The organism is Streptomyces sp. NPDC051180 (genome assembly GCF_040689545.1).
Taxonomy (GTDB): domain Bacteria; phylum Actinomycetota; class Actinomycetes; order Streptomycetales; family Streptomycetaceae; genus Streptomyces.
The window spans coordinates 56,203-112,629 of record NZ_JBFBBC010000017.1 but is presented as its reverse complement, the minus strand read 5'-3'; the positions used below and the strand labels follow the sequence as shown (position 1 = coordinate 112,629).

Genomic DNA, 56,427 nt, shown 5'->3' with positions numbered 1-56,427 from the left:
CGAGAACGCCCCCCACGGGAGACGGCACGGGGACGGGTCCGGCGACGAGGAGCGGTACGACGAGGAGACCCACGAGGGAGAGGAGCCGGAGGAGGACGAGCCGGGGGACGGCCGGGCGGAGAGCGCCGTCGGCTGTCTGCTCTCCCTCGCCGGGGTCGCGGTCGTCGGGAGTTTCGCGCTGACCCGTGCCGGCTACGTCATCGACGGCGGCTTCGAGGGGGAGGCCCGGGACTGGGGCACGATCCTCGTCGAACTGCCGCTGATCCTCCTGGCCGGCGTCGTCGTGCCGCCGCTGGCCTACGCGACCGCCTCCCGCCGGCTGCGCCCCTGGCAGGCCGCGCTCGTCTGCGGCGCGGTCGTCGCCCTCGGCCTCTGGGGCCTCTCCGAGGGGTGGCAGCCGCAGCAGCGGCCGGACCGGGGGGACGGGCCCGGCCTCTGACGCACCCCCGACCGGCCCGAGCGGTACGGTGCCGGGGCGCCGGGGCGGCCCGCGCGGAGAACCCGGAACAGGAACGAGGCGCACATGGAACAGCAGGAGACCCCGGCGACGGTCGTGTCGTACCCCGTCGGGCACGTGGTCGGCGGCCGCCAGGAGGTGCGGGACGACGAGTGGGGCGACGTCGAGTCGGTCGTCCGGCTCGACGCGGCGTCCTTCGGCCCCGAGGCGCTCGCCGGCCTCGACGCCTTCTCGCACGTTGAGGTCGTCTACCACTTCGACCGGGTGCGGCCCGACGCCGTCCAGACCGGCGCCCGGCACCCGCGGGGCAACACGGAGTGGCCGCTCGTCGGCATCTTCGCGCAGCGCGGGAAGAACCGCCCCAACCGCATCGGCGTCTCGCGGTGCCGCCTCCTGCGCACCGACGGCCTCGACCTCCATGTGCGGGGCCTCGACGCCGTCGACGGCACACCGGTGCTCGACATCAAGCCGTACATGGCGGAGTTCGGCCCCCAGGGTCCGACCACGCAGCCCGCCTGGGCCGACGAGATCATGCGCCGCTACTACTGAGCGGGCCGCCGGTGTGCCGGGCGTCGCATCAGACGAGGACGACCGGTGCGCCGGTGAGCCCGACACCCGCGGCGCGCAGCTCGTCGAGGGCGGCGACGGTGCTGTGGGCGGCGGCGCCGACGGTGTAGTCGAGCAGGACGCGGACGTCGAAGCCCGCGCGGACGCCGTCGAGTGCGGTCGCCTTCACGCAGTGGTCGGTCGAGATCCCGACGACGTCGACGCCGGAGACCTCGCGGTCGCGCAGCCACGGGCCCAGGGCCGTGCCGCCCTCGGTCGCGCCCTCGAAACCGCTCTTGGAGGCGGAGTGGGCGCCCTTGAAGAAGACCTCGTGCACCTCGCCGGAGGCCACGACGGACGCGAAGTCCGGGTGGAACTCGGCGCCTTCGGTGCCGGCCACGCAGTGCACCGGGAACGAGTCCGCGAAGTCGGGTTCGTCGGAGAAGTGGCCGCCCGGGTCGACGTGGTGGTCACGGGTGGCGACGACGTGCGCGTACCGTCCGTCGGACCGACGGACGAGGTCGGCGATGGCGACGGCGCGGTCGGCGCCGCCCTTCACGGGGACGTCGCCGCCCTCGCAGAAGTCCTTCTGCACATCGACGACGATCAGGGCACGGCGCACGGGAGATGCCTTTCCTCAGGAGGTGGAAGAGAACTTCCATCGTCCTGGTCGCGCACCCCGAAGAGCGTTTCACGCGCCCGGTGTTCACCCGATCGGGATCGTGGGCGTGGGGTGCGGCGACGGGCCCGGCGCCGTACCCGTGCCGCGGGGCGTCAGGGTGTCACGATGCCGCGGACGACGCCGAGGTCCAGGAGGTCCTGCGGGCGCAGGCGGAGCTGGTCCGCCGTCGTGTCGGCCTCCTCCGGCGGCCGCTTCAGGATGGACGCCGCCAGTTCGGGGGCGATCACCGAGAAGTAACTGTCCGCGGTGGCCCAGAGGTTGACCGGGGAGGCGAGGGCGAGGGCGCCCCCGGATCCGCCCTCGCCGATGAGCAGCGAGGTGAGGGGGGTGCGGGCGGTGGCGACGGCGGCGAACAGGTCGGCGATCGCGGGGCCCGCCCCGGCGTGTTCGGCCGCCGGGTCGTTGGCCGCTCCCGGGGTGTCGACGAGGGTGAGGACGGGGATGCCCAGACGGCCGGCGAGGCGGACCAGCCGCGCCGCCGTACGGAACCCGGCGGGGCGGGTGGCGGTGCCGCACTGCGCCGCGTAGGCGACGGTGGTGCCGTCGTCGAGCCGGCCGAAGCCGCAGCGCATCCCGGGGTCGACACCGCCGCAGCGGTCGCCGGAGATCTCCTCCCGGAGCGTGAAGTGCGCGTCGAGGTACGCGGGGGCCCGGGGCCGGTCGGGGTGCCGGGCGTCCGCCACCGCCTCCCGGCCGGTCGACGCGGGCGACGCGCCCGGCAGACCCAGCGCGCGCGGCGGTGCGACCGGGCCCTCGGCGGGCCGGGTGAGCAGGCCGAGCCAGCGGCCGAGGGCGGCCCGCAGCTCGGCGGCCGGCACGATCGCGTCGACGTGGCCGTGCGCGAGCTGGGACTCGGCGGTGTACGCCGCGGGGTCCGCGTCCGCCGGGCGTACCCGGGAGCCGGCGAACCCCACCTGGGCTCCGGGCAGCGCGAGGACGACATCGGACCCGGCGCCCAGGGTCGCCCAGCCGCCGCCCGTCGTCGGATTGCGCAGGACCGCGATCTGGGGCAGCCCGGCGGCCCGCGTCAGCTCCGACTCCCGTGCCAGGAACTGCAGTTGCAGCAGGGCCCGCATACCCTCGTGCATCCGGCTGCCGCCGGTGGCGGGCAGGACGACCACGGGGAGCCGGCGCGCGCGGGCCAGCCGGTGCGCCGCGACGGCGCGCGCGCCCGTGCCCTCGCCCAGGGAGCCCCCGAGGAAGCGGAACTCGAAGGAGACGATCACCGCCGGGACCCCGCACACCGTGCCCGTGCCGCAGACCACCGACTCGCTCTCGCCGGTGCGCTCGGCGGCCCGGTCGCGGGCGGCGGAGTACCCGGGCCAGCCGATCGGCCCGTCGCCGGCGAGGGGCTCCTGGACGTAGGGCAGTTCGGAGAAGTCGTCCGCCACGAGGGCGATCGCCTCACGTGCCGTCCTCGGGTCGCTCATGGGGCCTCGCCGCTCGTCGCCGGAGTGTGCGTACGGGTGGGGTCAGGGGGCCCGCAGGCGCGGCCCGTTCGTGCGTTCCCACCGTACCGCCCGGTCCGGCGCGGGCCGGGCGGCGGGCGTTCGACTGCGGCGTGCCCGGGCCGTCCACCGGCCGCGGGACGGCCGCCGGCCGCCGGCGCCACGGCGACGCACCCCCTTCCCGCCCGCGGGAGGGATGCGGATCAGGCCAGGATGCCGCTCCCGTGCGGGGCGTAGAGGTCCAGCAGGCGGACCCGCGTCACATGGAGGCGGTGGGCCAGGATCGAACCCACCCAGTAGGTGACCGAGGCGCCGAACTCCCGGTCCGAGCGGCACATCGACCGCACGGCAGGCGCGTCGAACTCGTACGCCCTGACCGGCGTCATCGCCTCGGCGCCCGACTGGCAGAGATACGGCGGGAAGAGCCAGGACAGGCCCACCAGCTCGCCGTGGCGCAGGGTCTCGATCACCGGCGCCCCCCGGCCGGGGACCTTCGCGTCGAGCGTCACCGCGCCCGTCTTCACGATCCAGAACCGGTCGGCGTGCTGCTGCTCCTCGAAGAGGCGGTGGCCGGAATCGAAGTACACGTCCTCGGCGAAGGCCATCAGGCGCTCGCGGTGCTCCGGCGGCAACGTGCTGACCTTGGGTGCGGCACTGCTCATGGCGGACCCTCCTCGCGCACTCGACTCCCACCCCCAGTGTCCGCCAGGGCGTGGGCACCCGCCCCCCGTCCGGGACGTCACGTCCGGGCACCGGGCATCACCCTGTGTGCACCCCGTCCGGCGTGCGCGGCCCGGGCCGAGGGCGGAGCATGAACCTGAGAGGGAACGGCAGCTCGGGGGAGCGACCCAGGAGGGTGCCATGCCCGTCCCGGACGGTGGTGACGCGCTCGTCGTGCTGCGCGGGGTCGACAAGCACTTCGGCCCCCTGCACGTTCTCCGGAGCATCGACCTCACGATCCACCGCGGCGAGGTCGTCGTCGTCATCGGGCCCTCCGGCTCGGGGAAGTCGACGCTGTGCCGGGCGATCAACCGGCTGGAGACCATCGACGCGGGCGAGATCGTGGTCGACGGCCGGCCGCTCCCCGCCGAGGGGAAGGAGCTCGCCGCCCTCCGGGCCGATGTCGGCATGGTCTTCCAGTCGTTCAACCTCTTCGCGCACAAGAACGTCCTCGACAACGTCACCCTCGGGCAGATCAAGGTCCGCAGGAAGGACCGCAAGGCCGCCGAACAACGGGCCCGCGCCCTGCTCGACCGGGTGGGGGTCGCCAGCCAGGCGGACAAGTACCCGGCGCAGCTCTCCGGCGGTCAGCAGCAGCGGGTGGCGATCGCCCGGGCGCTGGCGATGGACCCGAAGGTGATGCTCTTCGACGAGCCCACCTCGGCGCTCGACCCCGAGATGATCAACGAGGTCCTGGAGGTGATGCAGCAGCTGGCCCGGGACGGCATGACCATGGTGGTCGTCACCCATGAGATGGGCTTCGCCCGCTCCGCCGCCAACCGGGTCGTCTTCATGGCCGACGGGAAGGTCGTCGAGGAGACGACCCCGGACGAGTTCTTCGGCAACCCGCGCAGCGACCGCGCCAAGGACTTCCTCTCCAAGATCCTCCACCACTGAGCCCGCGGAAGCGGCCCGAACCGAGATCCTCCCCACTGAGCCCGCGGAAGCGGCCCGACCAGCAGCCCCCAGGGGTGATCCACATGAACGCGCTCAGGACCGGCAGGACCAGCGTCGCCGTCGCCGCGGCCGTCGTCCTCTCCGTCACCTCCGCCGGATTCGCGCACGGCGCGGCCGGCGACGCGCCCCGCGACCACGGGGACGACCAGATCACCATCGGCATCAAATACGACCAGCCCGGCATCGGCCTGAAGACCCCCGACGGCACCTACACCGGCTTCGACGTGGACGTGGCGACCTACGTCGCCAAGCAGCTCGGCCACGACCCCTCCGACATCGTGTGGAAGGAGGCCAAGAGCGCCGACCGCGAGACGCTGCTCCAGCGCGGCGACGTGGACTTCATCGCCGCCTCGTACTCCATCAACGACAAGCGGGCCGAGAAGGTCGACTTCGCCGGCCCCTACCTCCTCGCCCACCAGGACGTCCTGATCCGGGCCGACGACGACTCGATCAAGAAGCCGTCCGACCTGAACGACAAGAAGCTCTGCTCGGTCACCGGCTCGACCTCCGCGCAGAACGTCAAGGACAAGATCGCCCCGGATGCCCAGCTCCAGGAGTACGGCGGCTACTCCGAGTGCCTGACCGGACTCGAGAACGGCGTCATCGACGCCGTCACCACCGACGACTCCATCCTCGCCGGATACGCCTCGCAGCCCGAGTTCAAGGGCAAGTTCAAGCTCGGCGGCTTCGAGATGAGCAACGAGAACTACGGCATCGGCGTCCAGAAGGGCAGCGAGCTCAAGGCGAAGATCAACGCGGCGCTGGAGAAGATGGTCGCCGACGGCTCCTGGGACGCCGCCGTCGAGAAGAACTTCGGGCCCGCCGGCTACCAGAACGAACCGGCCCCGAAGATCGGCGTCATCGTGAAGTGAGCCGGCCGCCGTGTTCGACTTCCTGGAGGGCTACGACCTGCTGGGAGCCTTCTGGACCACGGTCCAGCTGACCGTCTACTCCGCGATCGGCTCCCTCGTCTGGGGGACGCTGCTGGCCGCCATGCGCGTCAGCCCCGTCCCCCTCATGCGGGGCTTCGGCACCGTCTACGTCAACATCGTCCGCAACATCCCGCTCACCGTCATCATCGTCTTCACCTCGCTCGGCCTCTTCCAGACCCTCGGGGTCAGCCTCGGCGCCGACCGGTTCACCGTCATCAACTTCCGGCTCGCCGTCCTCGGCCTCACCGCCTACACCAGCGCCTTCGTCTGCGAGGCCCTCCGGTCCGGCATCAACACCGTCCCCCTCGGCCAGGTCGAGGCGGCCCGCGCCCTCGGACTGAGCTTCCCGCAGGTGCTGCGCATCGTCGTGCTGCCACAGGCGTTCCGCTCCGTCGTCGGCCCCCTCGCCAACGTGCTCATCGCCCTCACCAAGAACACCACCGTGGCCGCCGCCATAGGCGTCGCCGAAGCCGCCCTGCTGATGCGGGAGATGATCGAGAACGAGGCCCAGCTCATCCTCATCTCCGCGATCTTCGCCGCCGGCTTCCTCTGCCTCACCCTGCCCACCGGCCTGTTCCTCGGCTGGGTGGCCAAGAAGGTGGCGGTGAAACGGTGAAGAGCACCCCGACCGTCCTCTACGACGTCCCCGGCCCTCGTGCCCGGCGGCGCAACCTCCTGTGGACCCTCCTCTTCCTCGTCGGCCTCGCCGCCGTCGCCTGGTGGGTCGTGGCGAGCCTCGCCGACAAGAACCAGCTCGAATGGTCCAAGTGGGCCCCCTTCTTCACCGATCCCCGCGTCTGGGAGACGTACCTCCTGCCCGCCCTGAAGAACACCGTGATCGCCGCCGCCCTCGCCATGGTCATCGCCCTGCCCATGGGCGCACTCCTCGGCATCTCCCGGCTCTCCGACCACCGCTCCGTCCGCGGCGCGGCCGGCACCGTCGTCGAGTTCTTCCGGGCCATCCCCGTCCTGATCCTGATGCTCTTCGCCAACGCCGCCTACGCCGAGTTCACCGACATCAGCCCCGACACCCGTCCCCTGTACGCGGTCGTCACCGGCCTGGTCCTCTACAACGCCTCCGTGCTCGCCGAGGTCGTCCGCGCCGGCATCCTCGCCCTCCCCGCCGGCCAGACCGACGCCGCCCAGGCCATCGGCATGCGCAAGGGCCAGACCATGACGTACGTCCTGCTCCCGCAGTCCGTCACCGCCATGCTCCCCGCCCTCGTCAGCCAGCTCGTCGTCATCGTCAAGGACACCGCCCTCGGCGGCGCCATGCTCGGCTTCTCCGAGCTCCTCGCCTCGGTACGCCCGATGAGCGCCAACTACGGCGCCAACACCATCGCCTGCTTCACCGTCGTCGCCGTCGTCTTCGTCGCCCTCAACTTCGCGCTCACCACCTTCGCCTCCTGGCTGGAAGGACGGCTGCGCCGCGGCAAGAAGTCCACCGGTGCCGTCGTCGGAGCCGAGGCCGTCGAGGAACTGGCGACCCCCGGCGAGCACCGGGACGCCCCCTGACGCCCTCGGGGCCGCCCCACCCGGCCGCCCGCCGGGTCCCCCGCCCGGGTGAAGGCGCCCATCCGGAGGGCCCTGCGTGCCGAAGAACCCAGCATGGACACCACCAGGGCCGAGCGGGACCCGGCGTACGCGCCCACCCGCACCGACCGACTCCTCGCCGCGCTCGGCGGCCTCGTCTCCGCGTACGTCTCCCTGGCCGTCGCGGAGCTCGTCGCCTCGCGGGTCCGCCCCGAGGCGGGACCCGTCCCGGCCGTCGGAGGAGCGGTCGTCGACCGGACACCGGCCGGCCTCAAGGAGTGGGCGATCCGCGCCTTCGGGGAGAACGACAAGGCCGTCCTCCAGCTCGGCATCCTGCTCCTCCTCGGGGTCCTCGCCCTCGGGGTCGGACTGCTCGCGCTGCGTCACCGCCGGCTCGGCTCGGCGGCCGTCGGCGCCTTCGGCCTCCTCGGCGCCCTCGCCGCCGTCACCCGCCCCGGCTCCGACTCCGCGGTGGACGCCGTCCCCTCCCTCGTCGGCGGGCTCGCCGGAGCGCTCCTGCTGTACGCGCTGACCGGGCGCCTGCGCACCCCGAGGCCCGGCACCGACCGGGCGGACCGGCGCGGCTTCCTGATCGTCGCCGCCTCCGCCGGCATCGCCGCCACCGGCGCCGCCGCGCTCGGCAGGGCCGTCGGGACCCCGGTCTCCGAGCGCGCGGCCGCCTCCCGCGCGGCCCTGCGGCTGCCCCGGCCGACCTCGCCCGCGCCGGCCGTCCCCGCCGGAGCCCAGCTGCCCGTCCCCGGCATCGGCCCGTTCGTCACCCCCAACCGCGACTTCTACCGCGTCGACACCGCGCTCGTCGTCCCCAGGGTCGACGCCGACCGCTGGCGGCTCCGCCTGCACGGCAGCGGCGTCCGCGCCGAACGCACCTACACCCTGCGGGAGCTGATGTCCCGCCCGACCGTCGAGCGGGACATCACCCTGGCCTGCGTCTCCAACGAGGTCGGCGGCCCCTACGTCGGCAACGCCCGCTGGCTCGGCGTCTCCCTCGCCGACCTGCTCCGGGAGGCCGGCGTCCGGCCGCCCTCCCAGGGCGGCCCCGCCGACCAGCTCGTCGCCCGCTCCGTCGACGGCATGACCATCGGCACCCCCGTCGAGGACGTCATGGACGGCCGCGACGCCCTCCTCGCCTTCGGCATGAACGGCGAACCCCTCCCCTTCGCCCACGGCTTCCCCGTCCGCATGGTCGTCCCCGGCCTCTACGGATACGTCTCCGCCTGCAAGTGGATCGAGTCCGTCGAACTCACCACCTTCGACGCCTACGACGCCTACTGGGTCCCGCGCGGCTGGGCCGCCCAGGCCCCGATCAAGACCCAGTCCCGCATCGACACCCCCCGGCCCTTCGGCCGCCCCGCCGCCGGGACCGTCATGGTCGCCGGAGTCGCGTGGGCCCAGCACCGCGGCATCCGCCGGGTCGAGGTCCGCGTCGACGACGGCCCCTGGCAGGACGCCCGGCTCGCCGCCCAGGACAGCAGCGACACCTGGCGCCAGTGGGTGTACCCCTGGACGGCGACCCCCGGCCGCCACACCCTCACCGTCCGTGCCACCGACGGCACGGGCACCACCCAGCCCGAACGGCGCACCGACACCATGCCCGACGGCGCACAGGGGTGGCACTCGGTCGTCGTCACGGTGGAAGGTGGATAACGAACCTCCGCCGCACCCCCGTTCGGAGCCTTCATGAGGGACACTGCTCCCGTGCGTGGACATCTGCCGGACGAGAACCCCGGTTTCGTGGGGCGCCGCACGGAACTGGAGCGAATATCCGCCGCGTTGGCGGAGCATCGCCTCGTCACCGTGACCGGCGTCGGGGGAGTCGGGAAGACCCGGCTCGCCCTGCGCGCGGCGCACCGCGCCGCCGACCGCCACCCCGACGGGGCCTGGTGGACCGACCTGGGGCAGCTCGACGGCGAGCGCCTGCTGATCGCCCTCGTCGCCGACTCCGTCGACCTCTCCGACCACACCCCCGGCATGGCGAGCACCGGGCTCTGCCGGCGCCTGGCCGACGACCGCCTGCTGCTCGTCCTGGACTCCTGCGAGCACCTGGCGGAACCCTGCGCCCGGCTCGTCACCGAACTGCTCGCCGCGGCCCCCGGCCTCACCGTGCTCGCCACCAGCCGGTGCCCCCTCGGAGTCGAGGGCGAGCACGTCGTCGCCCTCGACCCGCTGCCGCCCGCCGGACAGGACGCCCTGGAACTCCTCCGGCACGCCGCCGGCGAGGACTTCCCCGCCGTCGGACCGGCCGGCGAGATCTGCGTACGCCTCGAAGGCATCCCGCTCGCCCTGGAACTGGCCGCCGCGCAGATCCGCCTCCAGGGCGCCGAGGCCGTCCGCGACCAGCTCGGCAGCCGGTTCGACGCCCCGCCGGGCACCCGCTTCGACCTGCTCGCCCACACGGAACGGGTCTGGCCGAGCCGCCACCAGACGCTGCGCGCCGCCATCGGCTGGAGCCACGAGCTGAGCGGGCCGCTCGAACGCCTCCTGTGGGCCCGGCTCTCCGTCTTCCGCGGCCCCTTCGACCTCGCGTCGGCCACCGCCGTCTGCGTCGGCGGGCCGCTGAACCGCGCGACCCTGCCCGAGGCCCTCGCCGGACTCGTCCGCGCCTCCGTGGTCCGGCCCGCCGACGCCGCGGGACGGCACCGGATGCTCGACACGATCCGCGAGTACGGGGCGACCTGGCTCGACCGCACCGGCGAGACGGGGAAGGTCGCCGACCGGCACGCCGCCCACTTCCGGGGTCTGGCCCGCCGGGCCGAGAGCGAATGGCACGGCGCCCGCCAGCTCCGCTGGTACCGCGGGGTCGACGCGCACCACACCGACCTGCGCACGGCCCTGGACCGGCTGCTGCGCACCGACCCCGACGCCGCCCTCGACCTCGTCGGCTCCGTCGCCTTCGCCTGGTCGTGCCGCGGCCGGCTGCGCGAGGCCCGCGACGGCCTCGAACAGGCCCTGCTGCTCAGCGAGGCCCGCGGCCGCGTCCGGGCCCGCGCCCTGTGGGCGCTGGGAGTGACCCTCGTCCTCCAGGGGGAGTTCGGCCCCGCGCAGGACATCAGCGAACAGTGCGCCCGCGAGGCGCGGCACGCCGAGTACCTCGGCCGCCCCGACCACCCCGACGACCCGCACCCCGACGGGAGCAGGGACCCCGGCGGCGGCCGCGACCGGCCCGGCGACCTCACCCTCGACGCCGCCGCCCTCGCCGGACTCCTCGCCCTCACCACCGGCCGCCCCATGGCCGCGCACGTCGTCGTGGGCCACGTCCTGGACGCCGCCCGCGGCGGGCCCGCCGACTCCGCCGCCCGGCTCCGCTGCAACCTCGTCCGCGTCTTCGCCCTCACCGGCCTCGGCCGACTCGGCGAGGCCCGGGAACGGGCGCTCGACCTGCGCGCCCGCTGCCAGGAGCTGGACGAGCACTGGACCCGCACCGCCCTGGAGTACCAGCTGGCCCTCACCGGCCTCCTGGAGGGCGACCCGGCCGCCGCCGCCGGCCACGCCCGCGCCATGCTGGAGGGCACCCGCAGCCTCGGCGCCATCCTCGGCGTCGCCCTCGGCCTCGACGTGCTCGCCACCGCCCTCGCGGCGGCCGGCGACGGCGAACGCGCCGCCGACGTCTCCGGCACCGGCGAGGCGTACTGGCGCTCCACCGGCCAGCCCCGTCGCGGCCTGCCGGGGCTCCGGGCCCTGCACGAGAAGTACACGGACACCGTCCGCGCGTCGATCGGCGACCCCGCCTACGAGGAGATCTTCGGCCGGGCCCTCACCGGCCTCCCGCAGGACGGCCTCGACCGTGCGCTGCGCGGCCCCCGGCAGGGGTGAGGACCCCCGCCGCGCCGAGGTGCCGGGCCCCCGGGCCCGGCGCACCATGAGGAGATGGACGGATCCCTCGGCGGTCCGGGCGGCATCAGCGCCCCCGGACGCGTGGCGGGCGCCGGCGAGGGCATCAGCGCCCAGGAACTGGCCCTCGCCGCCCGCAACCACGGACTCCCGCTGGAAGCCCTGCGCTACGACGTCACCCCGCCCGGCCTCCACTACGTCCTCGTGCACTACGACATCCCCGCCACCGACGCGGACGGCTGGCGGCTCACCGTCGGCGGCCGGGTGCTCCGCCCGCTGACCCTGGACCCGGACGCACTGCGCGCCCGGCCCGCCGTCACCCGCCGCGTGACCCTGGAGTGCGCCGGGAACGGCCGTGCCGTGCTGTCGCCCCGGCCCGTCAGCCAGCCCTGGATCGTCGAGGCCGTCGGCACCGCCGAGTGGACCGGCGTCCCGCTGGCCTCGCTCCTGGCGGAGGCCGGCCCCGCCGAGGAGGCCGTCGAGGCCGTCTTCACCGGCGTCGACCACGGCGTCGAACGGGGCGTGGAGCAGGACTACCGGCGCTCCCTGCCCCTCACCACGGCCGCCGACCCGGCCCGCGACGTCCTCGTCGCCTACGCGATGAACGGCGCGCCCCTGCCCCCGCAGCACGGCAGCCCGCTCCGGCTCGTCGTCCCCGGCTGGTACGGCATGGCCCACGTGAAGTGGCTGCACGACATCACGCTCACCGACACCCCGTACACCGGCTTCCAGCAGAGCGTGGCCTACCGGCTGCGCCAGGACCCCGGCGAGCCGGGGGAGCCCGTCACCCTCATCGCGCCCCGCGCCCTGATGGCACCGCCCGGATTCCCGGACTTCATGTCCCGCACCCGCGTGGTCCGCCCCGGTCCGGTGCCGCTCTTCGGCCGCGCCTGGTCCGGGCACGGGCCGATCACCCGCGTCGAGGTCAGCGAGGACGGCGGCGCCGCCTGGACCGATGCCGACCTCCACGCCGACCCCGCCCACCCCTGGGCCTGGACCGCCTGGCGCACCCTGTGGACCGCGACGCCCGGCCTGCGCCACCTGACCGTCCGGGCCACCGACGCCGAGGGCAACGTCCAGCCGCTCGCGGCGCCCTGGAACCGCGGCGGCTTCGCCAACAACCTCGTCCAGCGGGTCGAGGTCCTCTGCACCCCGGAGGCGCACACCCCCTGACCTGCCCCGACGGCCCGGACCGCGCGGTCGCCCCGGCGACGTCGGGGGCCCGCCCCCGTCCGCCCGGCCCACCCGCACCGCCCGCCCCTGCGCCGTACGCGGCGGCCCGGGGCAGGGCGACGGTCCCGCACCCCGGTGCGTAGAGTCGACCCTCGTACACCCGTCGGCGCGCGGCCCGGTCCGCCGCCGACCGACCCCCGACGAGGAGACCTCCGTGACCGACCCGGCGCCCACCGCCGTCCAGCAGCAGATCGCCCGGGACCTCGAGGTGTCCGACGCCTTCGACCCGAGCGCCGAGATCGAGCGCCGCGTGGCCTTCCTCACCGAGCGGCTGACCTCCACCGGCCTGCGCTCGCTCGTCCTCGGCATCAGCGGCGGCGTCGACTCCACGACCGCGGGCCGGCTCTGCCAGCTCGCCGTGGAGCGGGCCCGCGCCGCCGGCCACGACGCCACCTTCTACGCGATGCGCCTGCCGTACGGCGTCCAGGCCGACGAGAAGGACGCGCAGACCGCGCTCGGCTTCATCCGCGCCGACCGGGTGCTCACCGTGGACGTCAAGGCGGCCAGCGACGCGGCCCTGGCGGCCTGCCTCGCCGGCGGGGTGACCTTCCGCGACGCCCACCACCAGGACTTCGTGCAGGGCAACATCAAGGCCCGCCAGCGGATGATCGCCCAGTACGCGGTCGCCGGTGCCCACGACGGCCTCGTCGTCGGCACCGACCACGCCGCCGAGGCCGTCTCCGGCTTCTTCACCAAGTTCGGCGACGGCGCCGCCGACGTCGTCCCGCTCACCGGCCTGACCAAGCGGCGGGTCCGCGCCGTCGCCGCCGAACTCGGCGCCCCCGGCGAGCTGGTCTGGAAGACCCCCACGGCCGACCTGGAGACCCTCGATCCGGGCAAGCCCGACGAGGACGCGCTCGGCGTCACCTACGACGACATCGACGACTTCCTGGAGGGCAAGCCGGTCGCGGAGGCCGCGTTCGCCTCCATCGTCCGCCGCTACGAGCTCACCGAGCACAAGCGCCGGCTGCCGATCGCGCCCTGAGGTCCCGCGCGCGGCGCCCCGCCCCCGATCGGCCCGGCCGGGGGTGCGGGGCGCCCGCCCGCCGTCTCGAATGGGAGGGTGACCGCGCCGCCCGACGACTGCCTCGCCCGCAACGAGTGGATCTGCGGGGCCTACGTCTCCTCCCGCGGCGAGATCCTCGCCGACGCGGTGGTCCAGCACCTCCGGCTCACCGGGGCCGCCGTCGCCCTGGGCCTCCTGCTGGCCCTGCCGCTCGCCCTGGCCGCCCGCCGGTGGCGCTGGGCGGCGGGACCCGTCCTGGGGGTCACCACCGTGCTGTACACCATCCCCGCGCTCGCCCTGTTCTCGCTGCTCCTGCCCCTGTACGGGCTGTCCGCGGCGCTCGTCGTGGCCGGACTCGTCCTGTACTCCCTCACCCTGCTGGTGCGGAACATCCTGGCCGGGCTCCGCGCCGTGCCCGAGGAGACCCGGCAGGCCGCCCGCGGCCTGGGCTACGGACCGGTCCGCCTGCTCCTCGCCGTCGAACTGCCCCTCGCCCTGCCCGCCGCGATGGCCGGGCTGCGCCTGGCCACCGTCTCCGCGGTCTCCCTCGTCACGATCGGCGCGATCGTCGGCCACGGCGGCCTGGGCAACCTCATCTACGCCGGCATGAACACCTACTTCAAGGCACAGGTCCTCACCGCGTCCGCGCTCTGCGTCCTCATCGCCGTCGCCGCCGACCTGCTCCTCCTCTTCGCGCAGCGGCTGCTGACCCCCTGGACCCGCGGGCGGTCCGCGTGACGACCCTCGCCGACGCCTGGTCCTGGCTCACGACCTCCGCCCACTGGTCCGGCGAGGAGGGGGTGGGCAACCGCCTCGTGGAGCACCTCTTCCTCACCGCCGTCTGCCTCCTCATCGGCTGCCTGATCGCCCTGCCCGTCGGTCTCGTCCTCGGCCACCGGGGCAAGGGCGGCGCGCTCGCCGTCAACGTCGCCAACGCGGGCCGTGCCGTCCCCACCTTCGCCGTCCTCGTCCTGCTCCTGCTGAGCCCCCTCGGCCCGTACGAGCCCTGGCCGACCGTGATCGCGCTGGTCCTGTTCGCCGTGCCGCCCCTGCTGACCAACGCGTACGTGGGGATGCGAGGCGTCGACCCCGACGTCGTGCGGGCCGCCCGGGGGATGGGCATGACCGGCGGCCAGACGCTCCTGCGGGTCGAGCTTCCGCTGGCGACCCCCCTGATCCTCACCGGGGTCCGGATCGCCGCCGTCCAGCTCGTCGCCACCGCCACCGTGGCCGCGCTGGCCGGCGGCGGCGGGCTCGGCCGGATCATCACCGCCGGCTTCAACCTCGCCTCCACCCCGCAGGTCGTCGCGGGAGCCTGCCTGGTCGCCGTTCTCGCGCTGGCCGTCGAAGGCGTCTTCGAGGGCGTCCGGCGGCTCGCCCCCGACGGTACGCGGCGGAGCGGCGGATGAGACGGCGCCGGGCAGCCGCGGTCGCCGCCTGCCTCCTCGCGCTCCTCGCCGGCGGCTGCGCCGAGGGGCCCTCCCTGGAGGACCGAGGCGCGCCCACCGCCCCGCCCGGCGACAGCCGGGACCTGGTCGTCGGCTCCGCGGGATTCACCGAGAGCGACCTGCTGGCCGAGATGTACGCCCTGCTGCTCCAGGCCGCCGGATACCGCACGAGACAGCTGACGGTCACCAACCGGGAGCTGTACGAACCCGCCCTGGAGAGCGGCCGGATCGACGTCGTGCCGGAGTACGCGGCCACGTTCGCCGACTGGCTGAACGCCAAGGAGCACGGCCCCGACGCGCCGCCCGTCGGCTCCCCGGACGCGGCGGCCACCATGAGCGCCCTGCGGGCGCTCGCCGCGCCGCGCGGGCTGGCCGTCCTCGACCCCGGGCGCGCGGTCGACCAGAACGCCTTCGCCGTCACCGCCGCCTACGCCGCCGAGCACCGCCTGCGGACCCTCAGCGACCTCGGTGCCGCCCGGCTCCCCGTCCGGCTCGCCGCCGGGGACGAGTGCGTCCGGAGACCGTACTGCGCACCCGGCCTCCGGGAGACGTGACCGGGGTCGACCCCAAGGGCGTCGGGACCACGCAGTCCAAGCAGGCGGTGCAGAGCGGCCAGGCCCAACTGGTGCTCACCACCAGCACCGACGCCACCCTCGACGACTTCGGGCTCGTCCTGCTCGCCGACGACAGACGACTGCAGAACGCCGACCACGTGGTCCCGGTGGTCAACCGGGCCCGCGCCGGGAGCGCGGGCGTGACGGGCGCCCTCGACCGCCTCAACACCGTGCTGACCACGCAGGACCTCGCCCACCTCAACGAGCAGGTGGACAGCTGGCGGCGGCTGCCGGAGGACGTGGCGCGGACCTACCTCGCCGGCAAGGGGCTCCTGCCGCCCTGACACCCGCCCGGCCGCGGAACCCCCGGAACGGGAGGCGCCCGCGAGGCCCCGCAACCCCCGCACCGGGAAGCGCCCGCCCGGCCCCCGCCAAGCCACACCGGGGACACCCGCCCGCGGGACGCCCCCGCCATGTGATCCACTGTCCCCGCGGGGGCGTACCGAACAGGAGCATGAACAGCGTGACCACCTACCGGCAGCCGGGACTCGTCCTCACCGACCACCGCTTCCCCGTCCCCCTCGACCACGCCCGCCCCGACGGCGAGCGCATCGAGGTCTTCGGCCGCGAGGTCGTCGCGAGCGAGACCGCGGACCCGGAACGGCTGCCCTGGCTGGTCTACCTGGAGGGCGGCCCCGGCTTCGGCGCCCGACGCTTCATCGGCCCCCAGGCATGGCTGGGCCGGGCGGTCCGGGAGTTCCGCGTCCTCCTCCTCGACCAGCGCGGCACCGGCCGCTCCACCCCCGCCAACCGGCAGACCCTGCCGCTCCGCGGCACCCCGGCCGAGCAGGCCGACTACCTCGCCCACTTCCGGGCGGACTCCATCGTCGAGGACTGCGAGAGCATCCGCCGCCGGCTCACCGGCGGCGCCCCCTGGACCGTCCTGGGCCAGAGCTTCGGAGGCTTCTGCGCCACCCACTACCTCTCCACCGCCCCCGATGGCCTGGAGCGGGTCCTCGTGACCGGCGGCCTGCCCTCCCTGCACGCCACCGCCGACGAGGTCTACCGCGCTGCCTACCCCCGGGTCCTGCGCAAGAACGAGGCCCACTTCGCCCGCTACCCGCAGGACGCCGAGCGGGCGCGGGCGATCGTCGCCCACCTCCTCGACCGCGAGGTCACCCTCCCCGGCGGCGGACTCCTCACCGCCGAGGCGTTCCAGTCCCTCGGCATCCTCCTCGGCTCCGGCGACGGCACCCACCAGCTCCACCTGCTCCTGGAAGGCGCCTTCGTGCCCACCCCCGGCGGCCCCGAGCTCGCCGACTCCTTCCTGGAGCAGGTGCAGGCCCACCTCTCGTACGCGGGACACCCGCTGTACGCCGTGCTCCACGAGGCCATCTACGCTCAGGGACAGGGCCCCACCGACTGGGCCGCCGAACGCGTCCGCGCGGAGCACCCCGAGTTCGACGCCCGCAGGGCCCTGGCCGCCGGCGCACCGCCCCTCTTCACCGGCGAGACCGTCCACCCCTGGCACTTCACCACGGACCCCGCCCTGCGCCCCCTGCGCGAGACCGCCGAACTGCTCGCCGCCCGCGACGACTGGGCGCCGCTCTACGACCCCGAGCGCCTCGCCGCCAACGAGGTCCCGGTCGCGGCCGCCGTCTACCACGACGACATGTACGTCGACACCGCCCACTCCCTGGAGACCGCCCGGGCCGTCCGGGGCCTGCGGACCTGGGTGACCGACGAGTACGAGCACGACGGGGTGCGGGCCGGCGGACCCCGCGTCCTCGACCGGCTCCTGGCGCTCTCCCGCGGCGAACTCTGACCGCACGGGCGCCCCCGGCGGTCCGCCGCGCGCAAAAGTCCAAGCGGTCGGCCGCCGTTGGACATGGTGCGACCGCGCGGGCTGCCGGTAGAACTCGGTCCGGACCCCGCGGGGGGACCCGCGAGGAGAGGACCCGGACCATGAGCACCCACGTCAGCGCGGAGATCGCCGGCCAGCCGGAGTGCTGGCGGCGCGCCGCCGAGACCGCCGACCGGCAGGCCGCCCTGCTGCCGGCGCACGGCGAGCGCGTGGCCGTCGTCGGCTGCGGCACCTCGTACTTCATCGCCCGTGCCTACGCCGCCCTGCGCGAGTCCCTGGGAGCGGGGGAGACCGACGCCTTCCCCGCCTCCGACCGGACCCCGCTGGGCCGCGGCTACGACCGGATCGTCGCGCTCACCCGCTCGGGCACCACCACCGAGGTCGTGCACCTGCTGGCCGCGGCCGCCGGGCGGATGCCGTCCCTCGTCCTCACCGGGGTCCCCGACAGCCCCGCGGGGCGGCTCGCCGACCGGGTCCTCGACCTCGGCTTCGCCGACGAACGCTCCGTCGTCCAGACCCGGTTCGCCACCACCGCCCTCCAACTCCTGCGCGCGGGGATGGGAGTGGACCTCGGCCCGGCGATCGCCGATGCCGAGCTCGTCCTCTACGAACGACTGCCCGCCGCCTGGGAGCTGCGCGGCCAGTACACCTTCCTCGGCACCGGCTGGACGGTCGGGCTCGCCGACGAGGCCGCCCTCAAGCTGCGCGAGGTGGCGCGCGCCTGGACGGAGTCGTACGCCGCGATGGAGTACCGCCACGGCCCCATCAGCATCAGCGACCGGTCCAGCCTGGTCTGCTGCCTCGGCCCGGCCCCCTCGGGCCTGCGGGACGAAGTGGAGTCCACCGGCGCCCTGTTCGCCGCCGACGCCATCGACCCGGTCGCCGCGCTGGTCCGCGCCCAGCGGCTCGCCGTCGCCCTCGCGGACCGGCGCGGCCTCAACCCCGACCGCCCGCGGCACGTCTCGCGGTCCGTGATCCTCTCCGGGGCGATCCGCCCGACGGCCGCGGACGCGGCCCGTATCCTGCGGTCATGATCGAAACGGATGCCACGGACCTCGCCGAGATGCCCGGCGACTGGCAGCGCGCCCTCGCCGTCGTCGCCCACCCCGACGACCTGGAGTACGGCTGCGCGGCGGCCGTCGCCGCCTGGACGGACGCCGGGAAGGAAGTCGTGTACGTCCTCGCCACCCGCGGCGAGGCCGGCATCGACTCGCTCGCCCCGGACGTCTGCGGCCCCCTGCGCGAGCGCGAGCAGCGGGACAGCGCGGCCGTCGTCGGCGTGGACACCGTCGAGTTCCTCGACCACCGCGACGGGGTGATCGAGTACGGGATCGGGCTGCGCCGCGACATCGCCGCCGCGATCCGCCGGCACCGCCCGGAGCTGGTCGTCACCCTCAACCACCGGGACACCTGGGGCGGAGGCCCCGGCGCCCCCTGGAACACCCCCGACCACCTGGCCGTGGGCCGCGCCACGCTCGACGCGGCGGCGGACGCCGGGAATCGCTGGATCTTCACCGACCTCGCCGAGCAGGGCCTGGAGCCCTGGAACGGCGTGCGCTGGGTGGCGGTCGCGGCGTCCGCCACGCCGACGCACGCCGTCGACGCGACGCCGGGCATGGACCGCGCGGTCGGTTCGCTGCTCTGCCACCGTGCGTACATCGAGGCGCTGACGGACCAGGACCCGGAGGAGTACGTCCGGTCCTTCCTCGCCGGGGCCACCGGCCGTGCCGCGGACCGCTTCGGCGGGCGCCCGGCGGTGGCCTTCGAGCTGTTCGCCCGCTGACCCGGGAGCCCCGTCAGCCCATCGGCGCGGGCTTCAGGACCGCGAAGGTCGCGCCGAAGGGGTCGGCGAGCCAGGCGATCCGGCCCACGTCGGGGACGTCGGCCGCCGGCATGACGACCGAGCCGCCGTTGCCCTGCGCCGAGAGGACGACGGCGTCGGCGTCCTCGACCGCGAAGTACGGGACCCAGCGCGGGGTGTCGCCCTGGAGCTCGGCGGCGCCGCCGAAGGAGGCGTCCTCCTGGTCGCCCTCGGCCGTGGACACGACCCGGTACGTCATGCCGGGCGCGTCCATCTCCGCCCACCGCCAGCCGAACAGGGTCCGGTAGAAGCCGAGGACGGACTCCGGTTCGGCGACGTGGAGTTCGGTCCAGACCAGGGTGTTGGTCGACGAGGTCCGCTCCAGGCCCTTCACTCCGGTCGGCTGCCAGACGGCGAACTCGGCGCCGCCCGGGTCGGTGAGGCAGGCCATCCGGCCCGCGTCCATGACGTCGAAGGCCGCGACGCGGACCGTGCCGCCCGCGGTCTCGGCGGTCTTCTGGGCGGCCTCGGCGTCCGGGGTCTGGAAGTACACCGTCCAGGCGCTGCGGGCGCCCTCCTCGGTGAGCGGCCCGAGGGCGCCGACGGTGAGGCCGTCCTGCTGGAAGAAGCCGTAGCCCCCGGCGTCCGGCCCGGCCGACCGGAACTCCCAGCCGAAGACGGCGCCGTAGAAGGACGCGGCCGCCTGGGTGTCGGGACTGCCGAGATCGAGCCAGTTGGGGGATCCCTGGGTGAACTGCGTACCGAGCATGGGAGGTGTTCCGTCCTTCCGTCGTCCGTGGCTTCCGGAGCCGGGCCGCAGGTCCCTGACGGCCTCCGGCCACCATGGCCGATCCTCATCCCGGGGGCCGCTCGGCGCAGCCGCAGCCGCGCGGGTTCATCCGGTCGGCCGACGGGCCGCCTTCTCCGCCAGATCGGCGAGGAGCAGCTCGCCGTTGATCGCGGCGGCGGCCCGGTAGCCCCGGCTCACCGCGTTGACCACCTGTTCCTGCGGTCCGGTGACGTTCCCCGCGGCCCATACGCCGGGCACGCTCGTCCGGCCGGTCTCGTCGACGGCCGCGAACTCCCCGAACGGGGTCGCGCGCAGCTCGGCCCCGAGCTGCCGCAGCACCCCGTCCCGGGCCGCGAGCCGCGTCGCCCCGACGAAGACCACCGAGCGCGGCACGAACCGCCCGTCCGCGAGCCGCACCCCGGTCAGCGCGTCGTCCTCGACGGCGAGCCCGGCCACCTCCCCGGTCACCACCCGGACGCCGGCCGCATCCAGGAGCGCCGCGTCCGCCGCCGTGGGCTCGCCCGCGGTGTGGAGGAAGAGCGTGACGTCCTTCGACCACTGCGAGACCATCAGGGCCTGGTGTGCGGGCATCTCGGGGTGCGCGATCACGCCGAAGGCCCGGTCGCGGACCTCCCAGCCGTGGCAGTACGGGCAGTGCAGCACGTCCCGGCCCCACCGCTGCGCGACGCCGTCGATCTCCGGCAGCTCGTCGACGAGCCCGGTCGTCACGACGAGCCGCCGCGCCCCGACCCCGGTGCCGTCCGCCAGGGAGACGGTGAACCCGTCCCGTCCGTCCGGGGCCGCGCCCGTCACCCGCCCGGCACGCCACTCCACGCCGTACCGGGCGATCTCGCGCCGTCCTGCCGCCAGGTAGTCGGCCGGGCTCATCCCGTCCCGGGACAGGACGCCCTGCATGTGCGCGGTCGGGGCGTTGCGCGGCTCGCCCGCGTCCACGACCAGGGTCCGCCGCCGTGCGCGGCCCAGGACCAGCGCGGCGCTGAGTCCCGCCGCGCCGCCGCCCACCACCACGGCGTCGTACCGCTCGTCCGTGCCGTTCCCGCCGGTGTCGCCGTCCCTGCCCACGTCGGTGCTCCTCATGTCGGTGCTCATGGTGCGAGGCTCGCTCCGCCACGACGAACCGGCAAGCGATGTTGCCGTTTCTGCAACACTGGACGGATGAGTGAAGACGACCGCATCGACGCCGTGCTGAACGACGTGGGCCCCAGGCTCCGCCGGGTCCGCCGCGACCGCGGGGTGACCCTGGCCGAGCTGTCCGCCGCCACCGGCATCTCCGTGAGCACCCTGTCCCGGCTGGAGTCGGGGCAGCGCCGGCCCAGCCTCGAACTGCTGCTGCCGCTGGCCCGCGCCCATCAGGTCCCGCTCGACGAGCTGGTCGGCGCCCCACCGGTGGGCGACCCCCGTGTCAAGGCGAAGCCCATCGTGCGCCACGGGCGGACGATGTTCCCGCTGACCCGGCAGCCGGGCGGCCTCCAGGCGTACAAGGTGATCCAGGAGAAGACGCGGGAGGCGCCGGAGCCCCGGGTGCACGAGGGGTACGAGTGGCTGTACGTGCTCTCCGGGCGGCTCCGGCTCGTCCTCGGCGAGCACGACGTCGTCCTCGGCGCCGGGGAGGCGGCCGAGTTCGACACGCGGGTCCCGCACTGGTTCGGGCCCACGGACGACGGCCCGGTGGAGTTCCTGAGCCTCTTCGGGCCGCAGGGGGAGCGCATGCACGTGAGGGCGCGGCCCAAGAAGTCCGGCTGACCCGTTCCGCAGCGTCAAGCGACCGCTTAGTATGCAACCGACCGCTCGGTACGGAGGAGGCTTCCGGATGCAGGCATGGCGTGTGTACGAGAACGGCGAACCGGGCGCGGTGATGCGCCGCGAGGAGGTGGAACCGCCGACGCCCGGGGCGGGCCAGGTGCTGCTCAGGGTCCGCGCCGCGAACGTCAACTTCCCCGACGCGCTGCTCTGCCGCGGCCACTACCAGGTGCGGCCCCCGCTGCCCTTCACCCCCGGCGTGGAGGTCTGTGCCGAGACCGAGGACGGCCGCCGCGTCATCACCACCGCCGCCCTCCCGCACGGCGGCTTCGCCGAGTACACCCTCGCCGACGCGGCCGGGCTCCTCCCGGCCCCCGAGGCCCTCGACGACGCCGAGGCCGCCGCGCTCCACATCGGCTACCAGACCGGCTGGTTCGGCCTGCACCGCCGCGCCGCCCTGCGCGAGGGCGAGACGCTCCTCGTCCACGCGGCGGCCGGCGGCGTCGGCAGCGCCGCCGTCCAGCTCGGCAAGGCCGCCGGCGCCACCGTCATCGGCGTCGTCGGCGGGCCCGAGAAGGCGGCCGTCGCGCGCTCGCTCGGCTGCGACGTCGTCGTCGACCGGCGTTCCGAGGACGTGGTCGCCGCCGTCAAGGCCGCGACCGGTGGCCGGGGCGCCGACGTCGTCTACGACCCCGTGGGCGGCGAGGCGTACCAGCAGTCCGCCAAGTGCGTGGCCTTCGAGGGGCGGATCGTGGTGGTCGGCTTCGCCAGCGGCACCGTCCCCGCCCCGGCCCTCAACCACGCGCTCGTGAAGAACTACTCGGTGCTCGGCCTCCACTGGGGCCTGTACGCGGCGAAGGACCCGGCCTCGATCGGCCGCTGCCACGAGACCCTCACCGCGTACGCGGCCAAGGGCCTGATCAAGCCGCTCATCGGCGAGCGCGTCCCCTTCGCGGGCGCGGCCGACGCCGTGCAGCGCGTCGCCGACGGGACCACCACCGGCCGCCTGGTCGTCCTCCCGGAAGGAGCCGGCGCATGACCGACGCCGACGAGATCCGCTCGCTCGTCCGGAAGCTGCTCGACGAGCATCCGCCCGCGACCACCGACCGCACCGACTTCCTGAAGGCGCGCTTCGACGCCGGACTCGCCTGGGTCCACTACCCGGTGGGCCTCGGCGGACTCGACGCGCCCCGCGCGCTGCAGTCCCTCGTCGACGCCGAACTCGCCGCCGCGGACGCCCCGGACAACGACCCGCGCCGCATCGGCATCGGCCTCGGCATGGCCGCGCCCACCCTGCTCGCGCACGGCACCGACGAGGTCAGGCGCCGCTTCCTCCGCCCGCTCTGGGTGGGCGAGGAGGTCTGGTGCCAGCTCTTCAGCGAGCCCGGCGCCGGCTCCGACCTCGCCGCCCTCGGCACCCGGGCCGTGCGGGACGGCGACGACTGGGTGATCGACGGGCAGAAGGTGTGGACCTCCAGCGCCCATGTCGCCCGCTGGGCCATCCTCATCGCCCGCACCGACCCGGACGCCCCCAAGCACCGGGGCATCACCTACTTCGTGTGCGACATGACCGACCCCGGCGTCGAGGTCAGGCCGCTGCGCCAGATCACCGGCGAGGCCGAGTTCAACGAGGTCTTCCTCACCGGCGTCCGCATCCCCGACGCCCACCGGCTCGGCGCGGTCGGCGACGGCTGGAGGGTCGCGCAGACCACCCTCATGAACGAGCGGGTCTCCATCGGCGGCGCCCGGATCCCCCGTGAGGGCGGCATGATCGGGAAGGCCGCCGCCATCTGGCGCGACCGCCCCGAGCTGCGCACCCACGACCTGCACCGGCGGCTCCTGGACCTGTGGGTCGACGCCGAGGTGGCCCGGCTCACGGGCGAGCGCCTGCGCCAGCAGCTCGTCGCGGGCCAGCCCGGTCCGGAGGGCAGCGCGATGAAGCTCGGCTTCGCCCGGCTCAACCAGGCGATCAGCGGACTCGAGGTCGAACTCCTCGGCGACGAGGGCCTGCTGTACGGGGACTGGACCATGCGCCGTCCCGAACTCGTCGACTTCACCGGCCGCGACGCCGGCTACCGCTACCTGCGGTCCAAGGGCAACTCGATCGAGGGCGGCACGACCGAGGTCCTCCTCAACATCGTCGCCGAACGGGTCCTCGGCCTGCCCCCGGAGCCCCGCAACGACAAGGACGTCGCCTGGAAGGACCTGGCCCGATGACCGCACCGACCCACGCGCTGGACCTGCTCTACTCGGAGACCGAGGACGACCTGCGGGCGGCCGTCCGCGACCTCCTCTCCGACCGTGCGGGACACCGGGCGGTCCTCGCCCTGGCCGAGACGGACGGCCCGTACCTCCCCGGACTGTGGAAGTCCCTGGCGACCGACATCGGCGCCGCCGGCCTCCTGGTTCCCGAGGAGCTCGGGGGCCAGGGCGCGAGCCACCGCGAGGCCGCCGTCGTCCTGGAGGAACTGGGTCGCGCGGTGACCCCGCTGCCCTACCTCACCAGCGCGGTGGTGGCCACCGAGACCCTGCTGACCCTCGCCGGGGCCCGGGCGGGCGCCGACGCTGCCGTGGACGCCGAGCCGCTCGCCGGGGAGGGCGGCCCCGCGGCCGGACTCCTCGCCCGGGTCGCGGGCGGCGGCACGGTCGCGGTGCTCGCCGTGCCCCTCTCCACCGGGCCCGGCCGGCGGCCGTCGGCCGGCTCTCCGGTGGCCGGGGTCGCCGACGCGGTCGCCGCCGACGTCCTCCTCGTCCCGCGCGCCGACGGCCTGTACGCCGTACCCGCCGGGGAGGCGACGGTGGAGCCGCAGACCCCCCTCGACCTGACCCGCCCGCTCGCCAGGGTCACCACGCCGGAGGGGAGCGGCACCCGGCTCGCCGGCCCCGACGCGAGCCGGGCCGCGGTCGACCGCGGACTGCTCGTGGGCGCCGGACTGCTGGCGTCCGAGCAGCTGGGCCTCGCCGAGTGGTGCCTGGAGGAAACCGTCCGGCACACGCGGGAGCGCCACCAGTTCAACCGCCCCGTGGGTTCCTTCCAGTCCCTCAAGCACCGCATGGCCCACCTCTGGCTGGAGCTCGTCGGCGCGCGGGCGGCGGCCCGCGCCGCCGCCGACGCCCTCGCCGGCGGCAGTCCCGACGCCCCGCTCCTGGTGGCCGTCGCCCAGGCGTACTGCTCCAAGGTCGCGGTCCGCGCGGCCGAGGAGTGCGTCCAGCTGCACGGCGGGCTCGGGATGACCTGGGAGCACCCCGCGCACCTCGCGCTGAAGCGGGCCAAGTCCGACCAGATCGCGCTCGGTTCGGCCGGCCGTCACCAGGACGCCATCGCGGACCTGGTGGGTCTTCCGGCGCCGGAGTGACACCACGCGGGTGCCCCCGCCCGGAGTCGAACGCTCCGGGCGGGGACACCCGCCCCGGCGTCCCGCCGTCCACGGTCCGATCCCGCCCCCGTACGGTGGAGCGCAAGGACTGCCTGCCCGCCGAGGAGGGCCCGTGAGCACCCCGTGGACGCCCGCCGCCGAGGACGACCCCCTGGACGGGCTGCGTGCCGCCCTGACCGACGCCCCCTGCGGCCTGGAGCCCGACGGCGGCCACGAGGACCACTGCTGGCTCCTCCACACCGTCCACGACGGCCCCGTCCGGCTCCGCTGGGACCAGGTGCTGGCCCGGGCGGGCCGGCGGCTGGCCGACTGGCCCGGCACGCTCTCGTACCTGGTCTTCGACGGTGTACCGGGCGCCGAGGACCTCGACGGGCCCGACCCGGCGGAGCCGGACCGCGCGTGCCTGGAGCGGCTGGTCGCCCACCTGGCCGCGCACACCCCGCGGGGGCCGGACGCGCCGTGCGGGGCGGCCCAGGCCCCCGTGTCGAACCCGCCCGGTGTCGAACTCGCCGCTCGGCGCGGTCGGCTCGGCGACGCCCTCGCCCACCGCGACGCCCTGCCCGACCACCACTTTCCCGCCACCTGGTGGGCCGCCGACGGAAGCTGGCTCGTCCTCACCGACTGGGACCTCAGCGCCACGGAGGTCTTCGGGAACGCGGAGCTCATCGCGGCCCTGCTCGCCGATCCCGAGCTGGACGCCGTGCGCCGGCCGACCATCGCCGAGACCCTGCGCGGCTGAACCCCGTCCGCATCTCACCCGTATGGCGGCCCCGCCATACGACCGGACGGACCGCGCATTCCGCCACACTGTCCGCCGAACGCCGCAATTCCGGTGCGGCGACGGAGGGACGTGAAGGCCATGGCCGTTTCCATTTCAGTCCTGGTGCTGCTGTTCGTGCTGGCGGCGATCTTCCTGCGCAGCGGAGGGCTGAAGTTCACCCACGCGCTGGTCTGCGCCCTGCTCGGCTTCTTCCTGGCCGGCACCAGCATGGCGCCCACCATCCACGACGGCGTCGCGGCCACCGCCGACGTGGTCTCCAGCCTCCGGCCGTGACGCCGGGCACGATCGTGAACCGCCCCTGAAACGCGGGGCGGTTCCATGTACATCTCACACACCTGGCCCTAGCCTCGGTCGCCGGCGCGACACACGTCAGGACCCGAGGAGCCGCCGTGACCACCCACCCGCCCCGAGGACGAGCACGCGCGGTCGCGACCTTCGTCGCGCTGAGCGCGTTCCTCCTCACCGGCGCGGCCCCCGTCGCCCAGGCCGACGAGATACCCCTCGGCCTGGGCCACCGCCTCGTCGCCCCCTACGAGGGCGCCCCCGCGACCGCGCGGCCCGTGCCCGGCCGGGCGCCCGCCCAGCACCCCCACCTCGCCCCCAACGGCCGCAGCGGCATGCACGCCGACGGCGCCGGCAGCGGCACCCACCCGTACTCCGGGCCGCTGGGCCGCGCACCCGAGGTCGTGAGCGAGCGGATCGCCCCGGTGGGCGGCGAGTGCGCCACCGTCACGTTCGACGCCGGCGGCCGGCTCGTCACCGTGTGCGGCACCTTCAGCGGCTTCCTGCTGAAGCTGCTCGACCCGCGCACCCTGGACACCCTCGCCGAGTACAAGCTGCCGCAGCGCTCCTCGACCGTCGAGGCCCTCACCCGCCTCGACTTCGAGAAGATCTTCAAGGACACCTCCGGCGGCGCCTACTTCTACCTCGACGACCGGGACCGGGTCGTCCTCGCCGACTCCCGCCGGCACGTCCTGCGCATCGCCCACCGGCAGAGGGCCGACGGCGCCTGGGAGTTCTCCGTCGAGGACGACTGGGACCTCACCTCCCTCGTCCCGCACGACTGCGTCTCCTGGACCGACCTCTTCCCCGGCGGCGTCTGCGACCCGGTCACCTCCGTCATGCCCGACTGGGACGGCCGGATCTGGTGGGTCACCCGGCTCGGCCGGGTCGGCACCGTCGACCCCGCGACGGGCGCCCTGCGCTCCGTCCGGCTCGCCGGGGAGGAGATCCAGAACTCCTTCTCCGTCGCCCGCGACGGTGTCTCCGTCGTCACCGACCACGCCCTGTACGGCTTCGCCGCCGACGCCGACGGCACCCCGCGGGTGCGGTGGCGCGCGACGTACGACCGGGGGACCGGGACCAAGCCCGGCTCGGTGAACCAGGGCTCCGGCACCACCCCCGACCTGTTCGGCGACCGCGACCAGTACGTCGCCATCACGGACAACGCCGACGACCGCATGAACGTGCTGGTCTACCGGCGGGGCGCCGACGTGCCCGCCGCGGAGCGGCTCGTCTGCGCGGTGCCGGTCTTCCGCGCCGGAGCGTCGACGACCGACAACTCCCTGATCAGCTGGGGCAACAGCCTCGTCGTCGAGAACAACTACGGCTACGAGAACCCCGGTAGCCTCGTGCTCGGCCGGAGCGTCGTCGGCGGCGCCGCCCGGATCGACGTCCGCGCCGACGGCAGCGGCTGCGACACCGTCTGGGAGAGCGACGTCCGCTCGCCCTCCACCGTCCCGAAGCTCTCCACCGCCAACGGGCTGCTCTACTTCTACGAGAAGGAACCGCACGCCTTCGGCATCGACGCCTGGTACCTCACCGCCGTCGACTTCCGCACCGGACGGCGCGCCTTCAAGCGCTTCACCGGCACCGGCCTCGCCTACGACAACAACTGGGCGCCGATCACCATCGGCCCCGACGGCACCGCCTACGTCGGCGTCTTCAACGGCATCGTCGCCGTCCGCGACACCGCCTGACCCGCACGACGGACCGCCCCGGACCCGTCGGGCCCGGGGCGGTCCGTCCCGCCGCTCACTTCATCTCGGGCATCTCGCCGACGGTGGTCCTCAGGTCGATCACCGCGAAGGCGGCGCCCTGCGGGTCCAGGATCGCCGCGAACCTGCCGAAGGGGCTGTCCATCGGGCCGAAGACCTTGCGGCCGCCGAGCCGTTCGGCCCTCTCCACGGCCAGGTCGCAGTTGTCGACGGCGAAGTACAGCTGGACGTAGGAGGGGATCTCCGGCGGGAAGTCCTCCGGCGTCATCGTCATCCGGCCGAGGACGGGCTGCTCGCCGCCCAGGTCGAAGACCCGGTAGTCGACGGCGTCGTCCATCATCTTCTTCGAGCCGTATCCGAAGACCGACGTGAAGAAGTCGTCGGACTTCGCGGGCTCCCGGGTGAAGACCTCGGCCCAGGCGTACGAGCCGGTCTCCCCCTCCAGTTCGAAGCCCTCGTGGTCGCCCGCCTGCCAGATCCCGAAGACCACGCCCGCCGGGTCCCGGGCGATGCACATCGACCCGAAGGAGCCCACCTGCATCGGCTCCATCAGCACCGTGCCGCCCGCCGCCCGGATCCTCTCCGCCGTGGCGGCGACGTCGGGCGAGGCGAAGTACAGACACCAGGCCGACTGCGGCTCCCCGTCCTGGCCCGGCATGGGCGGCACGACGGCCGCGACCGCCTTCCCGTCCTTGTACGCCTGCGTGTAGTTGCCGAATTCCGAGGAGGACTCGCCGAAGGTCCAGCCGAGGACGTCACCGTAGAAGGTCTTGGCGCCCTCGACGTCGGTGAACATCGCGTCGGTCCAGACCGGCGTTCCTTCAGGTCGTGCGGCCATGACGGTGACTCTCGCTTCCGATGGACGACGTGCTTCCTGAGAGCCACGCTAACCAGGGCCGCCGCACCTCGCTCGGTGACGCGCGGTGACCCCGCCGGACCTGCTGCGATCACGGGTGGTGCGGGGCCCTCCACGACCCCGAGGTCGACGGCGGCCACCCCGGCCTCCGCCTCGACGACGTCGGCCTCCGGGTCGCCCGTACCCTGCCGGCCCGAGCCGCCGGCGTCAGTACGGCAGCCGGCCCATCGCGTACCGGTGGAAGGGCCCGTCCGGCACCTTCAGGCCGGGCCGCCACATCCCCAGCACCTGCGCGGAGGGCACGAACAGCGCCTCCGGCAGGCGGTCCGGGTCCGTCCACTCCCAGCGCTCGATCCGGTCGGGCTCGGCCACCGCCGGGACCCCGCGGAAGCCGCGCACCAGCGTGGCCACGGTCATACGGGTCAGCTCCGCGGAGGTCACCGAGTCCAGGATCAGCCCGAGGACCTCCACGTCGGCGGGGTCCGCCAGCAGCGTCGTCTCCTCGGCCAGCTCCCGCACCGCGGCGGCCTCCACGGACTCGCCCGGCTCCACCTTGCCGCCGGGCAGCTCCCACACCCCGGAGCGGTGCAGCCCCAGGAGGACCCGGCCGGCCCCGTCGAGCACCACCACCCCCGCGCCGAGCGAAGCCTGGGCGGCGGGCGGCTGGACGTTGCGGTGGGCGGTGGCACCGTGGTCTTCGGTCGTCATGCCCCCTGTGTACCAGGCACCCACGACACGCTCCGGCGCCCCGGGCCCCCGTCAGCCCCCGGCGGCCCGGGGCGCGGCCGGCACCACCGCCACGGGGCAGTGGGCGTGGTGCAGCACCGCGTGGGAGACGGAACCGATCAGCAGCGAGCCGATGTGGTGCCGGTGGTGGCGGCCGACGACGAGCAGCCCCGCCTTGAGGGAGCCCTCGACGAGCCGCCCGGCGGCGTCGCCCGGCACCACGCGCGCCACGAGGTCGACCTCGGGCCTGCGGTCGGCGAAGGGGCGCAGCCGCTCCCGCTGCTCCCGCTCGGCCTCCCGCAGGAGCTCCGTGCCGTCGTCCGCCGGGGGCAGGGGCGGCGGGATCTGGAGGGCCGGCGAGGGTGCCGCGAGGAGCGCGCCGGGCTGCGGAGGCAGCCGGAAGGCGGTGACGGCCTCCAGCGGGACACCGCGGTGGTGCGCCGCCTCGAAGGCGAACGTGACGACCTCGTCCGGGGTCTCCTCCGGCTGGAGCCCGAGGAGGACCCGGCCGGCGGCCGCCCCGCTCTCCAGGGCGGTGGCGCGTGCCTCGTGGGGGACGACGACGAGCGGGCAGGGCGCGCTCATCGCGAGGGTGCGGCTCGTCGAGCCGAGGAGGAGGCTGGCGAAGCCGCCGCGGCCCCGGGAGCCGGACACCAGCAGACGGGCGCCGCTTGCGGCCGCCGGCAGGGCGTCGGTGACGGTGCCCTCCAGGGACGCGTACCGCACCGGCACGGTGTGCCCGCGCTCCTCGACGACCGTGCGCACGGCCCGGAGGACGGTGTCGGGCAGTTCCGCGTCCGTCGCCTCCGTGCCCAGGGAGGCGATGCGGGCCGCGCCGAGCTGGAGGGCGTCGGACCGCACGTGGGCCACGACCAGGGGAGCGCCCAGGCTCTCGGCGGCGCTCAGGGCCCACTCCAGGGCGCGCAGGCTGTGCTCGGACCCGTCCACGCCGACGACGACCGGCGGCCCGGACGGGGTGTTCGTGCTGCTCGTGTCACTCATGCGGGAATGACTCCCTCACCCGGACACGCGCCACGCCGGTCCGGACCTCCTCGGTCCGGACCGGCGTGGCGTGGGGGTCAGGCGTTCTTGTCGCGGCGTGCCCGCTCCGCGTCGCGCTCCTTGATGCGGACGGTCTCCTTGCGGACCTCCGACTGGGTGGCGCGCTCCTTGGTGAGCCACTCGGGCAGCTCCTGCTTGATCGCCTCGATCTGCTCGGAGGTGAGGGGCTCGGTGATCCCGCCGCGGGCGAGGCCGGCGATGGAGACGCCGAGCTTGTTGGCGACGACCGGGCGGGGGTGGGGACCCTTCTCCCGCAGCTCACGGAGCCAGGCCGGCGGGTCGGCCTGGAGCTGGGTCAGCTCGGCGCGCGAGACGACACCCTCCTGGAACTCGGCGGGGGTGGCTTCGAGGTACACACCCAGCTTCTTCGCCGCGGTCGCGGGCTTCATCGTCTGGGCGTTCTGGTGCGACGTCATGGTGTCAAGGGTATCGAGCATGCGGGCGACCTCCGACCACGTCCGCTACCGGTAGCCTGGCGGGGTGACAGGCTCGGACGTTTCCCCCGCGGATCCCCACTCGCTCTCCCCCTCCTTCCGGCTCGCGTTCGTGCCGGGAGTGACCCCCTCGAAGTGGGTGAACATCTGGCACGAGCGCCTGCCCGACGTCCCGCTGGCCCTGCTCTCCCTGACCCCGGCCGAGGCGTTCGGGGCGCTCCGGGAGGGTGCCGCCGACGCGGGCCTCGTCCGGCTCCCCGTCGACGGCGACGACCTCAGCGCCATTCCCCTGTACACGGAGACGACCGTCGTCGTGGTCCCCAAGGACCACGCCTTCGCGGCGGTCGAGGAGATCGCGGTGGAGGACCTCGCCGACGAGCTCGTCCTGCACCCCCTCGACGACACGCTCGGCTGGGAGCGGCCCCCGGGCCGCCCGGCGAACGAGCGCCCGGCGACGACCGCCGACGCGGTCGAGCTCGTCGCGGCGGGGGTCGGCGTGCTCGCCGTGCCCCAGTCGCTCGCCCGGCTCCACCACCGCAAGGACCTGACGTACCGGACGCTGCTCGACGTCCCGCAGTCGCGGGTGGCCCTCTCGTGGCCGGCCGCCGAGGAGGCGCCCGACCTGGTGGAGGAGTTCATCGGGATCGTGCGCGGCCGGACCGTGAACAGCACCCGGGGCCGGCGGGCCGAGGCGCTCAAGGGCCGGAAGGAGCCGAAGGACCGCAAGGCGGCCAAGCCCGCCGGGTCCGGGAAGCCCGCCGGCGGCTCCCGCACCGGCGGCAAGCCCGCGGCCGCCCGCAAGAGCGGCGGCGGGGGCGGCGGCGCGGCGGGGCGCGGGCGGAGCGGGAAGCCGCGCCGCGGCGGCCGCGGCTGACGTCCTTCCCCGTCGGGCGCCGGCCGACGGCAGGTCCGTCCGTACGGCGGACGCGTCCCGCCGGGGCGCGCCGTCCCTCGGCATACTGACCCCTCCTTGATCACCGAGATCGTCCCGATCATCCAGGAGGAGCTTTGGCAGCCAGTTTCAGGACCGTCGTCGAGGTGGCACCGGACCACCTCGACCAGGCCCGGTCGATCGACCGGGTGTTCCAGGCGGCGATCGCGCCGGCGACCGTCAACTTCGACTTCGAGGCGATCCGGGCGGCCGCCGCGGCCGTCCCGGACTCCACCGTCGTGAAGATGGTCCGGGGCTGGGGGCTCCAGGAGTACGCCCCCGTCCTGGTCATGGTGCTCTCCCTCAAGGAGGCCGTCCGCCAGGCGCTGCCGCCGGAGTGCGCCGAGGCCGGCTTCTGGGAGACCGTGGAGCGGGAGCTCGTCGGGGCCTTCACGGGGCTCGGCGCGCAGGAGGGACAGCCCGGTCTCTCCGTGTACGAGGAGTCCGGGGAGCGCACCCGGTTCTACCGGGACCTGTTCTTCGCCCTCCAGGACGAGGGGACCGGGGCCCACATGTACGCCCTGGCCTTCTGCGTGGACGTGACGGTCGAGCGGCCGAAGGCCGAGGCGCTGGCGCTCGACCTCACGGACGTCGTCCCCTTCGCGGTGCGGCTCGACGCGATCGTGGTCCGCCAGGCCCTGGCCGTCTCCGTCTGACCCGTACCGGTTCCGCACCGGCCCGCCGTCCCGGGCCGGATCCCCCGCGGCCCGGCGCGACCCGGCCCGCCCCTCTCCCTCACCGGCTCAGCCGTGGCGACGCCACCGTCCGCCGCGCGCCGCCGCGACGAGCTCCGGCACCGTCGCGAGCTTGACCCGGGGGCGTCCCGCGTCCCGGCCCCTGGCCCGCTCGGCCCGGTCGATGGCCGCGAGGCCGCGCGCGTCGACGAGACCGCGGCTGCGGCTCCTGGCCAGCCGGCGGAAGTCCTGAGCGGTGCCCGACGGCGTCGGGAGCGCACCGGCGACGGCGTCCGCGAGCAGCGTCCCGACCGTCTCCTCCGCACACGCCCGGTTGGCGCCGATGCCCCCCGAGGGGCCGCGCTTGATCCAGCCGACGACATAGCTCCCGGGCCGCCCGGCCACCCGGCCGCCCTCGTGCGGCACCGTGCCGGTGGCCTCGTCGAACGGCAGCCCCGCCAGCGGGACGCCGCGGTAGCCGATGGCCCGGACCAGGAGTCCCGCCGTGATCTCCTTACCGGACGGCGCTCCGTCCTCCGTCACCCTGACCGCACGCACGGCGTCGGTGCCGAGTGCCTCGACCGGCGCCGAGTGGAAGCGGAGCACGATCCTGCGCCGCTCGCCGGCGGGTGCCCGCGTCCAGTCGACCGCCTCGCGGGTCACGTCGCGCAGCAGGGCCGCCTTGTCGCCGGCCGCGGCCGCGTCGACGGCGGCGCCGGTGCGCGGGTCCCGGTCGTCGACGACCAGGTCGACGCCGGGCAGGTGCTTCAGGGCGAGCAGCTCCGAGGCCGTGTACGCGGCGTCCGAGGGGCCCCGGCGGCCGAGCAGCACCACCTCGCGGACCGGGGCACCGCGGAGCGCGGCGAGTGCGTGGTCGGCGATGTCGGTCCGGGCGAGTGTCCCGGGGTCCGTGACGAGGACGCGGGCGACGTCGAGGGCCACGTTCCCGTTGCCGACCACCACGACCCGCTCGGCGGAGAGCGGTACGGCGTCGGCGGCGGTCTCGGGGTGCGCGTTGTACCAGGACACGACCGAGGTGGCGGAGACGCTGCCGGGCAGGTCCTCGCCGGGGATGGCGAGGCGCCGGTCGGCGGGTGCGCCCACCGCGTAGACCACCGCGTCGTGGTGGGCGGCGAGTTCCTCGGCCGTGACGTCCTCGCCGACCGTGAGCCCGAGCCGCATGCGGACCCGTGGGTGGGAGTGGAAGCGGGCGAAGGTGTCGCCGGCTCCCCGGGTGGCCGGGTGGTCCGGTGCCACGCCGTACCGGACGAGCCCGCCGGCCACCGGGAGCCGGTCGATCAGCGTCACCTCGGCGTTGGTGTGCAGGAGCAGGTCCTCCGCGGCGTACATGCCGGCCGGGCCGGTTCCGACGACCGCGATGCGCAGCGGGGCGAAGTCGGCGGGCAGCGAACGGTGGAAGGAGGGGGCGCCCCAGGTGTGGAAGGTGGGCGAGGCCACGGCCGGCGGCGGTGTGCGGCCCTCGTAGAACTCGGCGTTGACGGCCTCGTACTCCCGCAGGCGCCCGGTGAGCCGGTCCGCCGGGAAGATCGCGTCGACCGGGCACGCGTCGGCGCAGGCGCCGCAGTCGATGCAGGTCTTCGGGTCGATGTACAGCATGTCCGTGGTCCCGAAGTCCGGCTCCCCGGGGGCGGGATGGATGCAGTTGACCGGGCAGACGGCGACGCAGGTCGCGTCGTTGCAGCAGGTCTGGGTGATCGCGTAGGTCATGTCGTCGGCTCTGCTCTGCTCGGCTCGGAGGGGATCAGACGAGGTGGGCGCGCTGGTAGAAGAAGAGCGCGGGCCGGGTCAGCATCCCGACGTCGCCCAGGAACTCCATCAGTCCGGAGCAACTGGCGCGCAGCCTGGCCTTGTAGTGCTCGTTGGCGGCCGCCTCGCGGCGGGCCCGCTCCGGGTCGAGCCCGGCCTGCACGTACACCTCGGGGTTCACCAGGCTCGTGATGATGTAGTACGCGGCGATGGCGACCACGAGGGCCTGGAAGTGGCGGCGCGTCCGGCCCGCGCGGGCGAGGTGGCGGCGCGTCTCGTCCCGGGCGAACTTCATGTGCCGGGATTCCTCGACGACATGGATGTTGTTGATGGTGCGGACGAAAGGGACGACCCGCTCGTCGCGCATCCAGTCGCGCTGCATGACGTCGAGGACCTCCTCGGCGACCAGGATGCCGGCGTACGCGGCTTCGCCGAAGCCGACGGTCTTCATGAAGCGCCCGAGCTCCAGCACGGCCCGCTTGGGCCGGTAGGCGGGGGCGCCGAGCTTCTGGGAGCCGCGGGCGAACATGATCGAGTGCCGGCACTCGTCGGCGATCTCGGTGAGGGCCCACTGGAAGCGCGGGTCGGTGTGGTCCGTCAGGTAGATGTCCCGGAGCATCATCTGCTGGAGGATCATCTCGAACCAGATGCCGGTGCTGGCGACCGAGGCGGACTCCTGGCGGGTCAGCTCCTTGCGCTGCTCCTCGCTCATCTCGTTCCAGTAGGCGGTGCCGTAGAGGGAGTTCCACTCGGGGCTCTGCCCGTGGAAGTCCTTGTCGAGGGGGGTGTCCCAGTCGACCTCGACGGCGGGGTCGTAGCTCAGCTTGGCGGCCGACCGGAGGAGTCGCTCGGCGACGTCCGACTCGGTGACGTCCGCGTCGGGGGCGTCCTGGCTGTCCGGGCGAACGGTGCTGCCTGCCATGGTGCGGCTCCTTGGATCGCGCGATCGGCTCGGGCTTGTTAGACGCTGCGTCTAGCAAGCTTGTTAGACGGAACGTATAGCAAGGGGGCGGTGCGGGCCTACCCCCCGGTAGCGACTTTCTTCCGGAGGAGCCCTCCACCGGGCCTCTCCGCATGCCGCGGAGCACGCGAGACGGGGCCGGAGCCATGGCGGCTCCGGCCCCGTCAGGGGGTCGCGCTGTCCTAGAAGGTGAGGTTCCAGGCGTCGATCTTGCCCGTGTCCTGGCTCGCGTTGTCGTTCACGCGGAGCTTCCAGACACCGTTCGCGACCTCGGCCGAAGCGTTGACCGTGTACGTCTGGGCGATGTTGTCGGTGCCGCTGCCGGTCCGGTTGTGCAGCGTGTAGACGCTGCCGTCCGGGGCCACCAGGTCGACCTTGAGGTCACCGATGTAGGTGTGCTTGATGTCCACGCCCACCTTGAGGGTCGCCGGGGCGTTGCCCGTCACCCCGCTGACCGTGATCGGGCTCTCGACCGTGGCGTTGTCCACGATCGTGACGTCCGCGAGGTTCTCGAAGTACGCGCCGGGCGGCGGGGTGCTGCCGCCGACGGCCTTCAGCGCGTCCACCGCGCCCTCGCCGAAGAATCCGTTCTTCGTCGACGTGCCGGTGCACCGGGCGTCCGACGGGCAGGCCCGGTCGGTCGCCTGGACGCCCAGCTGGTCCCGGATCTGCGCCGGGGTGAACGTCGGGTTCTTGCTCGCGATCAGCGCCGCGACACCGGCGACGTGCGGGGACGCCATCGAGGTGCCGCTCATGTTGCCGTACTTGCCGCCCGGCAGGGTCGAGTACACCTGGGTGGACCCGTCGCCGCCCGGGGCCGCGACGTCGATGACGCCGTTGCCGAAGTTCGAGTACGACGCCTTCGCGCCACCGCTGGCCTGCGCGGCGACGGTCACGACGCCCGGCAGCTCGGTCGGGATGTCGATGCAGGCGTTGGTGATGGTGCGGGTGACCGGCGTCGAGTCGTTGGGGCTCTCGGAGTCGGTCGTCTTGTTCGCGAGGTCGTAGTTGGAGTTGCCCGCGGCGGCCACCTGGAGCGAGCCCTTGCCCTCGGCGTACACCTGCGCCCGGCGGACACCCTCGATGATGGCGGCCTGGTCGACGTTGTCCGGGCAGTTGAACTGCCACGGGTCCGTGTAGTAGCTGTTGTTGGTGACCTTGAAGCCGTGGTCGCCGGCCCACACGAAGCCGCAGATCGTGTTCTCCGCGAAGAACAGGCTGCTGGTCGGCTCCGCGATGCGGACCGAGGAGATCTTCACGCCCGGCGCGACGCCGATGACGCCCTTGCCGTTCTTCGCGGCCGCGATGGTGCCCGCGACGTGCGTGCCGTGGGTGCCGACGTCACGCCAGGCGCCGGTGCGGGTGTCCGCCTTGCCGTAGGCGCAGGAGGCCGAGTCCGCCGCGTTGAAGTTGGGCGCGATGTCCTGGTGCTGGTCGTCCACGCCGGTGTCCAGGACGCCGACCTTCACCGTCGCCGATCCCGTCGTGACCGCCCATGCCTGGTCGGCCTTGATCTGGGTCATGTCCCAGCGGTTGGACTCGGTGAGCGTGGTCGCGGACTGCGCCGGGTTGGCCGGCAGGGCCGGGTTGTACGCGTCGGCGGGAACGTCCGACGTACGGGTCGCGCCGACCTGCTGGACGCCGCCGACCGTGCGCATCGACGCGGCGAACGACGCCGACGTCGAGTGCGCCACGATCACGCCGATCGCGTCGTAGGTCGCGAAGACCGAACCGCCGTTGCTCGTCACGGCACCGCTGACCGCCGACGTGCCGCCGGGCGCGGTGATGACCAGGTACGCGCGGGTGCCCGCGGCCCAGGCCGCCGGCGCCGCCGCGACGGTGGTGGTCGTGGTGGTCCGGTCCGCCCCCGCCGAACGGGCCGCGACTGGCGCGGTGTCCGACGGTGCTGCAAGGGCGGGACCGGCGGGAGCGGCGAGCGCCACGGTCGTACCGAGCGCCGCCACGGCGATGGCCGAAGCCCTCAGCCGGCTGGATATGTGGGAAAACAATGCGTCCTCCGATGACCCGGTGGCGCGGGTGGCGCCGGCCGGGCCCTGTGATGTGTGGGGTGGACGCAAGATCCCAGACTCGCCCTGCGGAGGGAAGCATTCTGTCCGAAAAGCCAGTTCGCGTGACGCACTGTTGATCTTCCGGCGCCGGGAAGGCGGGCCTATCCCCTCACCTGCCCGTTTCGTTCCACCCCCTAGGCTGTCGCCCCGACCGAGCACCGGGGAGGGACCGAGCATGACGTTCGACGGGACGGCGCTGTCCGAGGGCGATCTGGACGGGGTCGTCGGCCTCGCCCTGCGCTGCGCGGCGCACGACGGGGGCCTGCCCGCGACGGCGACCGCGGACTTCCTCCGGCGGCGGTACGCCGGACCCGGGACCACCGCGCTGGGCGTCTTCTCCGGAGGCCGCCTGGTCGCCTGCGGAGCCCGGCGCCCCACGCCCGAGGGCGCGTTGCTCACCGGCCTCGTCGACCCGGACCACCGGCGGCGCGGCCTCGGCGCGGAGCTGTTCGACCGGCTCGCGGCGGCGCGGCCGGGCGACGCGGGCCCCCTCGGCGTGGAGACCGAGTCGCTGAAGCCGTACGGCGAGAGGTTCCTGGGCGTCCGGGGCTTCGCGCGCGTCTTCGCGGAGGACGTCCTCGTCCTCGGCGCGCGGACCTCGCCGCCGCCGGCCGCGCCTCCCGGTGACGTGACCGTCGAGGAGTGGTCGGACGGCAACCGGGCGGACTTCCACGCCGCCTACCGTGCGTCCTTCGCCGACCGGCCCGGCTTCCCTGACCCGCCCCTGGACCACTGGGTCGACTGGACGGTCGACGACACCTTCCTGCCCGCGTGCTCGCTGCTCGCCCGGGACGCGGTCGGCGCCCCCGTCGCCTTCGTGACCTGCGCCGAGGGGTACCTCGTGCAGGTGGGCTGCGTACCGGACCGTCGGCGCACCGGGCTCGGCCGGGCCCTCGCCGCCGCCGCGCTCACCCGGCTGCGCGCCCGCGGGGACGGCGAGGTCTTCCTGGACGTGAACGCCGACAACCCGGGCTCCGCCGCGCTGTTCCGCGGCCTGGGCCTGGTGCCCGTCGCCCGTCGCGCACGGTTCGCCCGCTCCGGGTGAGCCGCGCGCCCGGGTGAGGGGCGGGGTGGCGACGGGGGGTACGGGGCGGGTGGGTCCCGCCCCGTACGGCGTGCGCTACTTCAGGTACGGGCCGGCGGTGCCGATCTTGCCGGGGCCGTTCAGGACGTAGACGCGCAGGTTGCCCTTGCCGGGCGCGGCGACCGTGAGGGTGCCGTTGGAGACGGTGCGGACGTCGCCGGTGACGGCGTCGGTGTAGGTGCCGTTCGGTACGCCGGAGAAGGTGGCGCCGCCCGAGACGGTGACCAGGGCGAAGCTGTCCGTGGCGCCGCTGGTGTAGCGCCGCTTGTAGGCCATGCCGCCCGAGATGCCCTCGGTGGAGTACTGGCCCATCTGGAGGGCGGGGACGGCGCGACGGATCTGGTTGAGCCGCTGCACGTGCTGCACCAGGGGCTGCTGGAGCGTGGTGGCGACGGCGCCGGAGGCCGACGAGACCTGGGAGAAGTCGGACGCGGTGACGGAGCCGGCGATGTGGTCGCCGTAGTAGGCCCGGCCGGTGGTGGCGAGCGGGCAGGTCGGCCCGCAGTCGATCTTCCTGCCCTTCTGGAACTCGATCTCGGAGCCGTAGTACAGCGTGGGGATGCCGCGGAAGGTCCACATCAGGGACATGTTCTCCGCCCAGGCGTCGGTGCCGCCCGTGTACCGCTCGCTCGACTTGTTCGGGCCGTAGTCGTGGCTGTCGACGTAGACGACGTTGTAGGTGGCGTCGTTGTAACTGTCGTCCGAGTCCTTGCCGTTGAAGAAGGCGTTGGAGGCGTCGCCGAAGTTCATGTGCATGCGCATGTCGATGACGTTCATGCCGGAGAAGCGGCTGTGGTCGGGCGTGTGGTAGCTGTTCCCGTCGAGGAAGGCGTTGGTGGAGGTGGGCTGGTTGCCGGTGCCCTGCTGCTGCTCGTAGTCGTACATCTCCAGGGCGGCCTTGGTGTCGTCGGCGTCGTACTCCTTGCGCTCCTTCCAGGTGTAGAACTGCGCCGAGTGGTTCACCGAGCCGCGGTTCCACTTGTCGTTGACGAAGGCGGCGACCTCGCCGAAGACGAAGAAGTTCGCTGCCGCCGCCGCTCCGTGACGCTGGGTCACCCGCTCCTGGATGGCCGGCAGGAAGCGGCGGTTCCAGGTGGTGCGGGGGATGTGCACCGCCGTGTCGACGCGGAAGCCGTCGACGCCCATGTCGATGTACTTGTCGTACGCGCCGATCAGGTAGCTCTGGACGGTCGGGTTCTCGGTGTCGAAGTCGGCCAGGTCCTCGTGGAGCCAGCAGGAGCGGGAGTCCTCGCCCTCCCAGTTGCCGATCCAGCACTGGTGGTACAGCGCCTTCGGGAACATGCCGGAGGTCGGGCTCGGCCACTGGCAGTTGTAGACGGTGTACCCCTCGGCGCTCTTGCCGCCGGTGGGCTTGCCCCAGTTGAGGCAGGTGTTGCCGGTCGGCTCGGCCGTCGACCACAGGTCGCCGTTGTAGTAGGACTTGCCGGACTTCGGGTCGACCGTCAGGCCGTCGTACTCGAAGCCGGGCTGCTTCTCGTCGTAGTACCAGCTCCACTGGCTGTCCCGGACGCCGTAGACGGTGGGCGTGAACAGGCCCTTGGCGCCCCAGCGCGAGGAGTGGTTGTAGACGACGTCCTGGTAGATCTTCATGCCCTTGGCGTGGGCGGCGTCGATGAGGTCCTGGTAGGAGGCGCCGGCCGACTCCAGGCGCGGGTCGACCTTGTAGAAGTCGTAGCCGTGGTAACCGTGGTAGTCGTAGTCGGAGCGGTTGAGGACCACGGGGGTGACCCAGATCGCCGAGAAGCCGAGCCCCTTGACGTAGTCCAGCTTCTGGACGAGGCCCTTGAAGTCGCCCCGGAACATGGGGTCGTCGTTGGCCGCGTTGCCCGACTTGACGTGCTGGCTGCCGCCGCGGTTGTTCGACGCGTCGCCGTCGTAGAAGCGCGCGGTGAGGACGAAGTAGATCGGGTCCTTGCGGGGGTCGGTGCCCAGTGGCTTCCCGGTGGCCGGGGTGGCCGGCCTGTCGCCGGTGGTGGCGGTCGCGGCGGCCGAGGCGGCGGAGACGTTGCCGGCCGCGTCCACGGCCTTCACCGTGTAGCTGTAGGCGGTCCGTTCGGCGAGGCCGGTGTCCGAGTACACCGTGGAGCCGACGTCGGTCACGACCGTCCCGCCGCTGCCGCCGACCCGGGTGACCTGGTACTTCGTCACGCCGCGGTCGTCGGTCGAGGGGTCCCAGGTGAGCAGGACCGAGGTTCCGTCGGCCGCGGCCGTGACACGCCCGGGGGCGGTCGGCGCCTGGGTGTCGGGCGTGGCCGCGGCGCACGGGTCGGCCGCGTTCGCCGTCACCGCGTTGTTCCGCACGGTGCTGACGCCCGTTCCGATGGCGTAGTCGGCGCCGCCGTTGTTGTCCCAGGTGCCGTTGCCGTTGTTGAAGGCGGCCTTGAGGGACGTCGCCGTCCCCAGGTCGATCTCGCGCTTCCACCAGCCGGTGCAGGCGGCCTGCATGCCGACCCCGGGGACGGCCGTCCACGAGCCGCCGGCGGGCTGGTAGTGGATGTTGGCGGTGGACCAGCCGAGAGCCTCGGTGGAGTAGTACACCGTGGCCTTGGCCCCCGGTGCGGGCGTGGTGCCCGAGCAGGGGTCGGAGTGGGCGACGACCCCGTCCTTGACGGTGATGGCCCCGGTGCCCAGGGCGTAGTTCTTGCCTCCGTTGTTGTCCCAGGTGCCCGTGCCGTTGTTGAAGGTGGCCTGCAGTCCGGCGGCCGCGCCGAGGGTGACGGTCTTCTTCACCCAGTCCGTGCAGGCGGCCTCCATGGCGACGCCGGGGACGGTGGTCCAGGAGCCGCCGTCGGGGGCGTAGTGCAGGTTGTACGCGGCCCAGTTCTTCGTCTTCGTCCAGTAGAAGACCGTGGCGGTGCTCTCGGCGACGGCCGCGGCCGGGGCGGTGCGGGGCGACGGGTCGTCGGGTGGTGCGGCGAGCAGGCCGAGGAGGCCGGCGGCCACGGCCAGGGCCGCCACCGGACGTCCGGGCAGCCGCGCGGGGGTGCGGGTCATCTGATTCTCCAGGCGGGGGAGCGTTCCGTGCGGGCCGGTCGGGAGGTGGGGATCGGCAACGCTGGAAACACAGTCGGAAAGTTTCAGAAACGTTTTGCGTCGGCGGGAAGCTACCGCCGCCGAGCCCCGCGGTAAAGACTCCTGTCACAACTGCCCTCTAGGCTCGGGCCGGTTCGCCCGCCCGGATGCCGTCGAAAGGTCCCCGATGAGACTCCCCGGCCCCCTGCACGTGTTCAACGAAGGGCTGGCGTTCCTGCTGGAGCTCGCGGCCCTGGCCGTGCTGGCCCGGTGGGGTTGGGGGAGTGCGGACGACCTGGCCCTCCGGCTGCTGCTCGCCGTCTCGGCCCCCGCCCTCGCCGCTGTCGTCTGGGGGCTCTTCGCCGCCCCCAAGGCCCGGATCCGACTGCCGCTCGGGGGAGTTCTGGCCGTCAAGGCCGTGGTCTTCGGTGCGGCGGCCCTCGCCCTCCAGGGGCTGGGCCGGCCGTCGGCGGCCGTCGTCTTCGCCGTCGTGGCCCTGCTCAACACCGCCCTCGCGACGGCGGACCGCCGGGCGGCCATGCGGCGCGGGGTCTGACGGGAGGCTGTGCGGCGCGGGGGTCGGCGGGAGGTCGCGGGGCCTGACGGGCGGCCGTGCGGCGCGGGGTCGCGGGAGGTCGTGGGGTGCGGGGTCGGCGGGAGGTCGTGAGGGCCTGACGGGCCGTCGACCGCGTGGGCGGCCGACGGCTGCTTCGCCCCCGTCAGGGGCGCGGCCAGGGGCGCCCCTCGAGCCGCTCGATGTCGCGGTTGAAGCGTTCGAGGAAGGCGGCGAATACCGTCACGTCCTCGGGTGACCAGTGCTCCATCACCCGCTCCAGGCCCTCGACGTTCGCGGCCCGGTCCGCGTCCAGCCGGCGTTCGCCGTCCTCGGTGATGCGGAACTTGCGGGCGATGCCGCCCTCCGGGTCGGGGATGCGTTCGACCACCCCGGCGCGCAGCATGGCGGCGGTCTGCCGGTTGAGGGTGGAGGCGTCGAGGCCGAAGGCTTCGGTGAGCTGCCCGATGGACATCGGCCCGTGCATCCGGATGCGGCTCAGCAGGACGTACGCGCTGCGGTCCAGTTGTCCGCCGCCGGCGCGGGAGCGGGGCGCGTACAGGAGGGCGTGCCGGCCGAGCAGCATGGCCTCGAACTCGACCAGATGAGTGGGCTTGTCCACGGGCTTGTCCATGGCTCCATTCTCTCCCGTCGCGTTCAAGTGTGCACCATGCATATGTTGTGCATTCCGCAAGCAATGTGCATCATGCATAAGACTGCGCATGGCGATCCATGGCGCACCGTGCAAGACCGAGGGAGAACTCGTGGACGGCTCCAAGCCCGACGCCCGACCCGGAGGCGTCGTCGGCGTCCTCGCGCTCGCGGGCATCGTGGCCGCACTCATGCAGACGCTGGTGGTGCCGCTCATCGGCGACCTCCCCAGGCTGCTCGACACCACCGCGTCCAACGCGTCCTGGGTGATCACCGCCACGCTGCTCGCGGGCGCCGTGGCCACCCCGGTCGCCGGGCGGCTCGGCGACACGCTCGGCAAACGCCGGGTCCTGCTCGCCTCCGTCGTCCCGCTGGTCGCCGGCTCCGTCGTCTGCGCGCTGGCCTCCTCGGTCGTCCCCATGATCGTCGGACGCGGCCTCCAGGGCCTCGGCATGGGGGTCGTCCCGCTCGGCATCAGCCTGTTGCGCGACATCCTGCCGCCCGAGCGGCTCGGTGGCTCGATCGCCCTGATGAGCGCCTCCATGGGCGTCGGCGGCGCCCTCGGCCTGCCCTTCTCCGCCGCCGTCGCCGAGAACGCCAGCTGGCGCGTGCTCTTCTGGGTCGCCGCCGCGCTGAGCCTCGTCGTCGGCTTCCTCATCTGGCGCGTCGCCCCCACTGGCCGCCGCGCCGCCGCCCCGGGCCGCTTCGACGTCCCCGGCGCGCTCGGCCTCGGCGTCGGACTCGTCGCCCTGCTGCTCGCCGTCTCCAAGGGCGCGAGCTGGGGCTGGGGCAGCGCCACCACCCTCGGCCTCTTCGCCGTCGCGGCCGTCGTCCTGCTCGCCTGGGGCGCGTGGGAGCTGCGGACGCGCGATCCGCTGGTGGACCTGCGGGTCACCGCCCGCCCGGTCGTCCTGATGACCAACCTGGCCTCGGTCCTGGTCGGCTTCGCGATGTACGCCCAGTCCCTGGTCGTGCCCCAGCTCTTCCAGCTCCCCGAGGCCACCGGCTACGGACTGGGCCAGTCGATGATGGCGATGGGCCTGTGGATGGCCCCGGCGGGCCTGATGATGATGATCCTCGCCCCGCTCGGCGCCAAGCTCTCCGCCGCCCGCGGCCCCAAGGTCACGCTCTCCGTCGGCGCCCTGGTCATCGCCGCCGGATACGGCTCCTCGCTCGCGCTGATGGGCACCACCTGGGGCCTGCTCGTGGTCACCCTCGTCTGCAACACGGGCGTCGGCCTGGCCTACGGCGCGATGCCCGCGCTCATCATGGGCGCCGTCCCGCAGGAGGAGACCGCCTCGGCCAACAGCTTCAACACCCTGATGCGCTCCATCGGCACCTCGGTGTCGGCCGCCGTCATCGGCGTCGTCCTCGCCCAGATGACCACCACCCTCGGGGGCCACGCACTGCCCTCGGAGGGCGGCTTCCGCGTCGCCATGCTCATCGGCTGCGGGGTGGGCATCGCCGCAGCCGTCGTCGCCGCCCTCATCCCCGCGAAGGCACCGGCCGCCGGCGCCGACGACGCCGCGGCGGAGCCCGCCACCACGCCGCGTGCCGCTTCCGGAGCCGCCACGGCCTGACCCCCCGCCGGACGGAGCCGCCGCGCACGTGGGGACGGCGCGCGGCGGCTCCGCCCCGGTCCGGCGTCCGGCCCCGCACGGGGCACGCACCGGACCCCGAGGACCCCGACGGCCGAGCAGAGGCGGCCGCCGGGGTCCCCGCCGTCGTCCCCCTCCCGACACGGGCCCGGCCGCCCCGCCGCCCGGCTCGGGCGCCGCCCCGGGAGGGATCACCCCCGCACCGACGCGAAACCCGCCCGCTTGTACGTCCGCATCAGCAGGGCCGTCTCCGTCGACGTCACACCCTCCAGCCGCCCGAGGACCCGGTCCGCGAACTCCCGGAAGTCACGGGTGTCGCGATGGCTGGAGTAGCCGAGGAGGCTGGTCGAGCCGCTGGTCACGACGAGATGGCGGAGGGCCGGCTCGCCCGCGAGCAGCCGGATCGCGGGAGCGAGTCCGCTGTGCGGCACGCCCAGCCGGAACCGGGCCTCCACCGGATACCCCAGGACCGCGGGATCGGCGTGCAGCCGCAGATGCAGGACGTGCGACCCCATCAGACGGGCCAGTCGCCGCCGCGCCGTGGTCTCGCCCACGCTCAGCTCGCGGGCGAGCCGCGTGGTCGACATCCGGGCGTCCCGCCGCAGCAGCTCGACGAGCCGCCGGTCCAGCTCGTCGACGGCCGGCGGCTCCGGCAGTGCCGTTCCCTCGACCGCGTGCCGGCGCACGTCGGTGGGCTCGTCGTCGTAGGGCGCCCAGTCGCTGGCCGTGAGCAGCAGCCGCAGCACCACCGCGGAGTGGATGTCCACGACGCCGTCGAGCCGGCCGATCACCGTGTCCACCAGCGTGAGCAGTGCGTCGTGGTCCGGCGCGTGGAGCTCCACGAACACGTCGAGCGCCCCGGTGGCGACCTCCACGGACCGCGTCTCCTCCAGCGCCGCCAGCGTCAGCGCCACCTCGTGGACCCGGCCCGGCGCGCACCGCACGGCGACCTCGGCGGTCACCCCTTCGTACCGGTACTCCGGCACGAGCGCGGCGACGAACGCCACCCGTCCGTCGGCGGTCATCCGCTCCAGACGCCGCGCCACGGTCCGCTCGTGCGCCCCGACCGCGGTCGCGACCTCGGCGAACGGGGCACGCGGGTCGCGGTGCAGCACCTTGAGGATGCCGTGGTCCAGGGCGTCCAGGCCGGCGCCGCCGCCGGACCCGGGCTCGCGCGTGGGGGACATCGGTTCTCTCCCTCTCGTACGGGGCGCGGGGACGCCCGACCCGCCGCGACGGGCGTGTCCGATGGCGCCTCGCGCGTCCCTCTGATGCCGGAATCCTCCGAAGCACCCCGACCGTCTGCCGCAATCGACCGTCTTCAGGGGCAACTCTTGCCCGAAGTGCCGCTCGCTCGCCACATTGTGGTGCATCTTCCGCCCCCGCACCCCCACCCGCCGGGCGGCCCCCTCCCCATCGAGCCCCCGCGGCCCTCCCGAAGAGGTAGTACGTATGACGGACGCCGGTACCCGCACCGCCCCCGCACGGAGAAGAGCCGTACGCGCCACCCCCGCCGGAGCGGTCGTCGCCTCGGTCGCCCTCGTCGAGCTGTCCAGCGGGATCACCCAGGGATTCCTGTCCCCGCTGCTCAAGGGACTGACCGACACCCTGAAGGTCACGGCGGCGGACCTGAACTGGATCAGCATCGCCAACCTGCTCGCCAGCGTCGCCTTCACCCCCGTGCTCGCCCGCATGGGCGACCTGTACGGCCACCGCCGGATCCTGCGCTGGAACCTGGCGATCGTCATCGCCGGCTCGGTCCTGGTCGGCCTCAGCCGCTCCTTCCCCGTGCTCCTCGCCGGGCAGATCCTGCAAGGGGCCATCGCCGGCTTCTTCCCGCTGCTCGTCGGCATCCTCCGCAACCGCCCCGACGGGGGCGACGCCGAGAGTCGCCGCGGCATCAGCCACATGGTCGCCGCGCTGATCGGCGGACTGACCCTGGGGCTGCTGACCAGCGGATTCATCGCCGCGTCCGTCGACAGCCCCACCGCCGCCCTCTGGGTGCCCGCCATCGGCGCGACCCTCGCGCTCGTCGTCACCTGGCCCCTGCTGCCCGAGTCGGCCGACCGCCCCGGCGGCTCGGTCGACTGGCCCGGCGCGGTGCTGCTCTCGACCGGACTCGTCGCCCTGATGCTGGCCCTGGGCCTGGGCGGCACCCCCGGCTGGGAGTGGACCTCCGCTCGCACCCTCGCCACCCTGGTCGGCGGCGTACTCGTCACCGCCCTGTGGGTCCGCGTGGAGCTCCGTACGGCCGAGCCCATGATCGACGTCCGGATGTTCCGCCACCGCCCGGTGGTCGTGGTCTCCCTCGTCACCGTCACGTTCAGCTTCTGCATGTTCGGCCTCCAGGTCGCCCACTCCGTCTTCCTCGGCACCAGCCCCGCCGAGACCGGCTACGGCTTCGGCTACGGCCCGGTCGCCATCGGCCTCGGACTGCTCCCCAACCTCCTCGCCATGGCCGCGGGCGCGCTCGCCGCCCCCGCCGTCGCCGCTCGCATCACCGACCGGCTCACCCTCGTCACCGGCTCGCTCCTGATGGCCGGCGGGTACGGCATCGCCCTCGCCACCCACACCTCCGCGCCCCTGTTCCTCCTCGGCACGGCCCTGGCCGGGCTCGGGAACGGCTTCCTCCAGCACTCCACGCGCACCCTCGCCGTGGAGTCCGTACCGCACGACCGCACCTCCGTCGGCTCCGGCATCAACGAGCTCCTCATCAGCGTCGGCGGCTCCCTCGGCGCCGCCGCGATCCTGACCGTCTTCGCCGGCCACACCCCGGCCGGCCGCACCCTGCCCGACCTCGGCGCCTACACCACCTCCTGGGTGCTGTGCCTGGTGATCTCCCTCGCCGGCGCCGCGGCCTCCCTCCTCCACCGCACCCCCTCAGAGGACGCCCGATGACCCCGCACCCGACGCCCACCGCCGCCCGCGCGCACGCCCGCAGCGCCCTGACCGGTCACCAGGACACGGTCGTCGGACTCAGCCACGCCCTGCACGCCGACCCGGAACTCGCCTACGAGGAGCACCGGGCCGCCCGGCGCATCACCGACCTCGTCGAACGCGCCGGCTTCGACGTCACCCGCGAGGCGTACGGGCTGCCGACCGCGTTCCGCGCCACCGCGGGCACCGGCGACCTGGTCGTCGCGATCTGCGCCGAGTACGACGCGCTCCCGGGGATCGGCCACGCCTGCGGCCACAACGTCAACGGCGCGGCGTCCGTGGCCGCCGCGCTCGCCCTCGCCCCGCTCGCCGACGACCTCGGCCTCACCGTCGCGCTCCTCGGCACCCCCGCCGAGGAGTCGGGCGGCGGCAAGGTCGACATGGTCCGCGCCGGAGCCTTCGACGACGTGGCCGCCGCCATGATGGTCCACGCCGCGCCGCAGGACGCCGTCGGCCTCGCCAGCCTGGCCATCAGCAGCCTCTCGGTCGCCTACACCGGGGTGCCCGCGCACGCCGCCGCGATGCCCCACCGGGGCGTCAACGCCGCCGACGCCATGATGATCGCGCAGGTCGCCATCGCCGCCCACCGCCAGCAGATGGTCCCCGACGCGGTCGTCTCCGGCGTCGTCACCTCGGCCGGGGACGCCGCGAACGTCATCCCCGACCGCGCCACCGCCACCTACGACGTCCGCGCCGCCACCAGCGAGCAGCTCACGGAGCTCCGGGCCCGCGTCCGGGCCTGCTTCGAGGCGGGCGCCCTGGCCACCGGCGCCGAACTCCTCCTGGAGACCGTCGGCAACGACTACGCCGACCTGCGCCAGGACCTCGCCATGGGACGCAGCTACCAGGCCGCCGCCGAGGCCCTGGGCCGTACCGTCCTGCCCCACGACCCCGGTCTGCGCGGCGGCTCCACCGACATGGGCAACGTCTCGCACCTCGTGCCGACGATCCACCCCTCCATCGGGTACGACTGCGGCGACACGATCATGCACCACCCCGACTTCACCCGGTACGGCACGACGGCCGCCGCCGACCGGGCCGTCCTCGACGGCGGACTGGCCATGGCGTGGACCGCGATCGACCTCGCCACCGACCCGGAGCAGCGGGCCCGCCTCCTGGCCCGCAGGGCCGCCCGCACCACCGGCGACTGACCGCCGGCGGCCGCCGCAGTCCGACCACGTCGGCGAGGGGAGCCGATCGGCGCCGGTGCGGGGAGGGGACCCGGGCCCCCTCCCCGCACCGGTCACCCCGAGCCCTCCTCCGCGGCCTCCAGCGCGAACAGGGCCCCGTCGGGGTCCCGGACCACCACCCGGCGACCGTCGGAGTCCTCCGGGCCGCGCACCCCGCCCCACAGGCCGCCCGGCACGACCACGCCGCCGTGGGCCACGACCGCGGCCGTCGCGGCCTCGGGGTCGGGCACCCGGAAACGCACCAGCCAGCGCGGCCGCAGCTGCGGCCGGGGCGAGGTGGACTCGACCGGACCGCTGTTCAGCCGGGCGACCGCGTCGCCGTCGCGCCGCAGCACCACCTTGTCCTGCTCGTACGACACCTCCAGGCGGCCCGCGGTCCCCTCCGCCCAGCGGAGCACCTCGCCGTAGAACACCGCCGCCTCGAACGCGTCCCGGGTGTGCAGCTCCAGCCACGCCGGCGCCGTGTGCTCGCCGACGCGCCAGCGCTGCTCGACACGGCCCTCCCACACCCCGAACGCCGCGCCCTCGCGGTCGGTGGCCAGCGCCGCACGTCCGTCGGGCGGGTAGGCGACCGGACCCACGCCGACGGTGCCGCCGCGCTCCCGGATCCGCGCCACCGCCGCGTCGGCGTCCGCCACCGCGAAGAACGCCGTCCACGCCACCGGTACGGCCAGCCGGGCCGCGACCGGCGCGATCCCGGCGACCGGGACCCCGCCCAGGTCGCCCACGGCGTACTCGTGCCCCTGGCCTCCCCGCAGGAACGTCCAGCCCAGCACCGCCCCGTAGAAGCGTTCCGCAGCCTCGAGATCACGCGCACTCAGGCTCAGCCAGCACGGCGCTCCCACCGTGTCCCCGGTCGTCGTCGGCCCCGACACCGGCACCACCTCCTCGTCGTCCTGCCACCATCCAGCCTGCCCCCATTCCCGGCGCGCCGGACCGGCATGCGCGCGCTCACCCGGATGCCGACCTCCGTCACCCGCCCGGGTGCGCGCGACGGCCGGACGTCGCGCGCTTCAGCGGGCACCGCCCGGCACCACGGCCGACGCGCGCGCCGCATAGGCCCGCACGTCGGCGTCCGTGTCGTCGCCCGCGCCCGCGAGGGCGGTACGGGCGGCGGGGTCGTCCCGGTGGGCGAGCAGGGCGAGGACGGCGGCCTTGCGGACGTCGGCGTTCGGGTCGGCGAGCGCGCCGGCGAGTCCGCGGACCGCGGCCGCCGTCGCGGCGGACCGGAGCGCCGTCGCGGCGCCCGCCCGCACCTGCCAGGCGGGATCCGCCAGCGCCGCCTCCGCCGTCGCGGCGAGCACCGGCGGGCATCCCGTCCCGGCCAGGGAGGCCAGCGCGGCGCCCCTCACCAGGGGGTCGGCGTCGTCGAGGAGCGGCAGGAGCGGCTCCGGTACCGGCTCCCGCACGGCCGCCAGGCCGCGGGCCACCGCGACGCGGACCTCGCGCGCCGGATCCCCGGCGGCCGCCGCGAGCTCCGCGACCGCGTCCACCGCGACCAGCGCCCGGACCGCCCGCACCCGTACGTCGACGGTGTCGTCGGCGAGCGCCGCGGCGTACAGCGGGGCGTCGCCGAGCCGCAGCGCGCGCAGCACGTCCAGCGCGGCGGCGCGCACGGCCGCGTCCGGCACGTCGAGCGCCGCACGCAGTGCGGCCCCGAGCACCGGCTCGGCGGGCAGGACCTCGACCAGCTCGCGCAGCGCCGCCGCGGCGGCCGCCCGGACCCGCGCCGACCTGTCCCGCAGCCGTGCGGCCAGGGCGGGCCCCGTTCCGGACGGCGCGGTCTCGCCCAGGGCGGTGACCGCGGCCGCCCGTACCGCCGGATCGTCGTCGGTCAGGTAGGGGCCGAGCGCGTCGAGGTCGGGGGAGTCCTCGGCGAGCGACAGCAGCCGCAGCAGCCGGGGGTGGGGCGCTCCCGTCGCGGGCCCGCCGTCGGGTTCGGGGAGGCCGCCCGCGGGGACCGCTGGGCCGTCGGCGGAGGCGCGGGCGGCCGGGGCGGCGTCGCGGGGCCCGGCCGTGGCGACGGGCACGAGCGCCACCTCGCCGATGTGCCGCTCGGGGCCGCCGGGCGGGGCGAACTCCGGCACCGGCACCACGTACGGCTCGACCGGCCGAGCCGTGAACTCCATCGTCCCGGAAGGGGACTTGCGCAGATCGAGGTGGTGCAGCCAGTCCGTGTCGTTCCGCTCCGGATGGTCGAGCCGCTCGTGGTAGAGACCCCACCGCGACTCGGTCCTGGCCAGCGAGGCCCGCGCCGCCATCTCGGCGCAGTCGCGGATGAACGACACCTCCGCGCACCGCATGAGCTCGTGCGGCGTCCGCGCCCCCATACCGGCGATCTCCTCCGCCATGCGCGTGAACGCCTCGACGGCCAGCGAGAGCCGGGCCCCGGTCTTGGGCGGCGACACGTAGTCGTTCACGAACCTGCGCAGCTTGTACTCGACCTGCGGCTGCGGGGGACCGTCGGGGTGGCGCAGCGGCCGGTAGACCAGCTCGTGGGCCTCGGCGAGCTGCGCCGGGTCCAACGCCCCCTCGTACGCCCGGTACCGGGACGCGTCCTCGCCCGCGAGGTCGCCGAAGACGAACGCGCCGATCATGTAGTTGTGCGGTACGGACGCCAGGTCGCCGGCCGCGTACAGCCGGGGCACCGTCGTGCGGGCGTGGGAGTCGACGCGCACCCCGGAGGCGGAGTGACCGCCGCACAGGCCGATCTCGGAGATGTGCATCTCGATGTCGTGGGTGCGGTAGTCGTGGCCGCGGTTCTCGTGGAAGGTGCCGCGGGTGGGCCGCTCGGTGGTGTGGAGGATGGACTCGACGGCCTGGACGGTCTCCTCCGGCAGATGGCTCAGTTTCAGGTACACCGGGCCCCGGTCCGAGGCGAGTTCGGCGGCGAACTCGGCCATCATCTGCCCCGACCAGTAGTCGGACTCGACGAACCGCTCGCCGTGCCGGTTCACCTGGTAGCCGCCGAACGGGTTGGCCACGTAGGCGCAGGCCGGCCCGTTGTAGTCCTTGATCAGCGGGTTGATCTGGAAGCACTCGATCCCGGTGAGCGCCGCTCCCGCGTGGTACGCCATGGCGTACCCGTCGCCGGCGTTGGTCGGGTTCTCGTACGTGCCGTACAGATAGCCCGAGGCGGGCAGGCCGAGCCGGCCGCAGGCACCGGTGGCCAGGACGACCGCGCCGGCCCGGACGACCACGAACTCGCCCGTGCGGGTGTGGAGACCGGCGATGCCGACCGCGCGGCCGTCCTCCGGGTGGGTGAGGACGCGGACCGGCATGACGCGGTTCTCGATGCGGATCCGCTCCCGCATCTCGCGGCGCCGCAGCTGCCGGTAGAGGACCTTCTTGACGTCCTTGCCCTCCGGCATGGGCAGCACGTACGAGCCGGAGCGGTGCACCTGCCGTACCGCGTACTCGCCGTGCTCGTCCTTCTCGAACTTCACCCCGTACGACTCCAGGCGCCGGACCATCGCGAAGCCGCGGGTGGCCGTCTGCCGGACCGTCGACTGGTCCACGAGGCCGTCGTTGGCACGGGTGATCTCGGCGACGTAGTCGTCGGGTTCGGCCCGGCCCGGCACGACCGCGTTGTTGACGCCGTCCATCCCCATCGCCAGGGCGCCGGAGTGCCGGACGTGCGCCTTCTCCAGGAGCAGGACGTTCGCCCCGCGCTCGGCCGCGGTCAGGGCCGCCATGGTGCCGGCGGTGCCGCCGCCCACGACGAGGACGTCACAGGAGAGCTCGGTCGCGTCGGCGAGGTCGGGCACGGTCAGGGGGGTGTCCACGGGATGCCTTTCGAAGCGGCGGGTCGGAGGCCGCGGCCGGTGGCCGGAGAACGGCGGCGGGAGCGCGGCGGCGGGACGGGGTGCGGTCAGAGGGAGTCGAGGACACGGCGCCGCAGGGCCGCCGTCGCGGGGGCGTCGCGGGCCTCCCGGGCCCGCGGGTGCGGGACGTCGAGGACCTCGCCGGTCGCGAAGAGGACGACCCGGTCGCCGAGGTGGACGGCCTCGTCGACGTCGTGGGTGACGAAGACGACGGTCGCGCCCGTGCCCCGCAGGATCTCCACGAGGAGGTCCTGCATCCCCGCGCGGGTGTGCGCGTCGAGCGCGCCGAACGGCTCGTCCATCAGGACCGCGCGGGGCCGGCCGGCCAGCGCGCGCGCCAGCTGCACCCGCTGCCGCTGGCCGCCGGACAACCGGTGCGGCAGCTTCGGGGCGTGCTCGGCCAGGCCGACCCGCTCCAGCCACTCCAGGGCCGAGCGGCGCCGCTCGGCCCGGGGCACACCGCGGATCGCGAGCGGCAGCTCGACGTTGGCCCGGACCGACCGCCACGGCAGCAGCGCGTCGTGCTGGAAGACCAGTGCCCGGTCGGCTCCGGGCCTGCGGACCGCCGTCCCGTCCTGGGTGACCCGTCCCTCCAGCGGCGGCAGCAGCCCGGCGAGCGTGCGCAGCAGCGTGGTCTTCCCGCAGCCGGACGGGCCGACCACGGTCACGAGTTCGCCGGCCGCGATCCGCAGCCCGGCGGGCCCCCACACGGCGGCCGCGCCGGGGCGACCCAGCCGTACGTCGTGCAGGGCGAGTTCCGCGCCCGCCGCCGCGCCGGCCGGATCGGGCGCGGAGTGCGGCGCGGCGGTGCCGGAAGGCGTCGCGGACGGGGCGGACGGGCTCACGGTGCTCATCGGACCGGCTCCTTCTCGGGTGAGGCGGCGGGTATGGCGGGGACAGCGGGGACAGCGGGTACGGCGGGTACGGCGGGGACGGCGGGGGCGAGGGCGCCGGACGCGGGCGTCGCGACGGGGGACGCCGCTCCGGACGCGGCCCCGCGCACGACACCCGCGGGGAACCGGTCGGCGGGGCGCGGAAGCCAGGACGTGACCCGGCGGCCGAGCGTCTCCACGGCCGTGGAGGTGAGCCAGCCCAGGGCGCCGATGGTGGCCATGCCGACGAACACCCCCGGGTAGTCGACGACCGTGTAGTCCTGCCAGGTGCGGTAGCCCACCCCGTACTCGCCGGAGATCATCTCCGCCGAGATCACACAGATCCACGAGACGCCGATGCCCACCGACAGGCCGCCGAAGATCCCCGGCAGGGCGCCCGGCAGCACCACGGAGAACAGCACCCGGGCCCGGCCGCCGCCCATGGTCAGGACGGCCTCCTCCCACACCGGGCTCAGCGCCCGCACCGCGTGCCGGGTCGACACCAGCACCGGGAAGAGGGCCGCGGCGCAGGTGATGAAGACGATGCCCTGCTCGTTGGTGGGCAGCAGCAGGATCGCCACCGGCACCAGGGCGATGGCCGGAACCGGCCGCACCACCTCCACCAGCGGGCCCAGGAGGTCGGCGGCCCACCGCGACCGGGCGACGGCCGTGCCGGCCGCCACCCCCAGGGCCGCGGCGAGGAGGAACCCGACCGCGATCCGGCGCAGGCTGTGGCCCAGGTCCTGCCGGTACGCCTCCGTGCCGACCCGGTCGGCGAAGGCGGAGGCCACCTCGACGACGGTCGGGAACTGCTCGAACCGCAGCCACAGGGTGACGTCCAGGGAGGTCAGCAGCTGCCACAGGCCCAGCGCGGCGGCGAGCGACGCCACCCGCACCAGCCGGCGGGCCGCGCCCGTCGCGGCGCGAGCGCCGCCGGCGTTCCGGCCGCTCACGAGGCGAGCCTCACGGCGTCCGCGTACGCGACGATCCGGGAGCCCGCGTGCCCCGCGAGGTACCGCTCCGCCGCCGCCCGGGTCACGAAGGCGCGCCACGCGCCGCCGTCCGCGACCCACACCGCACGGTCCGCGAACCACAGCGTCCCGGTCACCGCGTCCGGCACGTACGCGGCCCGCACGTCGGCGCCCCGCACGGCCTTCAGGAGGGCGCCGGGGCTGTCGAAGGACCGGGTCGATTCCTGCCCTCGCAGCCACAGTTCGGACCGCGCCGCCGCCGCCCGGGGGTACGCGGGTCCGGGCACCGCCCGCCGCAGCGGCGCCGGGTCGACGAAGGAGTCGACGTCGACGTCCTTCACCAGACCGGCCTCCTTCAGGACCGGCACGTCCTCCTTGAGCGCGGCGATCAGTTCCGGGCGGAGCGCCGGGTCGAACGTGGCGATGCCCTGGGCGCCGTTGTAGAGGTAGACCACCTCGGCGGGCAGGCCCGTCTCCTTCGCCACCGACTCGGCGGCGGCGACGGGCCGGGCGCGCAGCTCGTCCGTGGCACGGCGCTGGGCGCGCAGGAAGGCGTCGAGGACGGCGGGCCGCCGCTGGGCGAACTCCTCCCGGACGGTGACCCCGTGGAACGTCGGCAGGTTCAGCTCGGCCCCGTCGTACAGGGCCGCGGCCCGGCCCTGGAAGGCCAGCAGCCCCGGCCAGGCGACGAACTGCGACAGCGCGTCGACACTGCCCGCGGCCAGCGCCGAAGCGCCCACGCTCGGCTGCTGGTTGAGCTTGGACACGTCCTTCGCCGGGTCGAGCCCCGCCCGGCGGAGCGCCCGGACGAGGGTGCCGTCGGCCGCCGACCCGACGCTGGTGGAGACCTTGCGCCCCTTCAGGTCGGTGAGCGACCGGAGCGTCGAACCGGGGGCGGTGACGACGGTGTTGAGGCCGCCGCGCAGGTTGTAGCCGGTGACCGAGACGAGCCGGGTCGGCTCCTTGAGCTGCTTTCCGCGGGCCGCGTTGATGAGCAGCGGGAAGTCGCCCATCGAACCGATGTCGATCTTCCCGGCGGTCATCTGCGCGGTGATCGGGGCGCCGGTCGCGTAGTCCTGCCAGACGACCCGGTAGGTGCGGCCGTCCTTCTTCCCGGCGGCCGCGAGCTCCTGCTCGAAGTAGCCCAGGGAGCGGAGCAGGGTGCCGGCCGTGACGGTGTTGATGGTCTTCGACTGGTAGCCGACGGTCACGGTCACGGTGCCCCCGTCGGCGCCGTCGTCCGATGCGGCGGGGCCGCCGCAGGCGGTGGCGAGCGGCAGCACCAGGGCGACCGGGAGGAGCAGGGGGAGTCCACGGCGGATCAGTCCCGTTCGGGACGGGTCGGCGTGGAGAGGGGAGGAGCCGGACAGGGGGGCTCTGGACATGAGTGGTCGGCCTTTCGCCTTCACCGGAGCAGGTAGGGCATGTTGACGGTCACCGCGCCGGTGGGACAGCGGGCCGCGCAGGGGCCGCAGTACCAGCACTCGTCCACGTGCATGTACGCCTTGCCGTCGTCCTCGCGGATCGCGAGCGAGTCCAGCGGACACATGTCGACGCAGAGCGTGCAGCCGTCGATGCACTTCGACTCGTCGATGGTCACGGGCACGTCGGCACGCTGGGGGACCAGAGGCATGGCTGTCTCCAGGAAGGGGGTTGGGAAGGGGCGACGGGGTCAGACGGAGCGGTGCAGCAGGCCGCTCATGGTGATGCGGTCGCCGCGGAACCGGATGAACTCCAGATCCACCGGGCGTCCGTCGGGCAGGTGGGTCAGCCGCTCCAGCATCAGGACCGCGGCCCCGCGCGGGGCCTGGAGCACGGCCGCCGAGTGCGCGTCGGCGTTGACGGCCTCCAGCGTGATCTCGGCGTGCCCGAGCGGGCCGCCGGTCAGCTGCTCCAGGAGCCGGAACACGTCCGTGTTCTCCAGGTCGCAGCCCAGGAGTTCGCCGCCGACGTCCATCGGCAGGTACGACAGGTCGAGCGACAGCGGCAGCCCGTCGAGCCGCCGCAGCCGCTCGACGCACAGCACGTCGGTGTGTTCGGGCAGCCCGAGCCGGTGGGCCACCGGTCCGGACGCCGTCACCGGCCCGACGGTGCGGACCTCGTTCGTGACCCGCCCGTGCTCGTGCAGGATCTCCGCCAGTCCCTGCAGCCGGTCCAGGGCGTGCGGGAACTTCTCGCAGACCACCACCGTGCCGACCCCGGCCCGCCGGTCCACCAGCTGCTCCCCGCGCAGCAGGTCCAGGGCCTGCCGCACGGTGTTGCGGCTCGCCCGGTAGTCCGCGGCGATCGCGTCCTCCAGCGGCAGGACCCCACCCGGGAACCCGCCCGCCAGGATCTGGTGGCGCAGCAGGTCCGCGAGCTGCCGCGCCCGGTCGGCCCGCAGCCGGCGGCGGCGTGCGGCGGCGACGGGACGGGCTGCGGAGGCGGTTTCGGCGGGCATGGCACGGAACGTAGCCGCGCCCGGCCCCCGGTGGTGTTGCGGCAGTATTGCGCCACCC

The 56,427-nt window shown here is 74.5% G+C and carries 51 protein-coding genes and 1 pseudogene (1 of these 52 only partly in view); 30 read left to right on the top strand and 22 right to left on the bottom strand.

Annotated features, from left to right (window positions below; genetic code table 11):
* Positions 1–439, top strand: partial view of a hypothetical protein gene (locus tag AB0424_RS26530; protein WP_366309052.1) — the 3' portion only. It extends 5 nt beyond the left edge of the window; the window shows 439 of its 444 coding nt (coding positions 6–444); the start codon falls outside the window, past its left edge; its stop codon occupies positions 437–439.
* A gap of 84 nt (positions 440–523) precedes the next feature.
* Positions 524–1,006, top strand: a complete 483-nt coding sequence (locus AB0424_RS26525) for an SAM-dependent methyltransferase (protein ID WP_366309051.1) — start codon at positions 524–526, stop codon at positions 1,004–1,006.
* A 28-nt stretch (positions 1,007–1,034) separates the two neighbouring features.
* Here AB0424_RS26525 and AB0424_RS26520 read toward each other — a convergent pair whose 3' ends face one another.
* The 3 genes from AB0424_RS26520 to AB0424_RS26510 all read right to left on the bottom strand — a co-directional run bounded on the left by AB0424_RS26520 (position 1,035) and on the right by AB0424_RS26510 (position 3,795).
* Positions 1,035–1,625 (bottom strand): isochorismatase family protein, encoded by a 591-nt coding sequence (locus AB0424_RS26520; RefSeq protein ID WP_366309050.1) that lies wholly within the window; start codon positions 1,623–1,625, stop codon positions 1,035–1,037.
* A gap of 152 nt (positions 1,626–1,777) precedes the next feature.
* A complete protein-coding gene (locus AB0424_RS26515) occupies positions 1,778–3,115 on the bottom strand; it encodes a carboxyl transferase domain-containing protein (protein WP_366309049.1) in 1,338 nt (445 codons plus the stop codon).
* A 221-nt stretch (positions 3,116–3,336) separates the two neighbouring features.
* Positions 3,337–3,795, bottom strand: coding sequence for a cyclic nucleotide-binding domain-containing protein (locus AB0424_RS26510; RefSeq protein ID WP_366309048.1), 459 nt, complete (start codon positions 3,793–3,795; stop codon positions 3,337–3,339).
* Between the two features lie 199 nt (positions 3,796–3,994).
* Here AB0424_RS26510 and AB0424_RS26505 point away from each other — a divergent pair, with 199 nt between their 5' ends.
* The 14 genes and pseudogenes from AB0424_RS26505 to AB0424_RS26440 all read left to right on the top strand — a co-directional run bounded on the left by AB0424_RS26505 (position 3,995) and on the right by AB0424_RS26440 (position 19,012).
* A complete protein-coding gene (locus tag AB0424_RS26505; RefSeq protein ID WP_366309047.1) occupies positions 3,995–4,750 on the top strand; it encodes an amino acid ABC transporter ATP-binding protein in 756 nt (251 codons plus the stop codon).
* A gap of 83 nt (positions 4,751–4,833) precedes the next feature.
* Positions 4,834–5,682 (top strand): glutamate ABC transporter substrate-binding protein, encoded by an 849-nt coding sequence (locus AB0424_RS26500; RefSeq protein WP_366309046.1) that lies wholly within the window; start codon positions 4,834–4,836, stop codon positions 5,680–5,682.
* A gap of 10 nt (positions 5,683–5,692) precedes the next feature.
* Complete coding sequence (locus AB0424_RS26495; protein WP_366309045.1) at positions 5,693–6,358, top strand: amino acid ABC transporter permease; 666 nt, start codon at positions 5,693–5,695, stop codon at positions 6,356–6,358.
* Entirely contained in the window at positions 6,355–7,257 is a 903-nt protein-coding gene (locus AB0424_RS26490; RefSeq protein WP_366309044.1) for an amino acid ABC transporter permease, read from the top strand. Before AB0424_RS26495 ends, AB0424_RS26490 begins: the two co-directional genes overlap by 4 nt.
* Positions 7,258–7,350: 93 nt before the next feature.
* Positions 7,351–8,940, top strand: a complete 1,590-nt coding sequence (locus tag AB0424_RS26485; RefSeq protein WP_366309043.1) for a molybdopterin-dependent oxidoreductase — start codon at positions 7,351–7,353, stop codon at positions 8,938–8,940.
* Positions 8,941–8,991: 51 nt separating this feature from the next.
* Positions 8,992–11,106, top strand: a complete 2,115-nt coding sequence (locus tag AB0424_RS26480) for an NB-ARC domain-containing protein (protein ID WP_366309042.1) — start codon at positions 8,992–8,994, stop codon at positions 11,104–11,106.
* Between the two features lie 54 nt (positions 11,107–11,160).
* Positions 11,161–12,297: a sulfite oxidase gene (locus tag AB0424_RS26475; protein ID WP_366309041.1), complete on the top strand. Its 1,137-nt coding sequence runs from the start codon at positions 11,161–11,163 to the stop codon at positions 12,295–12,297.
* Between the two features lie 214 nt (positions 12,298–12,511).
* The gene (gene nadE / locus AB0424_RS26470; protein WP_366309040.1) at positions 12,512–13,342 is read left to right on the top strand and encodes an ammonia-dependent NAD(+) synthetase; all 831 of its coding nucleotides are present in this window, start codon (positions 12,512–12,514) and stop codon (positions 13,340–13,342) included.
* Between the two features lie 78 nt (positions 13,343–13,420).
* Positions 13,421–14,101, top strand: coding sequence for an ABC transporter permease subunit (locus AB0424_RS26465; protein ID WP_366309039.1), 681 nt, complete (start codon positions 13,421–13,423; stop codon positions 14,099–14,101).
* On the top strand, positions 14,098–14,772 hold the full coding sequence (locus tag AB0424_RS26460; RefSeq protein WP_366309038.1) for an ABC transporter permease: 675 nt from the start codon (positions 14,098–14,100) through the stop codon (positions 14,770–14,772). Before AB0424_RS26465 ends, AB0424_RS26460 begins: the two co-directional genes overlap by 4 nt.
* Positions 14,769–15,709 (top strand): annotated as a pseudogene (locus tag AB0424_RS26455) (ABC transporter substrate-binding protein). The gene AB0424_RS26460 and the pseudogene AB0424_RS26455 overlap by 4 nt, the downstream one beginning before the upstream one ends.
* A gap of 170 nt (positions 15,710–15,879) precedes the next feature.
* Positions 15,880–17,190 (top strand): alpha/beta fold hydrolase, encoded by a 1,311-nt coding sequence (locus AB0424_RS26450; protein WP_366309037.1) that lies wholly within the window; start codon positions 15,880–15,882, stop codon positions 17,188–17,190.
* 140 nt (positions 17,191–17,330) lie between these two features.
* Positions 17,331–18,263 carry an SIS domain-containing protein gene (locus AB0424_RS26445; protein ID WP_366309036.1) on the top strand — a complete coding sequence of 311 codons (933 nt, stop codon included), beginning with the start codon at positions 17,331–17,333 and terminating at the stop codon, positions 18,261–18,263.
* A complete protein-coding gene (locus AB0424_RS26440; protein WP_366309035.1) occupies positions 18,260–19,012 on the top strand; it encodes a PIG-L deacetylase family protein in 753 nt (250 codons plus the stop codon). Before AB0424_RS26445 ends, AB0424_RS26440 begins: the two co-directional genes overlap by 4 nt.
* A gap of 13 nt (positions 19,013–19,025) precedes the next feature.
* On the opposite strand, the gene AB0424_RS26435 is transcribed toward AB0424_RS26440, so the two are convergent.
* Entirely contained in the window at positions 19,026–19,799 is a 774-nt protein-coding gene (locus tag AB0424_RS26435; protein ID WP_366309034.1) for a VOC family protein, read from the bottom strand.
* A 126-nt stretch (positions 19,800–19,925) separates the two neighbouring features.
* On the bottom strand, positions 19,926–20,918 hold the full coding sequence (locus AB0424_RS26430) for an NAD(P)/FAD-dependent oxidoreductase (RefSeq protein ID WP_366309076.1): 993 nt from the start codon (positions 20,916–20,918) through the stop codon (positions 19,926–19,928).
* Between the two features lie 78 nt (positions 20,919–20,996).
* On the opposite strand from AB0424_RS26430, the gene AB0424_RS26425 reads away from it, so the two are divergent.
* The 7 genes from AB0424_RS26425 (at position 20,997) to AB0424_RS26395 (ending at position 27,718) form a co-directional block, all read left to right on the top strand.
* Positions 20,997–21,584 carry an XRE family transcriptional regulator gene (locus tag AB0424_RS26425; RefSeq protein ID WP_366309033.1) on the top strand — a complete coding sequence of 196 codons (588 nt, stop codon included), beginning with the start codon at positions 20,997–20,999 and terminating at the stop codon, positions 21,582–21,584.
* 67 nt (positions 21,585–21,651) lie between these two features.
* The gene (locus tag AB0424_RS26420) at positions 21,652–22,620 is read left to right on the top strand and encodes an NADPH:quinone oxidoreductase family protein (protein WP_366309032.1); all 969 of its coding nucleotides are present in this window, start codon (positions 21,652–21,654) and stop codon (positions 22,618–22,620) included.
* A complete protein-coding gene (locus AB0424_RS26415; RefSeq protein ID WP_366309031.1) occupies positions 22,617–23,798 on the top strand; it encodes an acyl-CoA dehydrogenase family protein in 1,182 nt (393 codons plus the stop codon). Before AB0424_RS26420 ends, AB0424_RS26415 begins: the two co-directional genes overlap by 4 nt.
* Positions 23,795–24,937, top strand: coding sequence for an acyl-CoA dehydrogenase family protein (locus tag AB0424_RS26410; RefSeq protein ID WP_366309030.1), 1,143 nt, complete (start codon positions 23,795–23,797; stop codon positions 24,935–24,937). Before AB0424_RS26415 ends, AB0424_RS26410 begins: the two co-directional genes overlap by 4 nt.
* A 133-nt stretch (positions 24,938–25,070) precedes the next feature.
* Positions 25,071–25,697 carry a hypothetical protein gene (locus AB0424_RS26405; protein ID WP_366309029.1) on the top strand — a complete coding sequence of 209 codons (627 nt, stop codon included), beginning with the start codon at positions 25,071–25,073 and terminating at the stop codon, positions 25,695–25,697.
* 120 nt (positions 25,698–25,817) lie between these two features.
* A complete protein-coding gene (locus AB0424_RS26400) occupies positions 25,818–26,012 on the top strand; it encodes a hypothetical protein (protein ID WP_366309028.1) in 195 nt (64 codons plus the stop codon).
* A 116-nt stretch (positions 26,013–26,128) separates the two neighbouring features.
* Positions 26,129–27,718: a hypothetical protein gene (locus AB0424_RS26395; RefSeq protein WP_366309027.1), complete on the top strand. Its 1,590-nt coding sequence runs from the start codon at positions 26,129–26,131 to the stop codon at positions 27,716–27,718.
* Positions 27,719–27,773: 55 nt separating this feature from the next.
* Here AB0424_RS26395 and AB0424_RS26390 read toward each other — a convergent pair whose 3' ends face one another.
* The 4 genes from AB0424_RS26390 to AB0424_RS26375 form a co-directional block, all read right to left on the bottom strand.
* Positions 27,774–28,574, bottom strand: coding sequence for a VOC family protein (locus AB0424_RS26390; protein WP_366309026.1), 801 nt, complete (start codon positions 28,572–28,574; stop codon positions 27,774–27,776).
* 225 nt (positions 28,575–28,799) lie between these two features.
* Positions 28,800–29,300, bottom strand: coding sequence for an NUDIX hydrolase (locus AB0424_RS26385; protein ID WP_366309025.1), 501 nt, complete (start codon positions 29,298–29,300; stop codon positions 28,800–28,802).
* Between the two features lie 51 nt (positions 29,301–29,351).
* Positions 29,352–30,320, bottom strand: coding sequence for a universal stress protein (locus AB0424_RS26380; protein ID WP_366309024.1), 969 nt, complete (start codon positions 30,318–30,320; stop codon positions 29,352–29,354).
* A gap of 77 nt (positions 30,321–30,397) precedes the next feature.
* Entirely contained in the window at positions 30,398–30,796 is a 399-nt protein-coding gene (locus AB0424_RS26375; protein ID WP_366309023.1) for a DUF5997 family protein, read from the bottom strand.
* Positions 30,797–30,860: 64 nt separating this feature from the next.
* Here AB0424_RS26375 and AB0424_RS26370 point away from each other — a divergent pair, with 64 nt between their 5' ends.
* Entirely contained in the window at positions 30,861–31,688 is an 828-nt protein-coding gene (locus AB0424_RS26370; RefSeq protein WP_366309022.1) for a LysR family substrate-binding domain-containing protein, read from the top strand.
* 134 nt (positions 31,689–31,822) lie between these two features.
* A complete protein-coding gene (locus tag AB0424_RS26365; protein ID WP_366309021.1) occupies positions 31,823–32,401 on the top strand; it encodes a Type-2Aa cytolytic delta-endotoxin in 579 nt (192 codons plus the stop codon).
* 87 nt (positions 32,402–32,488) lie between these two features.
* On the opposite strand, the gene AB0424_RS26360 is transcribed toward AB0424_RS26365, so the two are convergent.
* From AB0424_RS26360 to AB0424_RS26350, 3 genes are all read right to left on the bottom strand, one after another.
* Positions 32,489–34,147: an FAD-dependent oxidoreductase gene (locus AB0424_RS26360; protein WP_366309020.1), complete on the bottom strand. Its 1,659-nt coding sequence runs from the start codon at positions 34,145–34,147 to the stop codon at positions 32,489–32,491.
* A gap of 34 nt (positions 34,148–34,181) precedes the next feature.
* Complete coding sequence (locus AB0424_RS26355) at positions 34,182–35,108, bottom strand: diiron oxygenase (protein ID WP_366309019.1); 927 nt, start codon at positions 35,106–35,108, stop codon at positions 34,182–34,184.
* Positions 35,109–35,329: 221 nt separating this feature from the next.
* Positions 35,330–37,156: a S8 family serine peptidase gene (locus AB0424_RS26350; RefSeq protein WP_366309018.1), complete on the bottom strand. Its 1,827-nt coding sequence runs from the start codon at positions 37,154–37,156 to the stop codon at positions 35,330–35,332.
* A gap of 235 nt (positions 37,157–37,391) precedes the next feature.
* On the opposite strand from AB0424_RS26350, the gene AB0424_RS26345 reads away from it, so the two are divergent.
* Entirely contained in the window at positions 37,392–38,261 is an 870-nt protein-coding gene (locus AB0424_RS26345; RefSeq protein WP_366309017.1) for a GNAT family N-acetyltransferase, read from the top strand.
* A gap of 75 nt (positions 38,262–38,336) precedes the next feature.
* On the opposite strand, the gene AB0424_RS26340 is transcribed toward AB0424_RS26345, so the two are convergent.
* A complete protein-coding gene (locus AB0424_RS26340) occupies positions 38,337–41,315 on the bottom strand; it encodes a carbohydrate binding domain-containing protein (protein ID WP_366309016.1) in 2,979 nt (992 codons plus the stop codon).
* Positions 41,316–41,520: 205 nt separating this feature from the next.
* On the opposite strand from AB0424_RS26340, the gene AB0424_RS26335 reads away from it, so the two are divergent.
* Positions 41,521–41,889, top strand: a complete 369-nt coding sequence (locus AB0424_RS26335; protein ID WP_366309015.1) for a YrdB family protein — start codon at positions 41,521–41,523, stop codon at positions 41,887–41,889.
* A gap of 163 nt (positions 41,890–42,052) precedes the next feature.
* Here the strand turns inward: AB0424_RS26335 and AB0424_RS26330 are convergent, their stop codons facing one another.
* Entirely contained in the window at positions 42,053–42,520 is a 468-nt protein-coding gene (locus AB0424_RS26330) for a MarR family transcriptional regulator (RefSeq protein ID WP_366309014.1), read from the bottom strand.
* 130 nt (positions 42,521–42,650) lie between these two features.
* On the opposite strand from AB0424_RS26330, the gene AB0424_RS26325 reads away from it, so the two are divergent.
* The gene (locus AB0424_RS26325; RefSeq protein WP_366309075.1) at positions 42,651–44,117 is read left to right on the top strand and encodes an MFS transporter; all 1,467 of its coding nucleotides are present in this window, start codon (positions 42,651–42,653) and stop codon (positions 44,115–44,117) included.
* A gap of 209 nt (positions 44,118–44,326) precedes the next feature.
* Here AB0424_RS26325 and AB0424_RS26320 read toward each other — a convergent pair whose 3' ends face one another.
* Positions 44,327–45,322: an Lrp/AsnC family transcriptional regulator gene (locus AB0424_RS26320; protein ID WP_366309013.1), complete on the bottom strand. Its 996-nt coding sequence runs from the start codon at positions 45,320–45,322 to the stop codon at positions 44,327–44,329.
* A gap of 265 nt (positions 45,323–45,587) precedes the next feature.
* On the opposite strand from AB0424_RS26320, the gene AB0424_RS26315 reads away from it, so the two are divergent.
* Together AB0424_RS26315 and AB0424_RS26310 are read left to right on the top strand one after the other, a co-directional pair.
* Positions 45,588–47,033 carry an MFS transporter gene (locus AB0424_RS26315; RefSeq protein WP_366309012.1) on the top strand — a complete coding sequence of 482 codons (1,446 nt, stop codon included), beginning with the start codon at positions 45,588–45,590 and terminating at the stop codon, positions 47,031–47,033.
* Positions 47,030–48,223, top strand: a complete 1,194-nt coding sequence (locus AB0424_RS26310; RefSeq protein ID WP_366309011.1) for an amidohydrolase — start codon at positions 47,030–47,032, stop codon at positions 48,221–48,223. Before AB0424_RS26315 ends, AB0424_RS26310 begins: the two co-directional genes overlap by 4 nt.
* A gap of 92 nt (positions 48,224–48,315) precedes the next feature.
* On the opposite strand, the gene AB0424_RS26305 is transcribed toward AB0424_RS26310, so the two are convergent.
* The 7 genes from AB0424_RS26305 to AB0424_RS26275 all read right to left on the bottom strand — a co-directional run bounded on the left by AB0424_RS26305 (position 48,316) and on the right by AB0424_RS26275 (position 56,369).
* On the bottom strand, positions 48,316–49,137 hold the full coding sequence (locus AB0424_RS26305) for a VOC family protein (RefSeq protein WP_366309010.1): 822 nt from the start codon (positions 49,135–49,137) through the stop codon (positions 48,316–48,318).
* 138 nt (positions 49,138–49,275) lie between these two features.
* The gene (locus AB0424_RS26300; RefSeq protein ID WP_366309009.1) at positions 49,276–52,047 is read right to left on the bottom strand and encodes a fumarate reductase/succinate dehydrogenase flavoprotein subunit; all 2,772 of its coding nucleotides are present in this window, start codon (positions 52,045–52,047) and stop codon (positions 49,276–49,278) included.
* Positions 52,048–52,133: 86 nt separating this feature from the next.
* Positions 52,134–52,940: an ABC transporter ATP-binding protein gene (locus AB0424_RS26295; RefSeq protein WP_366309008.1), complete on the bottom strand. Its 807-nt coding sequence runs from the start codon at positions 52,938–52,940 to the stop codon at positions 52,134–52,136.
* Complete coding sequence (locus AB0424_RS26290) at positions 52,937–53,911, bottom strand: ABC transporter permease (protein WP_366309007.1); 975 nt, start codon at positions 53,909–53,911, stop codon at positions 52,937–52,939. The genes AB0424_RS26295 and AB0424_RS26290 overlap by 4 nt, the downstream gene beginning before the upstream one ends.
* Positions 53,908–55,314 (bottom strand): ABC transporter substrate-binding protein, encoded by a 1,407-nt coding sequence (locus AB0424_RS26285; protein ID WP_366309006.1) that lies wholly within the window; start codon positions 55,312–55,314, stop codon positions 53,908–53,910. The genes AB0424_RS26290 and AB0424_RS26285 overlap by 4 nt, the downstream gene beginning before the upstream one ends.
* 20 nt (positions 55,315–55,334) lie before the next feature.
* The gene (locus tag AB0424_RS26280; RefSeq protein WP_017236562.1) at positions 55,335–55,562 is read right to left on the bottom strand and encodes a ferredoxin family protein; all 228 of its coding nucleotides are present in this window, start codon (positions 55,560–55,562) and stop codon (positions 55,335–55,337) included.
* A 39-nt stretch (positions 55,563–55,601) separates the two neighbouring features.
* Positions 55,602–56,369, bottom strand: coding sequence for a GntR family transcriptional regulator (locus AB0424_RS26275; RefSeq protein ID WP_366309005.1), 768 nt, complete (start codon positions 56,367–56,369; stop codon positions 55,602–55,604).
* Positions 56,370–56,427 lie beyond the last annotated feature (58 nt).

Bases quoted from the DNA above. Each gene is read 5' to 3' on its own strand.
- AB0424_RS26295 (WP_366309008.1), bottom strand. From the start codon at position 52,940: ATGAGCACCGTGAGCCCGTCCGCCCCGTCCGCGACGCCTTCCGGCACC.
- AB0424_RS26525 (WP_366309051.1), top strand. From the start codon at position 524: ATGGAACAGCAGGAGACCCCGGCGACGGTCGTGTCGTACCCCGTCGGG.
- AB0424_RS26315 (WP_366309012.1), top strand. From the start codon at position 45,588: ATGACGGACGCCGGTACCCGCACCGCCCCCGCACGGAGAAGAGCCGTA.
- AB0424_RS26310 (WP_366309011.1), top strand. From the start codon at position 47,030: ATGACCCCGCACCCGACGCCCACCGCCGCCCGCGCGCACGCCCGCAGC.
- AB0424_RS26385 (WP_366309025.1), bottom strand. From the start codon at position 29,300: ATGACGACCGAAGACCACGGTGCCACCGCCCACCGCAACGTCCAGCCG.
- AB0424_RS26445 (WP_366309036.1), top strand. From the start codon at position 17,331: ATGAGCACCCACGTCAGCGCGGAGATCGCCGGCCAGCCGGAGTGCTGG.
- AB0424_RS26280 (WP_017236562.1), bottom strand. From the start codon at position 55,562: ATGCCTCTGGTCCCCCAGCGTGCCGACGTGCCCGTGACCATCGACGAG.
- AB0424_RS26435 (WP_366309034.1), bottom strand. From the start codon at position 19,799: ATGCTCGGTACGCAGTTCACCCAGGGATCCCCCAACTGGCTCGATCTC.
- AB0424_RS26410 (WP_366309030.1), top strand. From the start codon at position 23,795: ATGACCGCACCGACCCACGCGCTGGACCTGCTCTACTCGGAGACCGAG.
- AB0424_RS26345 (WP_366309017.1), top strand. From the start codon at position 37,392: ATGACGTTCGACGGGACGGCGCTGTCCGAGGGCGATCTGGACGGGGTC.
- AB0424_RS26420 (WP_366309032.1), top strand. From the start codon at position 21,652: ATGCAGGCATGGCGTGTGTACGAGAACGGCGAACCGGGCGCGGTGATG.
- AB0424_RS26450 (WP_366309037.1), top strand. From the start codon at position 15,880: ATGAACAGCGTGACCACCTACCGGCAGCCGGGACTCGTCCTCACCGAC.
- AB0424_RS26285 (WP_366309006.1), bottom strand. From the start codon at position 55,314: ATGTCCAGAGCCCCCCTGTCCGGCTCCTCCCCTCTCCACGCCGACCCG.
- AB0424_RS26380 (WP_366309024.1), bottom strand. From the start codon at position 30,320: ATGAGTGACACGAGCAGCACGAACACCCCGTCCGGGCCGCCGGTCGTC.
- AB0424_RS26320 (WP_366309013.1), bottom strand. From the start codon at position 45,322: ATGTCCCCCACGCGCGAGCCCGGGTCCGGCGGCGGCGCCGGCCTGGAC.
- AB0424_RS26485 (WP_366309043.1), top strand. From the start codon at position 7,351: ATGGACACCACCAGGGCCGAGCGGGACCCGGCGTACGCGCCCACCCGC.
- AB0424_RS26515 (WP_366309049.1), bottom strand. From the start codon at position 3,115: ATGAGCGACCCGAGGACGGCACGTGAGGCGATCGCCCTCGTGGCGGAC.
- AB0424_RS26475 (WP_366309041.1), top strand. From the start codon at position 11,161: ATGGACGGATCCCTCGGCGGTCCGGGCGGCATCAGCGCCCCCGGACGC.
- AB0424_RS26390 (WP_366309026.1), bottom strand. From the start codon at position 28,574: ATGGCCGCACGACCTGAAGGAACGCCGGTCTGGACCGACGCGATGTTC.
- AB0424_RS26400 (WP_366309028.1), top strand. From the start codon at position 25,818: ATGGCCGTTTCCATTTCAGTCCTGGTGCTGCTGTTCGTGCTGGCGGCG.
- AB0424_RS26430 (WP_366309076.1), bottom strand. From the start codon at position 20,918: ATGAGGAGCACCGACGTGGGCAGGGACGGCGACACCGGCGGGAACGGC.
- AB0424_RS26340 (WP_366309016.1), bottom strand. From the start codon at position 41,315: ATGACCCGCACCCCCGCGCGGCTGCCCGGACGTCCGGTGGCGGCCCTG.
- AB0424_RS26375 (WP_366309023.1), bottom strand. From the start codon at position 30,796: ATGACGTCGCACCAGAACGCCCAGACGATGAAGCCCGCGACCGCGGCG.
- AB0424_RS26505 (WP_366309047.1), top strand. From the start codon at position 3,995: ATGCCCGTCCCGGACGGTGGTGACGCGCTCGTCGTGCTGCGCGGGGTC.
- AB0424_RS26500 (WP_366309046.1), top strand. From the start codon at position 4,834: ATGAACGCGCTCAGGACCGGCAGGACCAGCGTCGCCGTCGCCGCGGCC.
- AB0424_RS26415 (WP_366309031.1), top strand. From the start codon at position 22,617: ATGACCGACGCCGACGAGATCCGCTCGCTCGTCCGGAAGCTGCTCGAC.
- AB0424_RS26330 (WP_366309014.1), bottom strand. From the start codon at position 42,520: ATGGACAAGCCCGTGGACAAGCCCACTCATCTGGTCGAGTTCGAGGCC.
- AB0424_RS26355 (WP_366309019.1), bottom strand. From the start codon at position 35,108: ATGGCAGGCAGCACCGTTCGCCCGGACAGCCAGGACGCCCCCGACGCG.
- AB0424_RS26425 (WP_366309033.1), top strand. From the start codon at position 20,997: ATGAGTGAAGACGACCGCATCGACGCCGTGCTGAACGACGTGGGCCCC.
- AB0424_RS26275 (WP_366309005.1), bottom strand. From the start codon at position 56,369: ATGCCCGCCGAAACCGCCTCCGCAGCCCGTCCCGTCGCCGCCGCACGC.
- AB0424_RS26440 (WP_366309035.1), top strand. From the start codon at position 18,260: ATGATCGAAACGGATGCCACGGACCTCGCCGAGATGCCCGGCGACTGG.
- AB0424_RS26510 (WP_366309048.1), bottom strand. From the start codon at position 3,795: ATGAGCAGTGCCGCACCCAAGGTCAGCACGTTGCCGCCGGAGCACCGC.
- AB0424_RS26360 (WP_366309020.1), bottom strand. From the start codon at position 34,147: ATGACCTACGCGATCACCCAGACCTGCTGCAACGACGCGACCTGCGTC.
- AB0424_RS26335 (WP_366309015.1), top strand. From the start codon at position 41,521: ATGAGACTCCCCGGCCCCCTGCACGTGTTCAACGAAGGGCTGGCGTTC.